Origin of the sequence: Prevotella sp. oral taxon 306 str. F0472 (genome assembly GCF_000257925.1) — a bacterium.
Classification (GTDB): domain Bacteria; phylum Bacteroidota; class Bacteroidia; order Bacteroidales; family Bacteroidaceae; genus Prevotella; species Prevotella vespertina.
In genome coordinates this window covers 1-56,795 of sequence record NZ_AJIN01000048.1, presented here as the reverse complement: position 1 = coordinate 56,795, position 56,795 = coordinate 1, and the positions used below count along the sequence as shown (strand labels likewise).

General features: G+C 41.1%; 60 protein-coding genes and 1 tRNA gene (1 of these 61 running past the window's edge). 45 read left to right on the top strand and 16 right to left on the bottom strand.

The features are described from left to right. From rplV to HMPREF9969_RS07270, 25 genes are all read left to right on the top strand, one after another. Positions 1-293, top strand: partial view of a 50S ribosomal protein L22 gene (gene rplV, locus HMPREF9969_RS07395; protein WP_009435168.1) — the 3' portion only. The gene continues 121 nt to the left of window position 1, outside the view; only the last 293 of its 414 coding nucleotides appear in the window; its start codon lies off the left edge, out of view; it ends in the stop codon at positions 291-293. An 8-nt stretch (positions 294-301) separates the two neighbouring features. Further along, positions 302-1,030: a 30S ribosomal protein S3 gene (gene rpsC, locus HMPREF9969_RS07390; RefSeq protein WP_004352815.1), complete on the top strand. Its 729-nt coding sequence runs from the start codon at positions 302-304 to the stop codon at positions 1,028-1,030. Between the two features lie 14 nt (positions 1,031-1,044). After that, positions 1,045-1,473, top strand: a complete 429-nt coding sequence (gene rplP / locus HMPREF9969_RS07385) for a 50S ribosomal protein L16 (protein ID WP_004361613.1) — start codon at positions 1,045-1,047, stop codon at positions 1,471-1,473. A gap of 5 nt (positions 1,474-1,478) precedes the next feature. After that, the gene (gene rpmC / locus HMPREF9969_RS07380) at positions 1,479-1,673 is read left to right on the top strand and encodes a 50S ribosomal protein L29 (RefSeq protein WP_009435176.1); all 195 of its coding nucleotides are present in this window, start codon (positions 1,479-1,481) and stop codon (positions 1,671-1,673) included. A 2-nt stretch (positions 1,674-1,675) separates the two neighbouring features. Continuing rightward, entirely contained in the window at positions 1,676-1,942 is a 267-nt protein-coding gene (gene rpsQ, locus HMPREF9969_RS07375; protein ID WP_004361615.1) for a 30S ribosomal protein S17, read from the top strand. Between the two features lie 2 nt (positions 1,943-1,944). Beyond that, positions 1,945-2,310, top strand: coding sequence for a 50S ribosomal protein L14 (gene rplN, locus HMPREF9969_RS07370; RefSeq protein ID WP_004352833.1), 366 nt, complete (start codon positions 1,945-1,947; stop codon positions 2,308-2,310). 20 nt (positions 2,311-2,330) lie between these two features. After that, positions 2,331-2,648, top strand: a complete 318-nt coding sequence (gene rplX, locus HMPREF9969_RS07365) for a 50S ribosomal protein L24 (protein ID WP_004383897.1) — start codon at positions 2,331-2,333, stop codon at positions 2,646-2,648. Next, entirely contained in the window at positions 2,648-3,202 is a 555-nt protein-coding gene (gene rplE, locus HMPREF9969_RS07360) for a 50S ribosomal protein L5 (RefSeq protein ID WP_004383896.1), read from the top strand. Before rplX ends, rplE begins: the two co-directional genes overlap by 1 nt. A gap of 5 nt (positions 3,203-3,207) precedes the next feature. Further along, positions 3,208-3,510, top strand: coding sequence for a 30S ribosomal protein S14 (gene rpsN, locus HMPREF9969_RS07355; RefSeq protein WP_004361619.1), 303 nt, complete (start codon positions 3,208-3,210; stop codon positions 3,508-3,510). A gap of 125 nt (positions 3,511-3,635) precedes the next feature. Further along, positions 3,636-4,031: a 30S ribosomal protein S8 gene (rpsH, locus tag HMPREF9969_RS07350; protein WP_004361620.1), complete on the top strand. Its 396-nt coding sequence runs from the start codon at positions 3,636-3,638 to the stop codon at positions 4,029-4,031. A gap of 14 nt (positions 4,032-4,045) precedes the next feature. Next, on the top strand, positions 4,046-4,612 hold the full coding sequence (gene rplF / locus HMPREF9969_RS07345) for a 50S ribosomal protein L6 (RefSeq protein WP_009012402.1): 567 nt from the start codon (positions 4,046-4,048) through the stop codon (positions 4,610-4,612). 21 nt (positions 4,613-4,633) lie between these two features. Beyond that, positions 4,634-4,978 (top strand): 50S ribosomal protein L18, encoded by a 345-nt coding sequence (rplR, locus tag HMPREF9969_RS07340; protein WP_009435167.1) that lies wholly within the window; start codon positions 4,634-4,636, stop codon positions 4,976-4,978. Positions 4,979-4,984: 6 nt separating this feature from the next. Further along, positions 4,985-5,497: a 30S ribosomal protein S5 gene (rpsE, locus tag HMPREF9969_RS07335; protein WP_004361622.1), complete on the top strand. Its 513-nt coding sequence runs from the start codon at positions 4,985-4,987 to the stop codon at positions 5,495-5,497. A 19-nt stretch (positions 5,498-5,516) separates the two neighbouring features. Beyond that, a complete protein-coding gene (gene rpmD / locus HMPREF9969_RS07330; RefSeq protein WP_004361623.1) occupies positions 5,517-5,693 on the top strand; it encodes a 50S ribosomal protein L30 in 177 nt (58 codons plus the stop codon). Between the two features lie 26 nt (positions 5,694-5,719). Continuing rightward, positions 5,720-6,166, top strand: coding sequence for a 50S ribosomal protein L15 (rplO, locus tag HMPREF9969_RS07325; RefSeq protein WP_004361624.1), 447 nt, complete (start codon positions 5,720-5,722; stop codon positions 6,164-6,166). 4 nt (positions 6,167-6,170) lie between these two features. Continuing rightward, entirely contained in the window at positions 6,171-7,511 is a 1,341-nt protein-coding gene (gene secY / locus HMPREF9969_RS07320; protein WP_009435221.1) for a preprotein translocase subunit SecY, read from the top strand. 16 nt (positions 7,512-7,527) lie between these two features. Then, on the top strand, positions 7,528-8,331 hold the full coding sequence (gene map, locus HMPREF9969_RS07315) for a type I methionyl aminopeptidase (protein WP_009435197.1): 804 nt from the start codon (positions 7,528-7,530) through the stop codon (positions 8,329-8,331). A gap of 3 nt (positions 8,332-8,334) precedes the next feature. Further along, entirely contained in the window at positions 8,335-8,553 is a 219-nt protein-coding gene (gene infA, locus HMPREF9969_RS07310; RefSeq protein WP_004352768.1) for a translation initiation factor IF-1, read from the top strand. Positions 8,554-8,566: 13 nt separating this feature from the next. Continuing rightward, entirely contained in the window at positions 8,567-8,683 is a 117-nt protein-coding gene (rpmJ, locus tag HMPREF9969_RS07305; RefSeq protein ID WP_004352823.1) for a 50S ribosomal protein L36, read from the top strand. 97 nt (positions 8,684-8,780) lie between these two features. After that, the gene (gene rpsM / locus HMPREF9969_RS07300) at positions 8,781-9,161 is read left to right on the top strand and encodes a 30S ribosomal protein S13 (protein ID WP_004361628.1); all 381 of its coding nucleotides are present in this window, start codon (positions 8,781-8,783) and stop codon (positions 9,159-9,161) included. A gap of 20 nt (positions 9,162-9,181) precedes the next feature. Next, positions 9,182-9,571: a 30S ribosomal protein S11 gene (gene rpsK, locus HMPREF9969_RS07295; protein ID WP_004383890.1), complete on the top strand. Its 390-nt coding sequence runs from the start codon at positions 9,182-9,184 to the stop codon at positions 9,569-9,571. A 37-nt stretch (positions 9,572-9,608) separates the two neighbouring features. After that, positions 9,609-10,217, top strand: a complete 609-nt coding sequence (gene rpsD, locus HMPREF9969_RS07290; protein ID WP_009012408.1) for a 30S ribosomal protein S4 — start codon at positions 9,609-9,611, stop codon at positions 10,215-10,217. Between the two features lie 13 nt (positions 10,218-10,230). Further along, positions 10,231-11,229 carry a DNA-directed RNA polymerase subunit alpha gene (locus tag HMPREF9969_RS07285; protein ID WP_036895439.1) on the top strand — a complete coding sequence of 333 codons (999 nt, stop codon included), beginning with the start codon at positions 10,231-10,233 and terminating at the stop codon, positions 11,227-11,229. A 58-nt stretch (positions 11,230-11,287) separates the two neighbouring features. After that, positions 11,288-11,770 carry a 50S ribosomal protein L17 gene (rplQ, locus tag HMPREF9969_RS07280; protein ID WP_009435185.1) on the top strand — a complete coding sequence of 161 codons (483 nt, stop codon included), beginning with the start codon at positions 11,288-11,290 and terminating at the stop codon, positions 11,768-11,770. Between the two features lie 839 nt (positions 11,771-12,609). Further along, complete coding sequence (locus HMPREF9969_RS07270; RefSeq protein WP_009435202.1) at positions 12,610-13,458, top strand: hypothetical protein; 849 nt, start codon at positions 12,610-12,612, stop codon at positions 13,456-13,458. 381 nt (positions 13,459-13,839) lie between these two features. Here HMPREF9969_RS07270 and HMPREF9969_RS07265 read toward each other — a convergent pair whose 3' ends face one another. Together HMPREF9969_RS07265 and gdhA are read right to left on the bottom strand one after the other, a co-directional pair. Beyond that, the gene (locus HMPREF9969_RS07265) at positions 13,840-14,661 is read right to left on the bottom strand and encodes a septal ring lytic transglycosylase RlpA family protein (RefSeq protein ID WP_036895438.1); all 822 of its coding nucleotides are present in this window, start codon (positions 14,659-14,661) and stop codon (positions 13,840-13,842) included. Positions 14,662-14,757: 96 nt separating this feature from the next. Continuing rightward, positions 14,758-16,095, bottom strand: coding sequence for an NADP-specific glutamate dehydrogenase (gdhA, locus tag HMPREF9969_RS07260; protein ID WP_009435208.1), 1,338 nt, complete (start codon positions 16,093-16,095; stop codon positions 14,758-14,760). Between the two features lie 256 nt (positions 16,096-16,351). On the opposite strand from gdhA, the gene HMPREF9969_RS07255 reads away from it, so the two are divergent. Further along, the gene (locus HMPREF9969_RS07255; protein WP_009435162.1) at positions 16,352-19,360 is read left to right on the top strand and encodes a PEP/pyruvate-binding domain-containing protein; all 3,009 of its coding nucleotides are present in this window, start codon (positions 16,352-16,354) and stop codon (positions 19,358-19,360) included. A gap of 232 nt (positions 19,361-19,592) precedes the next feature. Here the strand turns inward: HMPREF9969_RS07255 and HMPREF9969_RS07250 are convergent, their stop codons facing one another. Next, positions 19,593-19,925, bottom strand: coding sequence for a hypothetical protein (locus tag HMPREF9969_RS07250; RefSeq protein ID WP_009435199.1), 333 nt, complete (start codon positions 19,923-19,925; stop codon positions 19,593-19,595). A gap of 313 nt (positions 19,926-20,238) precedes the next feature. Beyond that, positions 20,239-20,985 carry a porin family protein gene (locus HMPREF9969_RS07245; protein WP_009435192.1) on the bottom strand — a complete coding sequence of 249 codons (747 nt, stop codon included), beginning with the start codon at positions 20,983-20,985 and terminating at the stop codon, positions 20,239-20,241. A 414-nt stretch (positions 20,986-21,399) separates the two neighbouring features. Between HMPREF9969_RS07245 and HMPREF9969_RS07240 the strand changes: the two genes are divergently transcribed. After that, positions 21,400-21,570, top strand: a complete 171-nt coding sequence (locus HMPREF9969_RS07240) for a DUF362 domain-containing protein (protein WP_004383733.1) — start codon at positions 21,400-21,402, stop codon at positions 21,568-21,570. A 114-nt stretch (positions 21,571-21,684) separates the two neighbouring features. On the opposite strand, the gene HMPREF9969_RS07235 is transcribed toward HMPREF9969_RS07240, so the two are convergent. Together HMPREF9969_RS07235 and HMPREF9969_RS07225 are read right to left on the bottom strand one after the other, a co-directional pair. Then, the gene (locus HMPREF9969_RS07235) at positions 21,685-23,982 is read right to left on the bottom strand and encodes a carboxypeptidase-like regulatory domain-containing protein (protein ID WP_009435206.1); all 2,298 of its coding nucleotides are present in this window, start codon (positions 23,980-23,982) and stop codon (positions 21,685-21,687) included. A gap of 310 nt (positions 23,983-24,292) precedes the next feature. Continuing rightward, positions 24,293-24,366: transfer RNA gene (locus HMPREF9969_RS07225), tRNA-Met, on the bottom strand. Positions 24,367-24,861: 495 nt separating this feature from the next. On the opposite strand from HMPREF9969_RS07225, the gene HMPREF9969_RS07220 reads away from it, so the two are divergent. Together HMPREF9969_RS07220 and HMPREF9969_RS07215 are read left to right on the top strand one after the other, a co-directional pair. Continuing rightward, positions 24,862-26,796, top strand: a complete 1,935-nt coding sequence (locus HMPREF9969_RS07220; RefSeq protein ID WP_009435166.1) for an LptF/LptG family permease — start codon at positions 24,862-24,864, stop codon at positions 26,794-26,796. Positions 26,797-26,802: 6 nt separating this feature from the next. Then, positions 26,803-28,008 (top strand): bifunctional 3,4-dihydroxy-2-butanone-4-phosphate synthase/GTP cyclohydrolase II, encoded by a 1,206-nt coding sequence (locus tag HMPREF9969_RS07215; RefSeq protein WP_009435171.1) that lies wholly within the window; start codon positions 26,803-26,805, stop codon positions 28,006-28,008. A gap of 85 nt (positions 28,009-28,093) precedes the next feature. On the opposite strand, the gene HMPREF9969_RS07210 is transcribed toward HMPREF9969_RS07215, so the two are convergent. Genes HMPREF9969_RS07210 through HMPREF9969_RS07195 form a run of 4 tightly spaced genes read right to left on the bottom strand, consistent with a single transcriptional unit; the run spans position 28,094 to position 30,341 of the window. Then, the gene (locus HMPREF9969_RS07210; protein WP_198005080.1) at positions 28,094-28,960 is read right to left on the bottom strand and encodes a hypothetical protein; all 867 of its coding nucleotides are present in this window, start codon (positions 28,958-28,960) and stop codon (positions 28,094-28,096) included. An 11-nt stretch (positions 28,961-28,971) separates the two neighbouring features. Continuing rightward, on the bottom strand, positions 28,972-29,409 hold the full coding sequence (locus tag HMPREF9969_RS07205) for a DUF6108 family protein (RefSeq protein ID WP_036895434.1): 438 nt from the start codon (positions 29,407-29,409) through the stop codon (positions 28,972-28,974). A 24-nt stretch (positions 29,410-29,433) separates the two neighbouring features. Next, positions 29,434-29,874 carry a hypothetical protein gene (locus tag HMPREF9969_RS07200; protein ID WP_009435182.1) on the bottom strand — a complete coding sequence of 147 codons (441 nt, stop codon included), beginning with the start codon at positions 29,872-29,874 and terminating at the stop codon, positions 29,434-29,436. Next, positions 29,871-30,341: an RNA polymerase sigma factor gene (locus tag HMPREF9969_RS07195; protein WP_009435216.1), complete on the bottom strand. Its 471-nt coding sequence runs from the start codon at positions 30,339-30,341 to the stop codon at positions 29,871-29,873. Before HMPREF9969_RS07195 ends, HMPREF9969_RS07200 begins: the two co-directional genes overlap by 4 nt. Before the next feature lie 484 nt (positions 30,342-30,825). On the opposite strand from HMPREF9969_RS07195, the gene HMPREF9969_RS07190 reads away from it, so the two are divergent. The 8 genes from HMPREF9969_RS07190 (at position 30,826) to HMPREF9969_RS07155 (ending at position 40,084) form a co-directional block, all read left to right on the top strand. After that, complete coding sequence (locus HMPREF9969_RS07190) at positions 30,826-32,019, top strand: pyridoxal phosphate-dependent aminotransferase (RefSeq protein ID WP_009435219.1); 1,194 nt, start codon at positions 30,826-30,828, stop codon at positions 32,017-32,019. A 222-nt stretch (positions 32,020-32,241) separates the two neighbouring features. Then, positions 32,242-33,081: a MotA/TolQ/ExbB proton channel family protein gene (locus HMPREF9969_RS07185; RefSeq protein ID WP_009435177.1), complete on the top strand. Its 840-nt coding sequence runs from the start codon at positions 32,242-32,244 to the stop codon at positions 33,079-33,081. A 30-nt stretch (positions 33,082-33,111) separates the two neighbouring features. Next, positions 33,112-33,762 carry an ExbD/TolR family protein gene (locus HMPREF9969_RS07180; protein ID WP_009435212.1) on the top strand — a complete coding sequence of 217 codons (651 nt, stop codon included), beginning with the start codon at positions 33,112-33,114 and terminating at the stop codon, positions 33,760-33,762. 15 nt (positions 33,763-33,777) lie between these two features. After that, positions 33,778-34,467, top strand: coding sequence for an ExbD/TolR family protein (locus HMPREF9969_RS07175; protein ID WP_009435188.1), 690 nt, complete (start codon positions 33,778-33,780; stop codon positions 34,465-34,467). Between the two features lie 35 nt (positions 34,468-34,502). Then, the gene (locus HMPREF9969_RS07170) at positions 34,503-35,387 is read left to right on the top strand and encodes an energy transducer TonB (protein ID WP_009435204.1); all 885 of its coding nucleotides are present in this window, start codon (positions 34,503-34,505) and stop codon (positions 35,385-35,387) included. 11 nt (positions 35,388-35,398) lie between these two features. Beyond that, positions 35,399-36,364: a PstS family phosphate ABC transporter substrate-binding protein gene (locus HMPREF9969_RS07165; protein ID WP_009435173.1), complete on the top strand. Its 966-nt coding sequence runs from the start codon at positions 35,399-35,401 to the stop codon at positions 36,362-36,364. A gap of 239 nt (positions 36,365-36,603) precedes the next feature. Beyond that, a complete protein-coding gene (locus HMPREF9969_RS07160; protein ID WP_009435187.1) occupies positions 36,604-38,019 on the top strand; it encodes a tetratricopeptide repeat protein in 1,416 nt (471 codons plus the stop codon). Between the two features lie 793 nt (positions 38,020-38,812). After that, positions 38,813-40,084 carry an MFS transporter gene (locus tag HMPREF9969_RS07155; RefSeq protein WP_009435203.1) on the top strand — a complete coding sequence of 424 codons (1,272 nt, stop codon included), beginning with the start codon at positions 38,813-38,815 and terminating at the stop codon, positions 40,082-40,084. 537 nt (positions 40,085-40,621) lie between these two features. Here HMPREF9969_RS07155 and mutY read toward each other — a convergent pair. Then, the gene (gene mutY, locus HMPREF9969_RS07150) at positions 40,622-41,653 is read right to left on the bottom strand and encodes an A/G-specific adenine glycosylase (protein ID WP_036895461.1); all 1,032 of its coding nucleotides are present in this window, start codon (positions 41,651-41,653) and stop codon (positions 40,622-40,624) included. Positions 41,654-41,773: 120 nt separating this feature from the next. Between mutY and HMPREF9969_RS07145 the strand changes: the two genes are divergently transcribed. From HMPREF9969_RS07145 to rodA, 7 genes are all read left to right on the top strand, one after another. Then, a complete protein-coding gene (locus tag HMPREF9969_RS07145; protein ID WP_036895459.1) occupies positions 41,774-42,139 on the top strand; it encodes a hypothetical protein in 366 nt (121 codons plus the stop codon). 141 nt (positions 42,140-42,280) lie between these two features. Further along, positions 42,281-42,877, top strand: a complete 597-nt coding sequence (locus HMPREF9969_RS07140; protein ID WP_009435196.1) for an MGS-like domain protein — start codon at positions 42,281-42,283, stop codon at positions 42,875-42,877. A gap of 87 nt (positions 42,878-42,964) precedes the next feature. Continuing rightward, complete coding sequence (locus tag HMPREF9969_RS07135) at positions 42,965-43,987, top strand: rod shape-determining protein (protein WP_004360435.1); 1,023 nt, start codon at positions 42,965-42,967, stop codon at positions 43,985-43,987. 12 nt (positions 43,988-43,999) lie between these two features. After that, positions 44,000-44,881, top strand: a complete 882-nt coding sequence (mreC, locus tag HMPREF9969_RS07130; RefSeq protein WP_009435169.1) for a rod shape-determining protein MreC — start codon at positions 44,000-44,002, stop codon at positions 44,879-44,881. A gap of 94 nt (positions 44,882-44,975) precedes the next feature. Next, positions 44,976-45,476, top strand: coding sequence for a rod shape-determining protein MreD (gene mreD, locus HMPREF9969_RS07125; protein ID WP_009435178.1), 501 nt, complete (start codon positions 44,976-44,978; stop codon positions 45,474-45,476). A 4-nt stretch (positions 45,477-45,480) separates the two neighbouring features. Continuing rightward, positions 45,481-47,778, top strand: a complete 2,298-nt coding sequence (gene mrdA / locus HMPREF9969_RS07120; protein ID WP_009435195.1) for a penicillin-binding protein 2 — start codon at positions 45,481-45,483, stop codon at positions 47,776-47,778. After that, positions 47,768-49,243 (top strand): rod shape-determining protein RodA, encoded by a 1,476-nt coding sequence (rodA, locus tag HMPREF9969_RS07115; protein ID WP_009435181.1) that lies wholly within the window; start codon positions 47,768-47,770, stop codon positions 49,241-49,243. The genes mrdA and rodA overlap by 11 nt, the downstream gene beginning before the upstream one ends. 276 nt (positions 49,244-49,519) lie before the next feature. Here rodA and HMPREF9969_RS07110 read toward each other — a convergent pair whose 3' ends face one another. From HMPREF9969_RS07110 to metF, 4 genes are all read right to left on the bottom strand, one after another. Further along, entirely contained in the window at positions 49,520-50,014 is a 495-nt protein-coding gene (locus tag HMPREF9969_RS07110) for a gliding motility lipoprotein GldH (RefSeq protein ID WP_009435184.1), read from the bottom strand. Then, positions 50,011-51,345 carry a stage 0 sporulation family protein gene (gene ricT / locus HMPREF9969_RS07105; protein ID WP_009435201.1) on the bottom strand — a complete coding sequence of 445 codons (1,335 nt, stop codon included), beginning with the start codon at positions 51,343-51,345 and terminating at the stop codon, positions 50,011-50,013. The genes HMPREF9969_RS07110 and ricT overlap by 4 nt, the downstream gene beginning before the upstream one ends. Positions 51,346-51,426: 81 nt before the next feature. Then, positions 51,427-52,566, bottom strand: a complete 1,140-nt coding sequence (locus tag HMPREF9969_RS07100) for an ATP-binding protein (protein WP_009435217.1) — start codon at positions 52,564-52,566, stop codon at positions 51,427-51,429. 50 nt (positions 52,567-52,616) lie between these two features. Beyond that, a complete protein-coding gene (metF, locus tag HMPREF9969_RS07095) occupies positions 52,617-53,588 on the bottom strand; it encodes a methylenetetrahydrofolate reductase [NAD(P)H] (RefSeq protein WP_009435214.1) in 972 nt (323 codons plus the stop codon). Positions 53,589-53,881: 293 nt separating this feature from the next. Here metF and HMPREF9969_RS07090 point away from each other — a divergent pair, with 293 nt between their 5' ends. After that, entirely contained in the window at positions 53,882-54,844 is a 963-nt protein-coding gene (locus HMPREF9969_RS07090) for a type I phosphomannose isomerase catalytic subunit (RefSeq protein WP_036895430.1), read from the top strand. 1,201 nt (positions 54,845-56,045) lie between these two features. Here the strand turns inward: HMPREF9969_RS07090 and HMPREF9969_RS07080 are convergent. Next, positions 56,046-56,795, bottom strand: a 750-nt coding sequence (locus HMPREF9969_RS07080; RefSeq protein ID WP_009435220.1) for a relaxase/mobilization nuclease domain-containing protein, incomplete at its 5' end; no start/stop codon positions are given.

Sequence of the window (56,795 nt, the reverse complement as noted above, 5' to 3'; positions counted from 1 at the left end):
TTCGTGGTATGGAAGTCAATCGTGCCCTTGGCGTGCTGAGATTCTCCAAGAAGGCTGCAGCTCAGAACGTTGAGAAACTTCTGCGTTCAGCTATCAACAACTGGGAGACAAAGAATGACCGCAAGGCTGAAGACGGTGAACTTTATATCTCTAAGATCTTCGTTGATGAAGGCGTTACAATGAAGCGCATGCGTCCTGCACCACAGGGCCGTGGCTACAGAATCCGCAAACGTTCTAACCACGTCACTCTTTTCGTTGATTCAAAGAATGACGCTAATAATGATGATAAATAAATAGTAGAATGGGACAGAAAGTTAATCCAATTAGCAACCGTCTTGGTATCATCCGCGGTTGGGAGTCAAATTGGTTCGGTGGCAAGAATTTCGGGGATAATCTCGTAGAGGATCGCAAGATTCGTACTTACCTGAATAAGCGTTTGGAAAAAGCAAGCGTTTCCCGTATTGTCATTGAGCGTACATTGAAGCTCGTCACCATTACTATTTGCACCGCTCGTCCGGGTATCGTTATCGGTAAAGGTGGTCAGGATGTTGATAAGCTTAAAGAAGAGTTGAAGAACCTTTTCAAGAAGGAGATTCAGATTAATATCTTCGAGGTTAAGAAACCTGAACTTGATGCAAACATCGTTGGTAACAATATCGCTCGCCAGGTAGAGGGTAAGATTGCTTACCGTCGTGCTATCAAGATGGCAGTTGCTAACACTATGCGTGCTGGTGCTGAGGGTATCAAAGTTCAAATTACAGGTCGTCTGAACGGTGCCGAAATGGCTCGTAAGGAAATGTTCAAAGAGGGTCGTACTCCTCTGCATACATTCCGTGCAGACATCGATTATTGTCAGACAGAAGCCCTTACAAAGGTTGGTCTGCTGGGTATTAAGGTATGGATTTGCCGTGGTGAAGTTTACAACAAGGTAGATCTTACTCCTAACTTTACTCAGGAGAAGAGCAATGGCCGTTCTAACAATGGTGGCCGTTCTGGAAGAGGTAATCGTAGAAGAAACAATAACCGTTAAAAGAAGAAGCTATCATGTTACAGCCAAAAAGAGTAAAATATAGAAGACCTCAAGACGGACGTGGCAATAAAGGCAACGCCCACAGAGGTACACAGCTGGCTTTCGGCTCATTCGGCATCAAGACACTTGAGGCTAAGTGGATCGACAGCCGTCAGATTGAGGCCGCTCGTATAGCAGTAAACCGCTATATGAACCGTCAGGGCCAGGTCTGGATTCGCATCTTCCCTGATAAGCCAATCACTCGTAAGCCTGCCGATGTTCGTATGGGTAAGGGTAAGGGTGATCCAGCAGGATGGGTTGCACCAGTTACTCCAGGTCGTGTTCTCTTTGAAGTAGAGGGCGTAAGCTTTGATATTGCAAAGGAGGCTCTTCGTCTCGCTGCACAGAAGCTGCCTGTTAAGACAAAGTTTATTGTTAGACGTGATTTCGATAAAAACGCTTAAGAAAGATGAAGATTAAAGAAGTAAAAGAACTCGATACCAAGGATTTGGTTGAGAAGATTGAGAATGCTGAGACAGCTCTTACTAAGATGAAGCTGAATCATCAGATTACTCCACTTGAGAATCCATCTCAGATTAAGGCCGCTCGTCGTGATATTGCACGTATGAAAACAGAACTTTCTCAGAGAGAACTTAATAAATAACAATGGTCCAGATGGAAACAAGAAATTTAAGAAAAGTAAGACAGGGTGTCGTTATCAGCAACAAAATGGATAAAACCATCGTTATTGCAGCTAAGTTCAAGGAGAAGCACCCTATTTATGGTAAGTTTGTCCAGAAGACAAAGAAGTACCATGCTCATGACGAGAAGAATGAGGCTAATGTAGGTGATACAGTTCTCATTATGGAGACTCGTCCTCTTTCTAAGACAAAGAGATGGAGATTAGTTCAAATCGTAGAAAAAGCTAAGTAATTATGATACAGACAGAATCAAAACTTACAGTATGTGATAACAGCGGTGCTCGTGAAGCTAAGTGCATTCGTGTACTCGGTGGTACTGGCCGTCGTTACGCAAGTGTTGGTGACGTTATCGTAGTTGCTGTACAAAACGTCATCCCATCAAGTGAATTGAAAAAGGGTGCAGTATCAAAGGCTTTGATCGTTCGCACAAAGAAGGAGATTCGTCGTGCTGATGGTTCATACATCCGCTTCGATGATAATGCATGTGTATTACTGAACAACGCAGGCGAAATTCGTGGTAGCCGTATCTTCGGTCCTGTTGCTCGTGAGCTGCGTGCAGTGAATATGAAGGTCGTTTCTTTGGCACCTGAGGTTCTTTAATTATTAAATAGAATAATAAAATGGCAAAATTCCATATAAAGAAAGACGATCAGGTCATTGTTCTTGCTGGTGCAGATAAGGGCAAGACAGGAAAGGTGCTTAAGGTCATCGCAGATAAGGAACGTGCTATTGTAGAGGGCTTGAATATGGTCTCTAAAAGCACAAAACCTTCTGCTGCTAACCCACAGGGTGGTATCATTAAGCAGGAGGCTGCAATTCATATCTCAAATTTAAGTCTCATCGATCCGAAGAGCGGTAAGGCTACACGTATCAAGATTGAGCGTGAAGGCAAGACTGTTAAGCGTATCGCTAAAAAGTCAGGGGAGGAAATTAAGTAATGAATACAGCTCAGTTAAAGAAACAGTATAAGGAGCAGATTGTTCCTGCTTTGCAGAAGCAGTTCAACTATTCTTCAGCTATGCAGGTGCCTGTTTTGAAGAAGATTGTTATCAATCAGGGTCTTGGTGATGCAACTCAGGATAAGAAACTTATCGAAGTTGCTGTTAACGAGATTTCTTCTATTACAGGTCAGAAGGCGGTTGCAACTTATTCAAAGAAGGATATTGCAAACTTCAAACTGCGTAAGAAGATGCCTATCGGCGTAATGGTAACTCTGCGTCGTGAGCGTATGTATGAGTTCCTCGAGAAGCTCGTTCGTGTATCTTTGCCACGTATTCGTGACTTCAAGGGTATCGAGAGTAAGTTCGATGGTCGTGGAAATTATACTCTCGGTATTACCGAGCAGATTATTTTCCCAGAGATTAATATCGATCAGGTTGACCGTATCCAGGGTATGAACATCACCTTCGTAACATCTGCTAAGACAGATGAAGAAGGATATGCTTTGCTGAAGGGCTTCGGACTTCCATTCAAGAATGCTAAAAACGATTAATTGATATGGCAAAAGAATCAATGAAAGCTCGCGAGGTAAAGCGTGCAAAGCTTGTTGCTCGCTATGCTGAGAAACGCGCTGCTCTGAAGAAGATTATCGCTACTTCAAATGATCCTGAAGAGGCTTATGAGGCTGCTCGCAAGTTGCAGTCTATTCCTAAGAATGCTAATCCAATCCGTTTGCACAATCGTTGCAAGATAACAGGACGTCCAAAGGGTTACATTCGTCAGTTCGGTCTCTCTCGTATTCAGTTCCGTGAGATGGCATCTCAGGGACTCATTCCAGGAGTTAAGAAGGCAAGCTGGTAAGCAAATATATCGACGCGGATAGTGAATTGTGAAATTTATTTTGTATCTTTGCAGTTCATTATCCGCTTTCAAGCGATTTTTTAATATTGTCGGGGTAGTCCCGATTAATTAAACTTTATATTTTTATGACAGATCCAATAGCAGATTATCTGACAAGACTCAGAAACGCAATCATGGCTCATCACCGTGTTGTTGAGGTTCCTGCGTCTAACTTGAAGAAGTCTATTACTAAGATTCTCTTCGAGAAGGGTTACATCTTGAACTATAAGTTCATTGAGGATGGTCCCCAAGGTTCAATCAAGGTCGCACTTAAGTACGATCCTGTAACAAAGCAGAGCGCTATCAAGAAGTTGAAGCGTGTTTCTACCCCAGGTCTTCGCCAGTATACTGGTTACAAAGACATGCCGAGAGTAATTAACGGACTTGGAATTGCTATCCTTTCCACGTCTAAAGGTGTAATGACAGACAAGGAAGCTGCTGCAGAGAAGATCGGTGGTGAGGTTCTTTGCTATGTTTATTAATTGGAGGATTGAATATGTCAAGAATAGGAAAATTACCAATTAGTGTTCCAGCTGGCGTTACAGTTGCTCTTAACAATGGTGTTGTTACAGTAAAGGGTCCTAAGGGTGAACTTTCTCAGAAGGTAGATTCTTCTATTAAGACTATCATCGAGGACGGTCAGGTAACATTCGAAATTGATGAGAATAGCCCAGTAAACTACAAGCAGAAGCAGGCTTTCCACGGTCTTTATCGTTCACTTGTTAACAATATGGTTGTTGGCGTAAGTGAGGGTTACAAAAAGACATTGGAACTTGTTGGTGTAGGTTATCGTGTTTCTAACCAGGGTAACTTGGTAGAGTTCTCTCTTGGTTATACTCACCCAATCTTTATTCAGCTTCCTTCAGAAGTTAAGGTTGAGACAAAGAGCGAGCGTAACCAGAATCCAATCATCACTCTTGAATCAGCTGACAAGCAGCTGCTTGGTCTCATCTGTGCAAAGATTCGTTCTTTCCGTAAGCCTGAGCCTTACAAGGGTAAGGGTGTCCTGTTCCAGGGTGAGGTTATTCGCAGAAAGTCTGGTAAGACAGCTGCAGCTAAGTAACTTTAATACATCATTACGATTATGACAACAAAGAAAGAACAAAGAAGAATTAAGATAAAGTTCCGCATTCGTAAGAGTGTGAACGGTACTGCTGAGCGCCCACGTTTGAGCGTTTTCCGCAGTAATAAGCAGATTTATGCACAGGTTATTAACGATCTGACAGGAACAACACTTGCTTCTGCTTCTTCACTTGGCCTTGATAAGATGGCTAAGATTGAACAGGCTAAGAAGGTAGGTGCACTCGTTGCTGAGCATGCTAAGGCAGCTGGCGTAGAGCAGGTTGTTTTTGACCGTAACGGTTATCTCTATCACGGACGTGTACAGGCTTTGGCTGATGCTGCACGTGAGGGAGGACTTAAATTCTAAACGATTATGGCAATGAATAGAGTAAAAGTAAATAGTGATGTAGAACTGAAAGATCGCTTGGTTGCTATCAACCGTGTAACTAAGGTTACAAAGGGTGGTCGTACTTTCACATTCGCAGCTATCGTCGTTGTAGGTGACGGTAAGGGCGTTATTGGCTGGGGTCTTGGTAAGGCTGGTGAGGTTACTGCTGCTATCCAGAAGGGTACAGATTCAGCAAAGAAGAACCTTGTTAAGGTTCCTGTTTTGAAGGGTACTGTTCCTCATGAGGCAGAGGCTCGCTTTAGCGGTGCTCATGTTCTCCTTAAGCCAGCTGCTGCCGGTACTGGTTTGAAGGCCGGTGGTGCTATGCGTGCTGTTCTTGAGAGCGCAGGTGTTACTGACGTGATTGCAAAGTCAAAGGGCTCTTCTAACCCTCATAACCTTGTAAAGGCTACTATCGCTGCCCTTGCTGATATGCGTGACGCATATACAATCGCTGGTGAACGTGGTATTAGCATGGATAAAGTATTTAACGGTTAATTTTGGGAGGTATTAAGTTATGGCAACAATTAAGATTAAGCAGATTAAGAGCCGTATTGGTGCTCCTAAGGACCAGAAGGAAACTTTGCAGGCATTGGGACTTCGTAAGATTTCTCAGGTTGTTGAGGTAGAGGATACTCCAAGCTGCCGAGGTATGATCCGTAAGGTGCATCACCTGGTATCAGTAATTGATTAATTAATCTTTTAAAGAAAACAGTAATTATGAAATTAAATAATTTGAAACCAGCTGTTGGCTCTACACATTCACGTCGTCGTATTGGTCGTGGTCCAGGTTCTGGACTCGGTGGTACTTCTACTCGTGGTCATAAGGGTGCAAAGTCACGTTCTGGTTATAAGAAGAAGATTGGCTTTGAGGGTGGTCAGATGCCTCTCCAGCGTCGTGTACCGAAGGCTGGTTTCAAGAACATCAACCACAAGGAATATTTCGCTGTAAATCTTTCTACTCTTCAGGCACTTGCTGAGAAGAACAATCTTACTAAGATTGGTGTTGAGGAGCTTAAGGCTGCTGGACTTACCAATGGTAAGGAACTTGTTAAGGTTCTCGGTAATGGTGAATTGAAGGCTAAGTTGGAGGTTTCAGCAAATGCCTTCTCTAAGACTGCTGAAGAGGCTATCAAGGCAGTAGGTGGTAACACAACTATAATCTAAGTTAATGAAAAAGTTTATTGAGACACTGAAGAACTGTTGGAAAGTTGAAGACCTACGTCAGAGACTTCTAATAACGATTCTGTTTACAGCTATTTATCGATTCGGCTCGTTTGTAGTACTCCCAGGTATCAATCCAGCCTTATTAGAGAAATTGCAGTCGCAGACAGCCGGCGGTCTTATGTCGCTTTTGGATATGTTCTCCGGTGGTGCATTCTCCCATGCGTCAATCTTCGCATTAGGAATTATGCCATATATCTCAGCTTCTATTGTTATGCAGCTCCTAGCTGTTGCTGTTCCTTATTTCCAAAAGATGCAGCGTGAAGGCGAGAGTGGTCATAAGAAAATTAATTGGTATACGCGTGTCCTGACAGTAGTTATTCTATTGTTCCAGGCACCGTCTTACCTAATGAACTTAAAGATGCAGGCCTCTGGAGCACTTGCTACAGGTGTTGATTGGACTACATTTATGATTCCTGCGACTGTAATACTAGCAGCAGGGTCTATGTTCATATTATGGCTTGGTGAGCGCATCACAGATAAAGGAGTTGGAAATGGTATCTCTCTTATTATTATGATTGGTATCATAGCTCGTCTACCACAAGCTTTTATACAAGAAGTAAGTAGTAGATTTACAGCAATTACAAGTGGTGGTTTAGTTATGTTTATCGTCGAACTGATTATCTTGTATGCTGTTGTATGTGCATCTATTCTACTAGTGCAAGGTACACGTAAGGTTCCTGTACAATATGCTAAACGTGTTGTGGGAAATAAACAATATGGTGGAGCACGTCAGTATATCCCATTGAAACTGTTCGCAGCCAATGTAATGCCCATTATTTTTGCTCAGGCTTTAATGTTTATTCCTTTGGCTATAGTTCAATATTCAACGGACAATGGTAGTTCTGTACTCCAGTCTCTTATGGATACAAAGAGTTTGGCTTACAATATTGTTTATGTAGTCCTTATCATTTTGTTTACTTATTTCTATACAGCTATTACATTGAATCCGACTCAAATGGCTGAGGATATGAAGCGAAACAATGGATTTATTCCAGGAGTTAAACCTGGTAAGGATACTGCTGACTATATTGACACTGTTATGTCACGTATAACAGGTCCGGGCTCTTTATTCATAGCTTTTATTGCTATTATGCCTGCATTAGTTGGTTTCTTGAATGTTCAGAGTGCTTTTGGTCAGTTCTTTGGTGGTACGTCATTGTTGATTCTTGTTGGTGTAGTTATAGATACACTTCAGCAGATTGAGTCACATTTAATGATGCGCCATTATGATGGACTGCTTAATTCTGGGCATACACGTAGCAATACTGGAGTTGCGGCTTATTAAATCTTTATCTTAGGGAATGAATATATTTCTAAAGACAGAAGATGAAATAGAACTTATGCGTGAGGCCAACCTGCTGGTAGGTAAAACTCTGGCAGAAGTTGGTCGTCATGTTAAGCCAGGTGTCTCAACTCTCCAGTTAGATAAAATAGCTGAAGAGTTTATTTGTGACAATGGTGCCATACCTACATTCAAAGGTTTTCCAAGTTCTTATGGTACACCTTTCCCTGGAAGTATATGTGCGTCTGTTAATGATGTCGTCGTACATGGTGTTCCTAGTGAAGATGTTGTACTGAAGGATGGAGATATAATTTCAATTGATTGTGGGGCTTTGCTTAATGGCTTCAATGGTGATAGTTGTTATACTTTCTGTGTTGGAGAAGTAAGTGAAGATATAATGAATTTGCTTCGAGCAACGAAGGAATCACTTTATAAGGGTATTGAAGTAGCAGAAGCTGGTCATCATGTTGGAGACATTGGTCATGTTATTCAGGACTACTGTCAAGCACAAGGTTATGGTATTGTTCGCGAGTTAACAGGACATGGTATTGGACGAGAGATGCATGAAGATCCTTCAATTCCTAATTACGGGAAGAGGGGGACTGGTGTTTTGCTCAAAGTAGGAATGTGTATTGCGATAGAACCGATGGTTACAATGGGTAATCGAGAAATCGGATTATTGCCAGATCGTTGGAGCATTGTTACACGTGATCATCGTCCAGCAGCACACTTTGAACATACTATTGCCATAAGGGCTGGCAAGGCTGATATTTTATCTTCGTTTGAGGAAGTTGAACATTTAGAAGGACAAAATTTTAATTAGTTTATGGCAAAGCAAACTGCGATAGAGCAGGATGGAACAATTCTCGAAGCGCTTTCAAATGCGATGTTCCGCGTAGAATTAGAGAATGGTGTAGATATCACTGCTCATATTTCCGGTAAGATGAGAATGCACTACATCAAAATTCTTCCTGGTGATAAGGTGAAGGTTGAGATGAGTCCATATGACCTAACTAAGGGTCGAATCGTTTTCAGATACAAATAAACAACATAGAGATATGAAAACAAGAGCATCATTAAAGAAGCGTACAGCTGACTGTAAGATAGTTCGTCGTAAGGGTCGTCTGTTCGTTATTAACAAGAAAAACCCTAAGTTTAAAATGCGTCAGGGTTAAGTTAAAAAAGCGTAAAGAGGTAAGCTCTCTCGTAAATTATGCTTACCTTTGCGTGCTTTTTAGCGCAAAATGACATTAATTTTTTAATTATCAAACAATGGCAATAAGAATTGTTGGAGTAGATTTGCCCCAGAATAAGCGTGGCGAAATCGCATTGACCTATATCTATGGTATTGGTCGAAGTAGTTCAGCAAAGATATTGGATAAGGCTGGTATTAGCCGTGACCTGAAGGTCAGCGAGTGGTCTGATGACCAGGCAGCCAAGATCCGTGAAATTATCGGTGCTGAATTCAAAGTTGAAGGTGATCTCCGTTCTGAGATCCAGATGAACATCAAGCGCCTCATGGATATAGGTTGCTATCGTGGTGTTAGACATCGTAATGGTCTTCCTGTTCGCGGTCAGAGTACTAAGAACAATGCTCGTACCCGTAAGGGAAAGAAGAAGACTGTTGCTAATAAGAAGAAGGCTACTAAGTAATTCTAAGGAGGAAATTAATTATGGCAAAGAAATCAGCAACATCTAAAAAAAGAAATGTAAGAGTTGATGCACTTGGACAGCTCCATGTACATAGCTCATTCAATAACATTATTGTATCTTTGGCTAACAACGAGGGTCAAGTTATTTCTTGGTCTTCGGCTGGTAAGATGGGATTCCGTGGATCAAAGAAAAATACTCCTTACGCTGCACAGATGGCAGCAGAGGATTGCTCAAAGGTAGCTTTTGATCTTGGTCTTCGTAAGGTTAAGGCATTCGTTAAAGGTCCAGGTAACGGTCGTGAGAGCGCAATCCGTGCGGTGAACGCAGCAGGTATTCAAGTAACTGAAATCGTAGACGTTACTCCGTTGCCACACAATGGCTGTCGTCCTCCAAAGCGTCGTCGTGTATAATCACATCTTATAACAATTAAAAGAATTCATATTAATTATGGCAAGATACATAGGTCCAAAATCACGAATTGCACGCCGTTTTGGTGAGCCAATTTTCGGCGCAGATAAGGTATTAGCTAAGAGAAACTTCCCTCCAGGGCAGCACGGCAATAATCGTCGTCGCAAGGTATCTGAGTATGGTGCTCAGCTTGCAGAGAAGCAGAAGGCTAAATACACTTATGGCGTTTTGGAGCGTCAGTTCCGTAATCTTTTCGACAAGGCTGCTAAGGCAGATGGTATCACTGGTGAGGTTCTTCTTCAGAGCCTTGAGAGTCGTTTGGATAATGTAGTGTTCCGTCTTGGTATCGCTCCTACTCGTGCTGCTGCACGTCAGCTCGTTAGCCACAAGCATATTGTTGTTAACGGTAATGTCGTAAATATTGCTTCTTATCAGGTAAAGGCTGGTGATGTTGTTGGCGTTCGCGAGAAGGCTAAGTCACTTGAGGTTATCGAGGCTGCTTTGGCAGGCTTTAACCACAGCAAGTATCCTTGGCTTGAGTGGGATGATAACGCTAAGTGCGGTAAGTTCCTTCATCGTCCAGATCGTGCTGACATCCCAGAGAACATTAAGGAGCAGTTAATCGTTGAGTTGTACTCTAAACAATAAAATCATTAAATTAATGGCGATATTAGCATTTCAAAAACCTGATAAAGTAGTGATGCTGGAGGCCAATGACCATTTCGGCAAGTTCGAATTCCGTCCACTTGAGCCTGGCTTCGGTGTTACCATTGGTAACGCTCTTCGTCGCATCCTCCTTTCATCGCTGGAAGGCTTCGCAATCAATACCATTCGTATAGCAGGTGTTGAGCACGAGTTCTCTTCAGTTCCTGGTGTAAAGGAAGATGTTACCAACATCATCTTGAATCTCAAGCAAGTTCGATTCAAGCAAGTAGTAGAAGAATTCGAGAATGAGAAAGTTAGTATCACCGTAGAGAATTCCACCGAATTCAAAGCAGGTGATATCGGTAAGTATCTGACTGGATTTGAAGTGTTAAACCCTGATTTGGTGATTTGTCATTTAGACTCCAAGGCTTCTATGCAGATTGATTTGACTATCAACAAGGGACGTGGTTACGTTCCTGCTGAGGAAAATCGTGAATACTGCACTGATGTAAACGTACTCCCAATCGATTCCATCTACACCCCAATTCGTAACGTAAAATATGCCGTTGAGCCATATCGTGTTGAACAGAAGACCGACTATGACAAATTGGTTGTTGAAGTTACGACCGATGGTTCCATCCACCCAAAGGATGCGCTGAAAGAGGCTGCAAAGATTCTCATTTATCACTTTATGTTGTTCTCTGATGAGAAGATTACTCTCGAGAATCCAGATCAGGAGGGCAACCAGGAGTTTGATGAGGAGGTTCTGCACATGCGCCAGCTCTTGAAGACCAAGTTGACCGACGCAAGTCTCAACTTGAGTGTTCGTGCACTCAACTGCTTGAAGGCAGCTGATGTAGAGTCATTAGGCGACCTCGTACAGTACAATAAGACGGATCTTCTTAAGTTCCGTAACTTTGGTAAGAAATCGCTTTCTGAGCTTGATGATTTGCTCGAGAGTCTGAATCTGTCGTTTGGAACCGACATTACAAAGTATAAATTGGATAAAGAATAGTTGACGAGTTGTCTAAACGACAAGTTGACGGGTTTATCCACAACAAGTTTAAAACAAAATGAGACATAATAAGAAATTCAACCATTTGGGTCGTACTGCTGACCACCGCGCTGCGTTGCTTTCAAACTTGGCAGTTGCTTTGATTCAGCACAAAAGAATCACTACGACTCTTGCTAAGGCAAAGGCTCTTAAGAAGTATGTGGAGCCGCTGATTACACGTTCTAAGAATGATACAACTAACTCACGTCGTGTTGTATTCCGTTATCTTCAGAACAAAGAGGCTGTTACTGAGCTTTTCAAGGAGATTTCAGTAAAGGTAGCTGATCGTCCAGGCGGTTATACACGCGTTATCAAGCTCGGAACTCGTCAGGGTGACGCTGCTCAGATTGCATTTATTGAGCTTGTTGACTATGATGAGAACATGGCTAAGACTCCAAAGGCTGAAGCTAAGAAGACTCGTCGTAGCCGTCGTTCTACAAAGAAGGCTGATGCACCTGCAGAGGCTGCTGAGAACGTTGCTGAAGAGGTAAAGGCTGAATAATCCGAATAGATTTTATCTCTATAATAGGAAACTCTCGATACTTAATGTATCGGGAGTTTTTATTTTCTATTTACATTGGTTTGATGCACGCTGTTTAAATGTATTATGACTAGCTATTGTTGTTTAACTTGAATTTGTTAGTGTCAAGTTATCTTAGTAGTCGTAGACGCTCAGTAGTCGTTTCATTCTGGATAAGTTATAGCTTCATATGTAAGCATAAGTAGTAAATGGAATCAACTTTAAATAAGGATTTTATCGCGTTGCTTATATGTGAGCGATGATTTTCTCATAGAACAATTATTCTTTGTCGTTAGTAAGAATGGCAACGTTCTCATCTGTATGTTCTCTTCTTTGTATATACTTTACTTGTTGCTCCTCTAAAGGGACGTTGGTGTTCCTGTGTCGGAACTTATATGTTCCCGTGCTGGAACGCAAGTGTTCCCATGCCGGAACACGAATGTTCCAATAAGGGAACATGAATGTTCCGCTAGGGAGAATGTGAATTTTCTTGATCCTACTAGACTCTTTTTGTTATATTAGTTGTGTATATGGTGCTCTTTTGTAATTCTATGCGATTGCGAGCTACAAGTTCTTCGTATACGCAGGAAACTTAGTTATAGGCTCATTGTTGATTGTCTTATTTTATAACTATTCTCTTGTCGTACAGCCTAATTTATTTGTTTTATACGGAAATTATGATAGTCTTTTTTGTATTCAATCTTTGAGCAATAGTCATGTGATAATGTCTTTATAGGGGTTTCCCCTACTCGAGTAGGGAAATATCTTTGCCGTCCTATAATATAGTTGTTACTTTTGCAAACATATAATAACAATGATATATGAAGAAGTTATTTATCCTCCCCATATCTGCAGCTATTTTGCTGAGTAGTTGTGGAACCTATGCTGGTTCTGGCGCAATGTCAGGTGGTTCGTTGGGTAGTATTTTGGGAAGTGCTATCGGTGGAATTGCTGGTGGCGGTCGAGGTTCAGATATAGGAACAATAGTTGGTATGGCTGGTGGAGCTGTTATTGGTGCGGCAATGGGTCAGAAGGCTGATCAGCGTGCTAAGGATGATGTTCACGATCATTATGAGAAGGTACAGCAGCGTAAAGCACGTGAGCAAAAAGAGCGTTCTACTTATGGAAATGATACTCAAACAGATGTTTATGCTGTTCCAAATCGTGTAGATAGTAGCGGGTTCAGTGCTTCTAATTCTGGTGATGATCGTCTTTATGATTTCGAAGGAAGTGATTATACTGACAATTATAGTGCTGCTCAACCAAAGAGCAAGACCCCTTCAGAATCAAGCGTAGAGCAGTTGGCAGGTAACTATAAGTACGTTCCGAACATTGAGATAATCAATGCACGTTTTGTTGATGATAATCAGGATGGTGTTTTATCACGCAATGAAGTTGGTAAGATTATCTTTGAAGTGATGAATCATAGTGATAAGACGATCACGGATGTACAACCATCAGTATTAGAAACAAGTGGTAATCAGCATATTTATATTAGTCCATCAGTCCACATAGAGAGTATTGCACCCGGTAAGGGCGTTCGTTATACAGCTATTGTGAAGGCTGATAAGCGTCTTAAGGCAGGTGTGGCAACCTTTGCTGTAACCGTCTTACAAGGGCAAAAGAGTATAAGTAAAGTAACAGAATTCAACATTAAGACAAGTAAATAGATCATACGACTGATTGAATATATATTGTGATATATGACTAACACCTGATAATTAGCTTTGATACGACAGATACTGGGATAGGCGATAACGTCTATCCCAGTTGTTGTTTAAGTCCTTGGCTTATGTTCTTCTTTCTGTAGTATTTCTATTGATTGGGAAGGCAGGGTAGACCTAATACACTGAGGCTGATTATTTCTATCTTAAAGGCCTTATAGGGGGCGATGAACTGATAAGGAAGTAACAATAAGCTGATTTCTTCTAGCAATGTGAATCAGAAGGGGATAGGCAATTAACATCTATATCCGTTATTTGCGGGGATATATCCCCCTTATTCATCTGCTTGACAGAATATTCTCCCTTATGCCTTAGAAAGTCTACAACTTACTCAAATAAGCCTGTTACACCATCTTTGATTCGTTTAAAGAAGTTTGTCCAGCTACTACTAGAACCATTCTTTGCATTCTGGTTTTGTGTGTTCTGCTTATTTTGTTGTGTATTTGCTTTCCTCTGCTGTATGCCCTGCTGCTGATTATTTGATGATTGTGTATTGCGTGCAGTGGAATTATTTCCCTTAGATTTTACTTCTTGTGCCGAAGATCTACCTGTTGAACTTTGAAGGTTCTTACGTCCTTCTGCACTTTGAGCCTTTTCACTCTTCACCTGTTGCGTGATGTATTTACGATCAATTCGCGTATCCACTTTGCGTTCAATCTCCTTTGGCTTATCTTCTTCTTGCTTTTCCCATTCTGGTATAAACTCGTAACATACACCTGCAGTTCCATATTCCACCTCAGGCATCTCGATACCCTTTGACTCTTTCATGAATGGGATTTCTGTGTCTTTTGGTACCACTTCAACTTTTACATAAGCAACTCCACTAGCCAAGGTACCTAGTTCACGAGCAGCTGCATAGGATAAATCTACAATTCTACCACGTACGAAAGGACCGCGGTCAGTAACTCTTACAATTACAGACCTACCATTTCTTGGATTTGTAACCTTTAATCTTGTTCCAAAAGGTAAGGTTCGGTGTGCACAAGTAAAGGCATTCTTATCATAGCGCTCACCATTACTCATCTTACGACCATGTAGTCCGTTACTATAATAAGATGCTTTGCCATCTGGCAGCGAAGATTGTGCTGCCAATTTAATACTACTTAGTAGTGATAAAAAAACTACCAAGAGAAGTCTGAATGTATTCATAAATAATCAATTAATAAACCAGCCTCCTCTTAGTAGTTTGTATCCCCCTCTCATCTATAAAGATTGGAATAGAGGGGGAGGAATGACTGGTTTTATTTATACGACACCTTGTGCAAGCATAGCTTTCGCTACTTTCATAAAGCCTGCAATATTTGCGCCCTTAATATAGTCAATGTGACCATCAGCTTGCTTACCATACTTCACACACTGCTCATGGATAGAGCTCATGATGTAGTGGAGCTTCTGATCAACCTCTTCCGGACTCCAAGAGAGGCGGAGAGAGTTCTGTGACATCTCTAGACCTGATGTAGCAACACCACCAGCATTAACAGCCTTGCCAGGAGCAAAGAGTTGTTTAGCCTCGGTGAATTTATCAGCAGCCTCAGCGGTACAGCCCATATTTGAAACCTCAGCAACACACAATGGCTTATAAGCTAAAATCTTATCAGCGTCTTCACCATTCAATTCGTTCTGTGTAGCACATGGCAAGTAGATATCAGCCTTCTGCTCCCATGGCTTACGACCCTTGAAGAACTGTGCTCCAGGATACTTCTCTGCGTATGGTTCGCAAACATCGTTACCACTATTGCGAAGGTCTAACATGTATTCAATCTTATTACCGCTAATGCCGTCTGGATCGTAGATGTAACCATCAGGACCACTCAATGTGATGACCTTTGCACCGAGTTCTGTTGCCTTCTTAGCGGCACCCCAAGCCACATTACCAAATCCAGAGAGAGCAACGGTCTTACCCTTTATATCAAGTCCGTGTGTCTCCATCATCTGATGAACAAAGTAGAGAGCGCCATAACCAGTTGCTTCTGGACGGAGGATAGAGCCACCCCATTCTCTGCCCTTACCTGTGAGCATTCCTTGGAATTGGTGGGTTAGCTTACGATATTGCCCAAAGAGATAACCAATCTCACGTCCACCAACGCCTATATCACCTGCTGGTACATCCTCATCAGGTCCAATATGACGATATAACTCATTCATGAAAGATTGACAGAAGCGCATAATCTCAGCATCGCTCTTACCACGTGGAGAAAAATCAGAGCCACCCTTGCCACCACCCATAGGTAATGTTGTGAGTGCATTCTTAAATGTTTGCTCGAAACCGAGGAACTTTAAGATGCTAAGATTTACTGATGCGTGGAAACGTAAACCTCCTTTATAAGGCCCAATAGCACCGTTAAATTGAACACGATAACCGATGTTCACTTGCACCTTGCCCTGATCATCTACCCAAGGTACACGGAATGTGATGATACGTTCAGGCTCAACGATACGCTCGATGATGCTAGCACGCTCAAACTCTGGGTGCTGATTGTAGACATCTTGTACTGAGACAAGAACTTCACGAACTGCCTGTAAATACTCAGACTCACCTGGATGCTTCTGCTCCAGCGCTTGCATGATTTTTTCGACTTCCATAGTAAACTGACTTTATTTGTTTATGTTAGTTAGTGTCATTCGGTTAGAATGGTGCAGCAAATATATCCATATTCTATCAAATAACCAAATGAAAATCGAAAAACTTTTGTTCTCTCCTTTCTTTTTGATACCTCTGTTGCGAGGTCAAAGGCACGTTGAATGTGCAAAGTAATAAAAAATATATCATTTAAATAACCAAAAGATAGGGTGGATTGTGTTTATTTCGTATTTTTGTAGAAAATTAAGTTTCAAGCCGATGAAGGAGCAAGTACCAGTTCAATGGAGCAACTTTTACCTAAAAGATGTAAGCTTTGTCAATCTAATGATGCGTCGTATCTACAACGTTTTGATTGTTGCTAACCCCTACGATGCGTTTATGTTAGAGGATGATGGGCGTGTTGAAGAGAAGATCTATAATGAGTATATGGAGTTAGGATTGCGTTATCCACCAACATTTACGCAAGTTTCGACCATTGAAGAGGCTTCTCGAGTATTGAATACAGTAGATATTGATCTTGTAATATGTATGCCTGGCAATGCAGATAACGATGCTTTCGATGTGGCAAGAGCTGTGAAAGCAGAGTTTTCAGATATTCATTGCGTTGTTCTCACGCCTTTCTCTCATGGCATAACGAAGCGAATAGAGCATGAAGACCTAAGTATCTTTGATTATGTGTTCTGTTGGTTAGGCAATACAAACCTAATTCTTTCTATCATTAAGTTAATGGAAGACAAGATGAACATAGAGCATGATATTCGTGAAGTAGGTGTCCAGATGATTTTACTTGTCGAAGATTCCATCCGTTTCTATTCGTCTATTCTACCTAACTTATATAGTTATATCCTTACACAAAGTCAAAACTTTGCTACCGAGGCGTTGACTCGGCACGATGCTTCCTTGCGTCAACGTGGTCGCCCGAAGGTTGTTCTTGCCCGCAATTATAAGGAAGCCTGGGATGTTTATCAGCGTTATAAGGATAATTGCTTAGGTGTTATTTCCGATATGCGATTCCCTCTTAGTGATGGAGAAGAGGGCATACAATCTACCACGGGACAACCAATTCATTCTGTTAAAGACCCTGAAGCTGGTTTAAAGTTGCTCCGTGCTATTCATCAAGAGGATGAGTATCTACCCTTAATCATAGAGAGTTCTGAGAGTGATAACCGTGAGAAAGCAGAGAATGAAGGCTTCCGCTTTGTTGATAAGAACTCTAAGAAGATGAGTGTTGACCTCCGTCATCTTCTTGAAGAGCACATGGGTTTTGGTGACTTCATCTTTCGTAATCCTGAAACACGTGCTGAGGTCATGCGCATCCGTAACCTAAAAGACTTACAAGACAACATCTTTAAGATACCAAAAGACTCCATGCTCTATCATATCTCACGCAATCATGTGAGTCGTTGGCTGTCTGCTCGTGCCATATTCCCCGTTTCTTCCTTCCTAAAAGACATCACTTGGCATAAGTTACAAGATGTTGATGCACACAGACAGATTATCTTTGATGCCATAGTAGCCTATCGTCGCATGAGAAATGAAGGTGTTGTCGCCCTTTTCGATAGGCATAAATTCGATCAATATGCCCACTTTGCACGTATTGGCGATGGCTCGTTAGGAGGCAAGGGGCGTGGTTTAGCCTTCTTGGATAATGTTATCAAGCGGCATCCAGACTTCAATCAATATTCAAATGCAAAGGTTCAAATCCCTAAGACTGTCGTTCTCTGTACGGATGTCTTCGATAGTTTCATGGAGAGAAACAACCTTTATCAAATTGCACTAAGCGATGCCACCGATGATGAAATACTCCATGCTTTCCTTGAGGCACAGCTCCCTGATGAGTTTATAGGCGACTTCTTTGCCTTCTTCGAAGCGACTCGTTCGCCTATTGCCGTTCGGTCAAGTTCCCTGTTAGAAGATAGCCATTACCAACCATTCGCAGGTATTTATTCCACTTATATGATACCTTATCTAGAGGATAAATACGAAATGTTACGTATGTTGGCATGCGCTATTAAGGCGGTATATGCCTCTGTTTATTATCGAGACTCTAAAGCCTATATGACCGCAACAAGTAATGTTATCGACCAAGAGAAGATGGCAGTTATCTTGCAGCAAGTGGTCGGTAAGAAATATGATAATCGATTCTATCCTAATCTTTCAGGCGTTCTTCGTTCTTTAAATTATTATCCAATAGGGGAGGAGAAAACCGAAGAAGGAATCGTGTCTTTGGCACTAGGATTAGGTAAATATATCGTTGATGGCGGTCAAACTCTACGTGTTTGTCCGTATCATCCACAGCATGTGTTACAACTAAGTGAACTGAAGTTAGCCCTCAGAGAGACCCAAACTCAATTCTATGCACTCGATATGCAGCATGTGGGGGAAGACTTTAAAGTGGATGATGGTTTTAATATTCTCAAACTCAATCTCAAAGATGCTGAGTCTGACGGAAGCCTCCTTTATATTGCTTCTACTTATTCTGTTGATGACGAAACAATCTATGATGGACTTTATGAAGGACGAAAGATTATATCCTGCTGTGGCGTTCTTCAACAGGGAGTTTTCCCATTACCAGAGTTGTTACAGATGGCTATGCGCTATGGTGCTGACGCTATGCGACGTCCTGTGGAGATAGAGTTTGCAGTCAATCTAAATGCTGATAAGACAGGAGAATTGTATCTTCTTCAGATCAGACCGATTGTTGATTCAAAGCAACGACTAGATGAAAACCTCTCTTCTATACCTGATGAACAATGTCTCTTACGCAGTCATAACTCTCTTGGACATGGTATATCGGATGATGTGATGGATGTGGTTTATGTCAAAACAGATAGCTCTTTCACTGCAAAAGATAATCCTATCATTGCAACAGAAATAGAAAGTATCAACCAAAAGTTCCTTGATCAGCACCTTAACTACATCCTTGTTGGTCCTGGTCGATGGGGTTCGAGTGATCCATGGTTGGGTATTCCTGTCAAATGGTCACACATTTCTGCAGCTCGAATCATTGTTGAAGAGGGACTAGAGAATTACCGCGTTGATCCGAGCCAAGGTACTCATTTCTTTCAAAACCTTACTTCCTTTGGTGTAGGTTACTTCACGATCAATCCTTATAAGGGTGATGGTTTCTATCAACGGAGCGTTCTTGATGCTCTTCCTGCTGTTGAGGAAACACAATGGGTACGCCATGTTCGTTTCCAAAAACCGCTTAAGATAATGATGGATGGTAAGAAACAAGAGGGGGTAGTGATGTTTTCTAAGGAGTAAAAAGGTATGTTGTTAAGTAAGATATGTTATGTTCTCCATTTTAAGGAGGCGTTTCCTTGCATTAAGAAGAGCCTCTCTTCCATCTCAAGAGAGGCTTCCTTTGTTGTGAAGAGAGCGTCTCTTTAATATCACCTATTAGTTAGTTCTATTTGAACAGAAGTATAATTATAGGGACAGATAAGGTTATCTGTCCCTTTTTTGTGGCATTATTTCAACAAGAATTAATCGTCTTTTACCTTATATAAATCTTACCATCTTCTTTCTTCTTGTCAGCTTTCTTCTTGTCTTCTTGGTATTTCTCAATTATCTCTTTGAGGTGTTTTTTAGACTTAGTGGTGATACATAGCACTCCACCCAAGCGTGGTGCAAACAGCTTCGTGACGCTTGGAGTCTTGATGACGGTGACACTTTGGATGTCATCTTTAGCTATATTGTCTATGTTACTGACCTCTACTCCATCCACCAGAATGACTGGTATGTTCAGAGAGTCTTGCTTCTCCGCCTTCTGCGCACTGATGTTTAGACTGAAGAGAAGGGCTACGATAAAGATAAAAGATTGTTTCATGCTCTGTTATAGTTTACTGTTAATAATGTTGCAAATATACTCTTTTTCTCGAAATAGACCTCTTTTCTATCAGAAAATATTTGCTATATGCTTGTAATTGATCGTTTTATGTAATCTTGAAGTACGACTTCAAAATTACATAAAATATACTGATAAGACAAGAGAAAAGAGTGTTTTTAAAGCGAAATCTATGTAATTTTGAAGTTGAACTCCAAATTTACATAGATTTTAAAAGGCTTTCTTTATCTGTAATCGGGCTTTTTTACTAATCCTCTGAACGAATAATCAGGGTGTAAAAGAAGATTGCGAAAGGTTATTCAAAGTAGAATGTGAGGGCTATCATCTTAGTTCGTGACTCGTTGACAGTGTTAGTGTACATGAGCATGTGCTTGTCTCTAAGGTTCTTGGAATGGTTTTTATCAAGGCTATTAGTGAGACTATACATGAATTTTAGCTCTGGTCTTAACTTAAAGTAAGGTAGATAAAAATCGCAGCCTAGTCCTACCTCGAGGAAGAAATCACTCTTTTTAAGTTTCAGATAGTCGTTGTCTTTACCCGAGAGATTCATCATTGGGTTTAGACCTAACATGACATAAGGGCGGTGGTTATTAAATCTTGGAGCCGCAGCGATGAGGTCGAAGGCACAAGAAACGTATGCGGTCTTCAACTCCTGCACCTGTTCTGTAGGCTCGCCGAGGCTGTTTAAGTCTGTAAGATTGCGGAAGGTAAGGTGCCGAGTACCGAAGTACATGGCAGGAGCAATGCGTAGTTGGAGGGTCTGGTTGAGGCGTAGTTCGCCCAAGACACCGACCGTGAAGCCCGCATCCCATCGGTCTTGATCGGCGGAGACAGTCTTTTCCACAGGTCCAGCACCATCCTCTAAGTCAATCATTTGAGGTCCAATATTATTCAATTCAATATCTTGCAAGTGTGTACCAACAAGTACACCGAAGTGGAAATTACGCAAGTCTGTATAGGGACGGTTCTGTACTTTCCGTTCCTGAGCACCGCTTGTTAGGACGATGACAAGCAGAGTTAATGATAATATAATTCTCTTCATCTTGTCTTCTTAAACGTGTTTTACCTCCTTTTTATTGTCTGTGTACCTACTTACTTGTAGGTATTCTGTATTCTAATACTTTGTTGGTAAAATATTACAATGCAATCTTTATCGCTTGAGACATTGGTTGAGAGAGATGGAAGAGGGCAATGTGAGAGATTGTTTGGATGTGATGTAAGATGTTAGTATGCTGTGTTTTATGTTAGATATAATAAGCTGTAAGAAGCGTAATTGTTCTATGAAAAGGCTTGTTGAAAAGCCCCCTTTTTCTATTTTTATGCCGTCTAAATATTTGTAATTTATCTCATAATCTTTAGGTATTAACGATTTTCTTTTTACCTTTGCACCATCAGAAGTAGGTATAGAAGCCTATTTATAGTACAAAAACATTATTAACATTAAAGACATTATATTATGGCTTACGTAATTGGCAACGATTGTATCGCATGTGGTACATGTATCGATGAGTGTCCAGTAGAGGCTATCTCTGAGGGCGATATCTATAAGATTGACGCTGACGCATGCACTGAGTGTGGTACTTGTGCATCAGTTTGTCCTAACGAGGCAATTAGTCTTCCAGAGTAAGGACACGACTGTTACTGATTAAATTCATAAGGCGAACCTTTCGAGGCTCGCCTTTTTTGTTGTATTGATGATGGCTCCTCTCATAAGAGAGGAGCGATTCGAAAGGTGTTTGTTTTATCTTCCATGCATGATACCAGAATCATTATCAGAGTTGGAAATACGTTTATTGATGCTTGATTTGCCTTTCCCATAATTCAAATTGAACGTGAAGTTAAGCAGAAGTATTCGCCTAAAACTCTTTGAGAAAGCCAGTTGACGATTAGGAGCGAGGCGTGACAAGTTATCCGTCTCATTTGAGTATTGTTTAGAGAAAGGTAATACCATGATAAGATTTAACGCCCATTTCTCTTTGTTATAACCTACTGATATGGAGTGATTCGCTTCTCCTTTAGTAAGAGTTTCACCCCATAATTCATTGTATCTAGTCTGTAATTCGGCTGTGAATACCCATTGTTTGTACATAACAAGTAGATTTCCATTCAGTCCCCAGTTCGAGAGTGTATGTGCGTAAGTATGCCCGTTACTGATGTACCGATTGAAGAATGGAGTAAGTTGTAACGATAACCAATCACCAAAGGGATGCAATCTTATGTCCATTTGGGTATGTAGTCTGTGGAAGTTCTTTTGGTTATCTATTGTCCTAACAAACTTTCCGTTGTCAATATAAGTCTCTTCCATGATAGGGTGAGAATCGTAACTATACCTTCCGAATAACGATAGATCGCACCATTTTGTGCCCCAGTTTAAGGTCAACTCATTCGATACGAAGGTGACAGACTTAAGGTTAGGATTGCCCTTCCTAAGCTGATATACATCGATATCCTGTGACACATTGCTCATGTCGGAGAGTGAAGGAGCATAAGCCGAAACGTATCCTTGATATTTTAAAGTTACGTTATTACAAGGTTGATAAGCGAGGGAGAGCTTTGGACGAAGGATGAACTTCGATAGCTTCTGATCGTGCTGATGGTTGTAAATACGCATCCCTCCCACCCCGAGAGTATAGGTAAGCTTGCCCAGTTTTGACATCCATTCAGAGTAAGCGTAGGTCTCTGCTGTATTCATATTTACCTGACTTTGGATGTTTCCATCATACGTGTTATTAGTGTACATCTGCGTATGCTTCAACCCTAACGATAGTTTACTATTCTTGAACATACGCTCATAAATGCCCTCACCTATTATGGAGTACTTGTTACCATCAGTAATGGAAGCAATCGTCTGAGTAGGTTGTGTGGTTGATGATAAGGTGTATGTACGCTGGCTATGGCTATTGATGTAAGTGCCAATTAGGTCGAAGTACAAGTGCTGGTTATGGGCAAGCTCAGTTTGAAAATACAAATCTAACGAGGGTGTGTTATCGTGTCCATGCCTAAAGTCGGTGATGTGGTAGGCATCAGTACCACGATAAAGCGTACTGATTCTATCCTCCATTGAGTTAGATTCTTTATTGTAGTAATCACGGAAGATAGCACTAATACTGCTTTTCTTAAACGAATAGTTGTACCACAGAGAGAAGCTCATATTATCAAACTTAACCTTTGTTGGCTCACCAATCTCTCTATTCTCTATGGTCTGATGAGGGTAGTGGTACTCCTCGTAGTTCTCTCTTTTCCACTTCAAATCACGCCTATTCCAATAGAAAGAAGACTTTATTTCGGATCTACCTTTGTGATAGTTGGCAGACAAAAGGTTGTCTCCATAGCCTAACATCGATAGTCCATCGGTGAGGTCACCATTGATGTTTCCACCTTTATTCTTATACTTCACAATGAAGTCGAGGACGGCTGCTGCACCATTAAAACGTAGTCCGGGCATATCGTGGTATTCTACCTTTACAATGTCTTGAGGGCGTAGGGCTTTAACTTCTTCTATCTTTACTGTGACACCATTAATGCGTAATTGAACTGCATCTCCAGTCGTCGTCTTGATGGTATTATCGATGGTGTTGACCCGAATACCAGCTAATTGCATGTTCTGTATGAGCATAACTCCGTTAGTAGAAGCCTTTAGCTGGAGTTTTGAAGGGGTAATAATACGCCGATCAATCTTCTGTATTTCACGCTTCCCAACCACTTCTACACCTTTTAACTCTTGTGTGGAAGGAGTCAGTTGAATCTTTCCAAGGTCGGTATTCCTTTGTGTGTTCTCCAGAGATACACGATAATCTGTATATCCAATATAGGTTATGATGAGTTCTTTGTGCCCATCGCTCTCCTCCATGGTAAGGTTAAATGAACCCTCATTGTTGGTTACTGTCTGTGTAATTGACGTTGTTTCATTGACCAACTTGACTACGGCACCAATGATAGGGGATGTTGTTTCGTCAGTAACTTGCCCTGTTATGACAACTTTTGCATGTAAGTTAACGTAAAAACTTAGTGCTGCAATGAACAGAATAAACCTTTTCATTTTAATTATATCTTATAGGTTATTAGATGAATCGTGACTCTGATTAGATACTAGTTAAGGGCATGCTAGTCTTTTGCTACTATTCTTTGAGAGTCGAAGATGGGGCAAAGGTAAAAAAAAACTATGGTATTACAAAGGATTTTCTCATATTTTTTTACATGATTATTGATGTTTTTGTTGTTGCTTGGTATTCAATGGGTTGCGCTATCCAAGAGGTGAATTTGATACAATCTAACCCCTAGTTACGCTCATACTCATACTTACGTAAACAAAAAAAGAGTTACAGAACAATCTGTAACTCCCATCTTTGTAGCGGGGGTGGGACCCGAACCCACGACCTCCGGATTATGAATCCGACGCTCTAACCAGCTGAGCTATCCCGCCATCCATGCGCTTTATTTCTTTAAAGCGGTGCAAAGGTATAGAAAAAAAATGATACTCACAAATGTTATTCGACTTTTTTATCATGATTATAAGGTTTTTGTTCGATAGCTGATAAGGGTTAAGAGAATCGCAGATAGAAGTTAATCGGAGTGGAGAAAATATGTGGGAATGATGATTCACCCTATTTGAATACTACGAGAGAAGTGTAGACAGGGGAAGAGGTTGTATCATCTTTATATTTGAAGTAAGCCCCTTCTCCATTTGAAGAAACGCCTAGTTTGATGTGAAAAGGGCGTTTCCTTCTTGTAAGGAGAGCCTCTTTTAAATTGCTGTTAGTAACTGATAGCAATGTAGATGAGTTGCACACCCATTTTTAGTTGGCGTTATTAAGACTTCGAGAAAAGAATAAAAATACTAAAAAAGACCTTTACTATGATATTTTTATGTACTTTTGCAAGTAAAATGAATGCGTGTAGACATTCTTAAGAACATCTCATGTTTCGTATTAAAAAGTTAGATATCTTCATTGCCAAGCAGTTTGGTATGCTCTTCGCAGGAACATTCTTTATCAGTTTGTTCGTGCTGATGATGCAGTTCTTGTGGCGTTATGTGGATGATTTGATTGGTAAGGGATTGTCAATGGAGGTGCTCGGACAATTCTTCTGGTATATGAGCTTGATGATGGTTCCACAAGCACTTCCACTTGCAATCCTCCTTTCTTCGCTGATAGCATACGGTAACCTTGGTGAGAGTTCAGAGCTTACTGCGATCAAATCGGCTGGTATTTCGTTGATTCAATCATTCCGTGGACTGATTGTTATAAGCGTTATTATTGCTGGAGCCTCATTCTATTTCCAGAACAATGTGGCTCCTATGGCACAAAAGAATATGGCTCAACTGCTTATTTCTATGCGACATAAAAGTCCAGAATTAGAGATTCCTGAGGGTGTTTTCTATGGTGGTATTCCACAAACAAACCTATATGTTGAGCGGAAAGATATGAAGAGTGGACACCTATATAATATAATGGTGTACCGCATGACAGATAGTTATGAGGATCAAGCAATCATCCTTGCTGACTCTGGAATGTTGCAGTCTACGGCTGAAAAGAAGCACCTCGTCTTGAACTTATGGAGTGGGGAATGGTTTGAGAATATGCGTTCGCAAGAGATGGGAAATAGTGCAAGTGTTCCTTACCGAAGGGAGACTTTCGCTCATAAACATATTGTATTGGACTTTAACGGAGACTTTAATCTGACAGATGTAGCGGGTATCTCGAGTGATGCACGTACAAAGAGTCTGGAAAAGATAAGCCATGACAAGGACTCGTTAGTGCATGTTTATGATAGTGTAGGACAGGCTTATTACAAAGATGCACAATCGCTTTATTACCCTGCTCCTAAGCTATCTTCTGCAGAAAAGAAGCAGGCTATTAAGATGGCAGATAACAAGAAGTTCGATATTGACTCATTGTTTAAGAAGCTCCCTGCAGACCAACGACGTATGGTCGTAGATCAGGCTTTGTCGACTGTTCAACAGGAGGTGAGCGACCTCGACTTCAAGTCTATGATCACCAGTGATGGCGATAAGATGATACGTCAACACGATATTGAATTTATCAATAAGTTCACACTTTCGCTTATTTGTATCGTCTTTTTCTTCATCGGCGCACCATTGGGAGCCATCATCCGAAAGGGTGGCTTGGGTATACCTATTATAGTGAGTGTGTTGGTATTCATTGTTTATTACATCCTTGATAACACGGGTTATCGCATGTCTCGACAGGGTGACTGGGCTATATGGTTTGGTCGTGGACTATCCATGGCAGTGTTAGTTCCGATGGCGGCATTCTTTACTTATAAGGCAAATAATGATTCGGCAGTATTCAATGCAGACGCTTATAGGAATGTTCTGAGGCGTATGCTTGGCTTGCGTATCAAGCGTAGTATAGCAAGTAAAGAGGTTATTATTCATGATCCAGACTACTTAAACATAGCGAACCGATTGAAGATCATGAATGGTAAGATTGCTGATTACGCTCAATCAAGAAATCTGAAAGCACTGCCAAATGTGGTTAAAGTGTTCTTCCGTTACCATGCCGATCATAACATCGAGAATATAAATGTAGAATTGGAGAGCATTATTGAAGAATTAGGAAATACTCGAAACAGAGTAATCCTCACCTCTTTAAATAAGTATCCAATCCTTGCTGTAAAAGCACATACACGTCCGTTTGATCGTAGATGGATGAATATAGCCTCGGTATTTATCCTTCCAGTGGGTATATTCCTATATATAAGAATGTGGCGTTTTAGGCTCCGTCTTTATCGCGATTTGCGTACAATCACAGCTTGTAACAACGAGATTATAGCAGAGATAGAAGCGCATGGAGGATGGGTGTTGAGAGTAGAAAACAATAATAATCAGTAACAAGATATGGAAGAGTTTAAACTTGATAGCATCGAAGATGCACTAAAAGATTTCCGTGAAGGAAAGTTTGTTATAGTCGTAGATGATGAAGATCGTGAGAATGAAGGTGATCTTATCATGGCGGCGGAGATGATAACACCAGAGAAAGTAAACTTTATGTTGAAGAATGCTCGTGGTGTCTTATGTGTGCCAGTAACTCTTTCTAGGGCTGATGAGTTGGACTTGCCACATCAAGTATCTGATAATACATCAATGTTAGGAACGCCTTTCACCGTGACAGTGGATAAGTTGGAAGGCTGCTCAACGGGCGTTTCTGCACATGATCGTGCTGCAACCATTAAGGCATTGGCAGACCCTAATTCAACTCCTCAAACCTTTGGTCGTCCAGGTCATATAAACCCTCTTTATGCTCAAGACAATGGTGTCTTACGCCGTTCTGGACATACAGAAGCAGCTGTAGATCTCTGTAAACTCGCTGGTTGTTTCCCTGCTGGTGTGTTGATGGAGATTATGAATGAAGATGGAACTATGGCTCGTATGCCTGATCTTCAGAAGCGTGCTAAGGAGTGGGGAATGAAGATTATCAGTATAAAAGATATCATTGCTTACCGATTGAAGAAGGAGTCTAGTATTGAGGTAGGTGATGAAGTGGAACTACCAACACAATATGGTTCGTTTCGATTGATACCTTTCCGTCAGGCAAATGGGTTAGAACACATGGCTCTTATAAAGGGTTCTTGGAAGGAAGATGAGCCTATCCTTGTTCGTGTTCATTCGTCATGTGCGACAGGAGATATTCTTGGCAGTAAGCGTTGTGATTGTGGGGAACAACTCCATAAAGCGATGGAAATGATAGAGAAAGAGGGTAAAGGCGTTATTATCTATATGCAACAAGAAGGGCGTGGTATCGGTCTGATGAATAAGATAGCAGCGTATAAATTGCAGGATGAAGGACTTGATACAGTTGAAGCTAATTTACATCTTGGCTTCCGACCAGATGAGCGTGATTATGGTTGTGGGGCTCAGATGCTACGCCATCTAGGTGTTCATAAGATGCGATTGATAACGAATAACCCAACAAAGCGTGTCGGTCTAGAAGCCTATGGACTTGAGATTGAAGAGAACGTAGCTATTGAAATCGAGCCAAATAAGTTCGATTATCGTTATTTAAAGACAAAGCGTGATCGTATGGGGCATGACTTGCACCTATAAACCTTTATAATCGCTAAGAGATAAAAGAGAGGGTGTGTCTATTTTGACACACCCTTCTTTTGTTTGTCTGATAATGTTAGTGATGTTAACGAAGTAAGATACCGAATGAGAGTGTTTTGAACTTTGGTCCATAGCCGTTACGCATTAAGTCGCATGGACTATACTTTACATAGAAGTCAGGACCACCATTAAAGTTGACAGAACACATAAAATCAATGGTCACAGGCTTCACGCGAACACCACTGTTTTCGTCTTCGATCTTATGTCCATCAAGGTTATAACGAGTCTTCAAGCTGCTATATGTGTTGAAATTTATAACAGGTCCGAGTGTAAAGCCAAAGTATTTCCCGTCATACTCGTAGGTGAGTGGGAAGTTAACACTAAAGACCTTAATGCGTGAGAACTTAGGGCTACTATTTGTGGGATAGCTGGTAAGTGACACAACGTTGTTATCTTTTACAAATCGTTGGTTGCCCGTAATGCGATAGTTGCGCCAGTCAACACCTACTCCTACAGAAAATTTATGATTGCTACGCCATGGCTTATATACCCAATCAGCAATAATCCACCATATCTCCCATGACTTGAAAGGTTGTATATCTGCAGCATGAGGAATCCCAGGCGCACTGTTGAAACCGAAAGCTAATCGAGTAGCAAACTCTAGTGTGCGGCTGCTATCCTTAGGCTTGTTAAACCCCGCAATAGAGAAATCCCATGATTTCTCATTGATTGACGAAGTGCTCACGTAGTTGCTATCCACCAATTGAATGGTGTTCACGTATCGGTAAGTGGGATTATTCTTACTCCCCAGCACCTCGATATGTTGTAGAGAATCGTTTGTGATAATCTTTACCTGTCGTGGTTCATCTACCGTTAGTGTGTCATTGATACTTACGGATGCGAGAGCAGATGAGCTGTAAACTAGCAACATGCTAAGTAAGATAGTTTTCATAAGCTTTGATTTTATTGTATTAATTTTTTAAGTTCTGTTATACTTGAAACCTTTCCTTCCATATAAACTAATGTGATGGTAAGTGTGCGCCCTCTTTGTTGTGTTAAATAACAGAGGTATTTGTGTAATGCTCCTTGCGCAGGTAAGGCGAGGATGAGCGTGAAGGTTCCCTTCTTCATAGTTTGTTCTGCTCCAATAGCATTCTTATGGTCTCGTTCGACCAGTTCGAACACTGTTGTACGTTGCTGTTCAGAAGCTTTGAAGCGAATGCTATGATAGTAATCAAGTTTATACTTACTGATAGCTCTTCCTTTTGCTCTCACATCAATTAAATCACCATGAGGCACTATCTTCCCTTGAAAGAGAGGAGTAACATTCAGACCTTGCTGTGCATGAATGCAAAGTGAGGTAAACATCAGTAGTAATATCAAGCATAATCGTTGTTTCATAACGTTTACTTTATTAGTTTCTATTTATTGATGAAAGATGTCGTGCAACTGATCATCTATGTCGGTAGCATCTTCTTGTTGCAAGTCTTGTAGCGTTCCAATAATCTCTTTTGTTACCTGTTGTGGATCAGTGATGTGTTTGCCATAGATGTATGCTTCGCAGTAATCTTGCCGTTGAGCATGCCATACCATACTTCCAACTGCCAATAAAATGATTATTGAAGCAGCTATACCTATCAGTTTCCTATGAAGGAGGATAAACGTTGCTTGTTTCTTCTGATGCACTTCCTTCTGTTTGGATTCCATGAGTGTACTTATCGAACAAAACATTTCTTTCAGAGGAAGTAGCTCTGCTGTCACTTTCTCGTATCTAAAATAATCGTAGAGTCGTCTTTCCTCGTCAAGTGAAGTCTCCCCTTCCATGAAGCGACTTACCAGTTGTTTTATATCTTCGTATTTGTTCATTCCCATTCAGTTTTTAGAAATTGATTCTTAATAGCATGGCGAGCGCGGCTTAGAGCCTTCCTTACTGCAGTCTCCTTACTGCCCGTGAGTTTGGCAATATCGTTAATCTCCATTCCCTCCATGTGCCGCAGTCGCATGATAGTTTGCTGCATTGTAGGTAATGTGTCAATGAGAGCAATTACCTTTTCGTATCGTTCGTCGGCTTTTTCCTCCTCATTAGGAATGGTTTCATTCACTTCAGTTGTGTAGTGATGTCGGCGAAGAATGTCAATGCAATGGTTCTTCAACAGTACCGAAGCGAGAGGAGACATCGGGAGATGTAGCGTGTCAATTAGTTGCCAAAGCTTCAGTAGTACGTCTTGCACAGCATCTTCTGCCTCATCATTGTCCTTTAGATAGTTACGGGCAATGGCGAGCATCTGTGGTCGTACCAGCTTCACCTCTTCTTTGTACTCGTTGATGGTCATGACTTCTTTTCGTCTTTGCTTATAATACGTAATAAGTAGGTTTTTGTGACATCAAAGGTTCAACTTTTTTCTCATTCTTACAAGTAAAGCATAAAGAAATTATTTGAGCTATATATATAATAAGGTGTGTTTCCTCTTTACGTCTATCTTTTCAGTATGGCTTTCAACTTGTGTCTAGCTTTCAAGTAGACTTACAAAAAGACAGTCTGCTTATTCTGCTAATATAACAAAAAGTTGTCTAGTTAAATTGGAAGAGTTCATCAGAAAGTTAATGTGTCATATTATACAGGTGTGTATAAAGAGTCCTACAAGTTTGTATAACAAATTATACAAACGTGTATAATAATTGTCCCCAAGTATCTGATGATAATTATCAAAACGATAGTGAAAACGATAATTATATGAAATAAAGATGGAAAAATTACGTTATAAGAACAATAATGCGTAATTTTGTATTCGATATTCATTAGGCAAGATTATATATATGGCACAACTATCAGATCGTCTGAATCGACTAGCACCATCAGCAACGTTGGCAATGTCACAGCGTAGTAATGAGATGATGGCACAGGGTATTAACGTTATTAATATGAGTGTTGGTGAACCCGATTTTATGACTCCAGATCATGTGAAAGAGGCTGGTAAGAAAGCTATAGATGATAATTTTTCAAAGTATTCACCTGTTCCTGGTTATCTCTCTTTGCGTAAGGCGATAGCAAATAAGCTCAAACGTGAAAATAACCTTAACTATTCTACATCTGAAGTAATTGTTGGTACGGGTGGAAAACAAGGCGTTTGTAATACAATCTTAGCTCTTGTTAATCCTGGTGATGAAGTTATTATTCCTGCTCCTTATTGGGTAAGTTATCCACAGATGGTAAAGTTGGCGGGGGGAGTACCTGTCATTGTTCCTGCAGGGATAGAGCAAGATTTCAAGGTAACAGCTAATCAGTTGAAAGTTGCTATTACATCGAAAACGAAACTCATCATACTCTGTTCCCCAAGTAACCCCACTGGTAGTGTTTATACAAAGGAAGAGTTGGAGGCATTGGCAAAGATAGTTTTAGAACATAATGACCTCTTTGTTCTCTCTGATGAGATATATGAACACATTAATTATATAGGATGTCATGCAAGTATTGCAGCTTGTGAAGGAATGAAGGAGCGCACGATTATTTGTAATGGTGTTAGCAAAGCATATGCCATGACGGGTTGGAGACTCGGGTGGGTAGCTGCTCCTGAGTGGATAATCAAAGGCTTGAATAAATTGCAAGGTCAGTATACTTCTGGTACAAGTAGTGTTAGTCAGATAGCTGCTCTAGCAGCTTATGAAGGTGATCAAGGATGTGTAGAAGATTTCCGCAAGGCTTTTCAGCGTCGTCGTGATTTAATAGTTTCTCTGGCGAAGGAGGTTCCAGGATTAGAGGTAAACGTTCCTGAAGGGGCTTTCTATTTATTCCCTAAGTGCTCAAGTTACTTTGGTAAGACTGACGGAAAGCATGTAATTAATAATTCAACGGATTTTGCTTTGTATCTTCTCGAAGAAGGTCATGTAGCGACAGTCGCTGGTGATGCATTTGGTTCGTCTGATTATTTTCGTATGAGTTATGCGACCAGTGACGACAATATCATCGAAGCTCTTTCACGCATAAAGGAGGTATTGTTGAAACTGAAATAGTAAATGATTAAATCGTAAGAAAGCAAGGTTAGAGGTTATATAACTATAATTGTTAAATGTTATTAATCGTAGTTTTAGTTCCTCATTAATTGTTATCTTTGCGGAAATAAGATGATGCTGTGACACGTATCTAATGGCATTGTCTCACACAAACAATTAAAAATCAGAAAGATATTAACAATTTAATTCATTAATAACTAAAAATTAAAATTTCATCAAATTATGGCAACTACACAACAAAAAGCAGCCCCAAAGAAGAAATCTGAGGGCTTCACAGGAGTTAGAGGTGCATTCTGGGTTATCGTCGTTTGCGCTATCGTTGCATTCACATTGTTCTTCACTTGGTTCGGTAATGATATGCACTTCCAAGATGGAGCAGCACGTGAAAACCCAGCAGACGTTTGGGGTACTATCTTTAAGGGTGGTGTCGTCGTTCCTGTAATCCACACTCTCTTACTCTCAGTACTTGCTATGTCTATTGAGCGTTGGATGGCTTTGAAGACAGCATTCGGTAAGGGTTCTCTTCCAAAGTTCGTAGCAAACATTAAGGCTGCTCTTAATGCTAATGATCTTGCAAAGGCTAATCAGCTTTGCGATCAGCAGAAGGGTTCTGTTGCAAATGTCGTTAAGGCATCTTTGAATGCTTATAAGGACATGGAAACAGGTGCTAATGCTAATCTTAAGAAGGCACAGAAGGTTGCAAAGATTCAGCAGGCTCATGAGGAAGCAACTCAGCTTGAGATGCCAGTTCTTACAATGAACCTCCCTATCCTCGCAACGATGGTTACACTTGGTACTCTTACTGGTCTTCTCGGTACTGTAACTGGTATGATCAAGTCTTTCTCTGCTTTGTCTGCAGGTGGTGGCGCTGACTCTGCTGCTCTTTCTGCTGGTATTTCTGAGGCGTTGATCAATACTGCATTCGGTATTGGTACATCATGGTGTGCAGTAGTTTCTTACAACTTCTTCTCTAATAAGGTTGATAAGTTGACTTATGCCCTCGACGAGGTTGGTTATTCTATCGCTCAGACATACGAAGCAAACCACACAGACGAGGCTTAATTTTTGCTAACCCTTTAAATATTTATCACTATGGGTAAAGTAAAAATTAAGAAGAGCGACGTTTGGATTGATATGACGCCTATGTCAGACGTTATGACCCTGTTGCTTACCTTCTTTATGTTGACTTCTACATTCGTTAAGAATGAGCCAGTGAAGGTAAATACTCCAGGATCTGTATCTGAGATGAAGGTGCCAGAGAACGGCGTCCTAACTATTCTCGTTAGTCCTCAAAAAGGACCTAATGGAACACCTACTGGCGAAGGCCAGGTGTTTATGAGCTACGATAATACAAATGAGCTTGGTCAAATTATAGACCAAATGGCACCAGATTTGACTCCTAAAATGAAGAAAACATTCATGGCAGAGTCTACATTTGGTACTCCACTTGATAAGTTGGCTGCATATCTTTCTAAGCCTGCAGCTGAACGTAGCAAAGAGCTCCCAAAGATGGGTATCCCTCTCGATAGTATCCAGGGACAGGAGATGACAGAATTTCAGCAGTGGGTTAACGCAGCCCGCCAGGTGAATCCAAAAGTTAGACTTGCTATCAAGTCTGATGGAAACTCTCCTTATGGAACGGTTAAGAAGGTAATGAGCGAACTCCAAGATATGGATGAGAGCCATTACTACATGATCACACAGTTGGACGCTAAAAAGGCTGCTCAGGCAGCTGGTAAGTAAAAGGAGGTCTAAGACATGGATATGATGGAAACAGGAAAAAGCGGAGGCGGTAAGCAGAAGAAGATGACTGTACGCGTAGACTTTACGCCTATGGTGGATATGCTTATGTTGCTTATAACCTTCTTCATGCTTTGTACCTCACTTAGCAAGCCTTCAACTATGGAGTTGACTATGCCAAGTAATGATAAGATTCAGGACGATACCAAGAAGAATGAGGCCAAAGAGTCACACTCTATTACGATTTACATTGCCGATGGGGACAAGATTTTCTATGGTAATGGTAAACCAGAGTATGATAACGCAAATTGGTTGCATGCTGCTGATTGGAGCAATACTTCTAAGGGTATCCGATACGTTCTCCAGCATAAGCAAGTAGGTGATCCTTCAACAGGTGAGGCTATTTCACTCCCATATCAAGATATGGAGATTGCTGTGAAAGAATTGGATCGTAAGAAAGCTGCGAACCCAGCTGCTTATCCAGATAGTGTTTATCAGTCTGAGATTGCTCAAATAAAGGGTGGTATGATTAATGGCAAGAAGGTATCTACAATGACTGTTATTATCAAACCGACTGATAAAGCTTCTTATCGTCATTTGGTTGACATCCTCGATGAAATGCAGATTTCATACATTGGAACTTACGTCATTGACAAGCTGACAGACCAAGACAAGGCTCTCTTAGCCAAGAAGGGTATTAAGGCTTAATCACTGATTCGTAAACAATTAAAGAAAGAAGAACAATGGCAAAAATAGATCTATACGATCCTAAATGGGTCGAGATGGTATTCGCTGAAAAGAATAAGGAATATGGTGCATATAAGCTTCGTAAGTCTGTTTCACAGCGTAATATCAAAGCATTAGCTATTCTGCTTATTGCTGCATTCCTCGGTGGTGGTTACTTAGCATACCAGATCAAGAAGCACAATGATGACTTAGAAGCTCAACGTGCATATGCAGCTAAGATGGAATTAGCTGCTCTTGAAGCAGCAAAGAAGGAGCAAGCTGAACGTAAGAAACAGCAGAAACAGCCAGAGCCAAAGAAAATTGAACCTGAAAAGGTTGTTCCTGAGACTCGTGCTACTGTTAAGTTTACAGCCCCTGTCATCAAGGATGATAAGGATGTAAAGGAAGAGATGCCACCTATGGTCAAGATGAATAAGGAGACCAAAGCTGTCGGTGTTGAGACGAAGGAAGGTACGGATAACCGTACTGAAACTGCAGCTCGTACAACCGTAGCTACTCCTGAGCAGATTGTGCCAAAGATTGAGAAACCTGTTGTTGAGGCTCCAAAACCAGAGCCAAAAGAAGAGGTTGAAAACAAGATCTTTACTGTGGCAGAGCAGATGCCTTCATTTAAGGGTAATGTTAATGCATGGTTGAGCTCTCACCTTCAGTACCCTGCAGTTGCTGCAGAGAATGGTATTCAAGGTCGTGTTATCGTTAAGTTCGTTGTAGGACGTGATGGTGGTGTTAGTCAAGCTCAGGTTGTTCGTGGCGTTGACCCATCACTCGATCGTGAAGCTCTTCGTGTTGTAAACAGCATGCCGAAGTGGAATCCAGGTATGAATAACGGCCAAGCTGCAAACGTTTGGTTCACTCTACCTATTACGTTCAAATTGCAGTAAAAGCAAATTATATGAAAAGATCCAGATTCTACATCATAGTAGGATTGATGCTTAGCCTTAGTTTTCTTCTGTCCTCTTGTGGACAGAAGAGAGCTAAAGACGGCAGAACAGATACACCGACGTCAGGGACGATTAAGTTCGCCTCTGACGAAAGTTTTAGTCCTATTATTGAGGAACTGTTGCAGACGTATCAGTTCCGTTACCCGCAAACCCACTTATTGCCTATATATACAGACGATAATACAGGTATGAAACTGATCCTCGATCAGAAGGTTAATCTCTTCTTTACCTCACATGCTTTGACAAAAGGAGAAGATGCTATATTACGAGGGAAAGGTCCTATTCCAGAAGTTTTTCCAATAGGATATGATGGAATTGCTTTCATTGTTAATCGTGCAAATAATGATTCATGTATGACGGTTAATGATGTGAAGAAGATTCTCAGCGGACAGATTGCAAATTGGAAGCAGTTGAATCCTAAGAACAATCAAGGTAATATTGAAGTTGTTTTTGACAATAAGGCTTCAGCTACTTTACATTATGTAGTCGACTCCATTTTAGGTGGAAAAAATATCAAGAGTGCGAACATTGTTGCAGCAAGCAATAGTAAGTCTGTTGTTGATTATGTTCATAAGACTCCCAATGCTATAGGTGTTATTGGTTCGAATTGGTTAAATGATCATCGAGACTCAACCAACACCACATTTAATAAGAATATAACTGTGGTTGGGCTCTCAAAGGCGACCATAGCACAGCCAGGCAATAGTTGGCAACCCTATCAGGCTTATCTTTTAGATGGTAGATATCCGTTTGTTCGAACAATTTATGCTATTGTGGCTGATCCTCATAAGGCCTTGCCTTGGGCATTTGCAAACTTTGTGACTAATCCTATTGGTCAAAAGATTATTTTTAAAGCTGGTTTGCTTCCTTATCGTGGTCAGATAAACATCAGAGAAGTCGAAGTTAAGACTCAATAAATGGCTAAATTTTGATAGGAACTAAGCGATTGTTAGAAGTTAGGTGAATAATAAAAATTGCAGTTTGATTAGTTTAATGTTATTGTTAGGATGATTATCTTTTATTAGTTGTATAAATGTTATCATCTCTTATAAATGGTTATATTAATTTCTTATAAGCAATTTCACTTAAACCATATCGTTTAAAATACATCTTAAGGATAGATTTCATTCGTATTAAACATTTAAAAGAGAGAATTATGAAAACAAAGAAATATTTAGTAGCTGGAGCTTTGATGTTGGTTATGTCATCTCCAGCAATGGCACAGGAGGTTAATTATGCTGAGGCTTTAAAGCCTATTGTTGCTGCTCTTGAAGCAGCACCTAATGATCCAAAGGCTGCTAAGGATCTCATCAAGGAGTATCAGAAGACTTTCAAAAAGAATGAGGAAGCTATGGTTGCCTTGGGTAATGTTTACCTTTTACAGCACAATTATGATCAGGCATCAGCGATAGCACAGAGCGTGATTGATAATAAGAAGTTTAATGGCGCTTTGGCTTATATTCTTCGTGGTGATATTGCTGCTTTGAAGGATTCTGTTGGTAATGCAGGTGCAGCAGCAGCAGAATATCAGACTGCAATCAGCCTTGATCCACAGAATGTAACGGCTTACGAGCGTTATGCTAAGGTATATCGTCATGTGAATGCAAAGGTTGCTGTTGCAAAGTTGGAGGAACTTCGTAAAATAAAACCAGATTATCCAGTTGAAGCTACCGCCGCAGAGATTATGCTTAATGATGGTAAGTATGCAGAGGCTTTGAAATGGTATAATATGGCTAATCCTGCCAACATGTCAGAAGATAACTTCTATAACTATGGTTTTGCTGCTTATATCACCAAAGATTATAGCAAAGCCTTGGATGTAGCAAAGCAAGGTCTAACAAAGTTCCCTGGTAGCGAATATCTCAGTCGTATTGCTATGATGGCTGCAGTTGAGTTAAAGGACTATCCACAAGCAGTTAACTTTGCAAATGCTGTGTTTGTAGGTAAGGGTAAGAAGGTTTCAAATGATTATGACATGTATGCGAAGGCTCTCTGTGGTAATAAGCAGTATGATGAAGCGGTTGCAGCTGTTAATAAAGCTCTCGAACTTGATGCTAATAACCTAGAGCCAATGAAGACTCTTGCTGCAATCTATGTAGCTCAGGGTAATGACGATAAGGCTCTTGAAGTACAGCAGGATTATCTTTCAAAGAGTAAGAAAGCAACCAATAATGATTGGGCATCACTTGCCAATACTTATGTAACAAAGGCTGAAGGCATTACAGATCGTGCTGCGAAGAATGCTGTGTTAGCGAAGGCTTTTGATGTATATGAGCAGATGGTAACAAAGTTCCCATCAATCTCTGACTGGGTATGGTTGAATCAAGCAAATGTAGCCCAACTGATGAATGACCCTGATAAGGTGGCTGCTATCTATCAAAAAGTTGCTGCTTTCGAGGAAGCTAAGCCAAATCTTGATGAAGATAGTAAAGCTTATTTAGAGGGTGCTTACTATGGTCTTGGTTTCTACAACTCAAAGAAAGGCAATAAGGCAGCAGCTGACGAGTACTTCCAGAAGGTATTAAAGGTTAATCCAAACAATGAGAATGCAAAGAAGGCTTTAGGTATGTAATATCTGAAACAATCAATATCTATGAGGGCGATAGTCATTATGACTATTGCCCTTTTTCGATTTACTCTCTTTTAGAATAGTCTGTTTTATGTGTGAATCAAGCTGTTTGGTAAGGCTTCATATACATTATTTGTACAAGAGCATGAGTTTAAGTATTTTATATAAAACCCCTAATTTAGTTTTAATACTATTTGCTGTCACTTTTAAAATTTAAATTAATAATCCCTTTATCAGCTGGTTGTAAATAATAAAAGAATGATAGTAGTGAAGGCAAAATTACTTCTTTGCATATTACCTAACTCTTGTTTTTGTATAAGCCTTTGCTGGATTTAGTGCTATACTCAATATTTCTTTTAATCATATCGTTCTATGATATGTTTATTATTTCTACCTTTTGTTTGTGTTAAATAAGCATTTTGTAACTTCTTGATAATCAGTATTTAGAATTGAAGATAAATTCTTTTATAAGCGAATTAGAACTTTCTCAGCAGAGAATTGGATAACCTTATTATGTGTACGTAAATATTACCTAGGAATGAACGATTAGTATTCTTTCCTCCTAAAGAACATCTAATGTAAGACAGTTGTAGCTATTGTATGAATAGTCTTGCGATGTTTTCGTTTTTAAAACGCCTATTGCTAATCAAAATGTAAGGGATAATCTATTACCAATCTATCATGATTATTGGTTTTTGCAATGTAATTACAAAAGCCTATCACTATGTATTCTCATTAATTTTGTGTATCTTTGTGCTCGTTAGCAGATATTTACATATAAAAGAGAATAAGCACATTGAAAGCTGAAAAAAAGATTATTCCATGGGCATGGATACCTTCGCTCTATTTTGCTGAAGGGCTCCCTTACATAGCTGTGACTGTTTTATCAATCCAAGTCTATATGCAGTTAGGCTTGTCAGATGCCGAAGTAACATTCTATACTTCATGGCTATATCTTCCCTGGGTCATCAAACCTTTGTGGAGTCCTTTCCTCGATTTGATTAAGACGAAACGTTGGTGGATAGTCGTTATGCAGCTCCTTATTGGTGCTGCCTTTGCTGGAGTTGCCTTCACCGTGAATACATCTTTATGGTTACAAGGCTCTATCTGCTTCTTTTGGTTACTGGCTTTCAGTAGTGCAACACACGATGTTGCAGCTGATGGGTTCTATATGATGGGACTTAATCAGCACGATCAAGCCTTCTTTGTGGGTATTCGTTCAACTTTCTATCGCATATCTATGCTTGCTGGGAAGGGTGGGTTGATAGCCTTAGCAGGTCTTTTGCATAAGATAATGAGTATTCAACTTTCATGGGCATTAGTCTTTTATGGTCTGACTGCATTGTTTATTGGTCTTTCTTTGTACCATCGTTTTATTCTTCCAAACCCATCAGAAGATACAGATAAGGTCAGCGTCTCAAAGTCCCAACTCCTCTTGGATTTTGGTCGCACGTTTGTTTCCTTCATTCGAAAAGACCAATCGTTAATAACGATAGCCTTCCTTCTTCTCTTTCGTTTGCCAGAAGCCTTGATTACTCCCATCTCTCAGATATTCTTGCAAGCCCCAGTTGCTAAAGGAGGATTAGCATTATCAGAGATAGAATTTGGTGCAGTGAATGGTTTTGTAGGTGTTTTTGGACTTCTATTAGGTGGTATCATAGGTGGAATGATGATTAGTCGTGATGGGTTGAAACGCTGGTTGTGGCCAATGACAGCAGCAATCACATTACCTAATATTGCTTATGTTTATTTGGCTTACATGCTCCCAGATAGCATTGTTGCCATCAGTATTGCTGTATTTATTGAGAACTTTGGTTATGGCTTTGGCTTTAGTGCTTACATGCTATTCATGATTTATTTCAGTCAAGGTGAGCACAAGACTAGTCATTACGCTTTGTGTACAGGCTTCATGGCGCTTTCCATGATGATACCAGGACTATTTGCTGGAGCCTTAGCAGAGACTGTTGGCTATCGTTGGTTCTTTGTTATAGTGATGATTGTCTGCGTATTCCCATTCCTTGTAGCCCATCAACTGCGCATCGAAGGGAACTTTGGCAAGAAAGAGTAGGGGAATAATTGAATGTTAACATAAGGCTATTTTCCCAAGAAATACTAAGTCCTATGTTATGCTGTCAATACTTAATTCCTGAAGAATTCAGCTCATGATAAGGAGTGTTATCCACTCCTATCACTTTTAATAGGCTGTCGGTTGTATAATACTTAAGTAATGTTTTAATATCCCACTAATGCTCTCAAAATCAGCTTTCTATCATCAGTAATTTGGGTTCAAACTATCTTCTGTTTTTGAATTATGTATCTAAACAAAACAAGTAGACGCCCTTCTTGAGATGAGGAGAGCCTCTTTTCACATCAAAGAAACGCTCTTTTCAAATTGAAGAAAGGCTTTCCTCTTTTTTATTTCTTGGTACATTGTTAACGAGATATTGCTTTGTTACACATGTACTCATCCCTTGCTTCTTTATATTTTGGCTATTATTAGAAACTTCTTCTCCTTAGTATAAACCTCATTTGTTGTTCTTTGGATTTCTATAAGATGATATCTTTTCTTACTTATGTGCATTGTTTTGAGGGGTACTAATTGGTATTAAAGCATACAATCTGGTGTTAAGTTGCTGTTACTTAACTTACTCAATAGAATCTCCATCAATCTTGGAAGTGCATATTCTACAATCTTTTTTGTAGGAACCCATATAAAGTCAGCAGGCAGAGTGGGGCGTTCTTGTGGTGCCCAATAATATAGATTTGTAAAAAGAACTTGGTGGGTAAGAACGTGTTTCACGTCTTTACAAACTTCTATGGCATTCTTTTTCCAATCCTTTTCAGTCTGTTTTGTGAGATGATATGCCTGTGGTAGTTCCCAAAGTCCTTGCCATATATCTCCCGCGCCACGCTGATGTAAAGCAATCTCATTATTGTATTGGATGTAAAGATAGGTCAATTTACGCTCTTTTTGTTTAATCGTCTTACTTTTAACAGGTAATAATTGAATACGCTGTTCACGATAAGCAACGCAAGACTCACATAAGGGACAAACTGCGCAATGAGGGGAAGTTGGTGTACATTGAATGGCTCCAAAGTCCATGATGGCTTGGTTATATCTTGCTGAATTCTGCGTTGGCAAGAGTGATTGTGCTAGCTCTTGAAACTCCTTCTTTCCCGATGTCGTGTCTATAGGAGTATCGATACCTTTAAATCGAGCAAGTACCCGATAAACATTCCCATCCACTACTGCCACCGCTTCATCAAAGGCGAAGGAGGCAATAGCAGCAGCGGTATATTCTCCCACACCCTTTAGTTTCTTTAGTTCTTTGGAAGTTTTTGGAAACCCCTTTCTATCGACCACTTGTTGGGCTGCTTTATGTAGATTTCTTGCACGTGAGTAGTAACCTAATCCTTGCCAAGCCTTTAGAACCTCGTCCTCAGAAGCATTAGCTAAGTCGTAGACAGTAGGCCATTGTTGTATGAAACGATGCCAATATGCCATGCCCTGTGCTATGCGAGTCTGTTGTAAGATGACCTCACTAAGCCATATCGCATAGGCATCTTTTGTCTCGCGCCATGGTAATGGGCGCTCGTTATTATCGAACCAAAGTAATAGAGATGATGCAAAATTCATGAAGCAAAGGTAGTTAAAAAGTAGAAAAAGAATGAAAACAAATAAGATCATTTGTTGTTATCTTCATTATTATTTTCTACTTTTGTCCCATTAAGTAGTGATAAATTAGAGGTTATAAAGATGAAGCGAAATATCAAAACTATGCTTATGGGTGTAGCAATAGTTGCTGCAACGATGTCCGTTAGTTCCTGTTCTACACGTGAGTCAGCTATTAATGACTTACAGAACTTCTCGTATGAATTGCGTGATAATAGCCAATACTATACAGCAAAGAAATGGAAGAAAGCTGTTAACAAATTTGGTAAGATTCGTCGTAGAATAGCCCGTCATGACTATACTGTGGCTGAACGTCAGCGTATAGGAAAGCTCGAAGGCGATTGTGCTCGTTATATGGCAAAGGGTGCAAAAGATGGCGTTTTGGATCAGATACTAGGGATTGGCAGCGAGATCCAAGGTATTTTAGATGCCATTGGTATCAAACGTTAGAGGTAGTTAAAAGCGGTAGACTAGTAGCTAATTTGATATTACACAATTAGTTGATAGGTTTTAGTTTTTTTTGAGATAAAATGTTGCTTAGTCGCTTATAACTTAGTAACTTTGCAATTCAAATCCATAAAATGTTTTACAATGGCTGGTACAAAACAAATCAAGACTGCGCTTATCTCGGTCTTTCATAAGGATGGGCTTGAGGATTTACTCAAGAAGTTAAATGCCGAAGGGGTTAAGTTTCTTAGTACTGGAGGTACACAAGAATTTATAGAGTCACTAGGTTATGAATGTGAGAAGGTAGAAGATGTTACTTCTTATCCATCCATCCTTGGTGGTCGTGTAAAGACGTTACATCCGAAAGTCTTTGGTGGTATTTTGGCACGTCGTGATAATGAAGGTGACCAGAAGCAGATGGCAGAATATGATATTCCTGCAATCGATTTAGTTATTGTAGACTTGTATCCTTTTGAACAGACAGTTGCTAGTGGAGCTAGTCCAGAGGATATTATTGAGAAGATAGACATTGGCGGAATCTCTTTAATTCGTGCTGGTGCAAAGAACTTCAAAGATGTAGTCATCATTCCAAGTAAGGCTGAATATCCTGTGTTGTTACAGGTACTCAATACGAAAGGAGCACAAACAGATGTGGAAGACAGAAAGATGTTTGCAGAGCGTGCCTTTGGTGTTAGTAGTCATTACGATACGGCTATTCACTCTTGGTTCGTTGCTGAGTAAACATATAAGAGTCGCTTTTTAAGAGAGGAACTTCTTGACAAGAAGGAATACTCTAAATAGAAATATACACTTACAAAACATATATTAATGGGATTATTTTCATTTATCCAGGAGATTGCTATGGACCTGGGAACGGCCAACACAATCATTATCAGTGATGACAAGATTGTGGTAGATGAGCCGTCAGTCGTAGCTTTGGATCGTCGTACAGATAAGATGATTGCGGTTGGTGGAGACGCAAAGATGATGTACGAGAAAGAGCACCCTAACATTCGTACTATTCGACCTCTACGTGATGGAGTTATCGCCGATTTTACTGCTTGTGAGCAAATGATGCGTGGCTTGATAAAGATGGTTCATAGTGGTAACCGATTCTTCTCTCCATCATTAAGGATGGTAATTGGCGTTCCTTCTGGGTCCACAGAAGTTGAGTTGCGTGCTGTTCGTGACTCTGCAGAACATGCAGATGGACGTGATGTATATCTAATCTTTGAACCAATGGCTGCCGCTCTTGGTATGGGATTAGATGTAGAAGCTCCAGAGGGAAACATGATTGTTGATATTGGTGGTGGTAGTACAGAGATTGCCGTTATATCATTAGGTGGTATCGTTTGCAATAACTCTATTCGTGTTGCAGGCGATGACCTCACAGCTGATATACAGGAATATATGAGTCGTCAACATAATGTGAAGGTCAGTGAACGTATGGCAGAACGTATCAAACTTCATGTTGGCTCAGCCCTTACAGATCTAGGAGATGAGGCGCCAGAAGACTACATTGTGCATGGTCCTAATCGTATTACAGCTCTCCCAATGGAGGTTCCTGTATGCTATCAAGAGATTGCACATTGTCTTGATAAGACTGTTGCTAAGATCGAGAATGCAGTTCTTTCAGCATTGGAGAATACACCACCAGAGCTTTATGCAGATATTGTTAAGAACGGTATTTACCTTAGTGGTGGTGGTGCATTACTACGTGGTATCGATAAGCGACTTACTGATAAGATTAACATTCCATTCCATATTGCCGAAGACCCATTGCACAGTGTGGCTAAGGGAGCAGGCATTGCATTGAAGAACGTAGATCGTTTCTCGTTCTTAATGAGATAACAATCATCGTTCATGCACAATCTGACAGAGTTCCTTGCTAGGTACAAGCATTGGTTCTTGTTCGTTGCCCTGGAAGTCTTGAGTATGGTTCTTTTGTTCCGATTCAATGACTATCAGGGCAGTGTGTGGTTCACATCTGCCAACTATGTTGCTGGTTTGGCGTATGAGGCGAGTTCGAAGGTTACGTCCTATCTTACTATGGGTGAGGTGAATGAAAGACTGACTAAACGCAACTTGGAGTTAGAACATCAAGTACGTGAACTATCCTCTCAACTTTATGATAAGACGAGAGATTCAACCTTCTTACGTGGTCAGTATCGTTTCCTTTCAAAGTTTCGTCTGATACAAGCAAAGGTTGTTTCCAATAGTCTGGATAGACCAGATAACTTTATTACAATAAATAAAGGAACGTGGGATGGCGTTAGAAAGGATATGGGAGTAGCCTGTGGTAATGGTGTTGTGGGTATTGTCTATATGGCTGGTATTCACTATGCTGTAGTAATTCCTGTGCTTAACTCCAAATCGAATATTAGCTGTTCTATTCAGGGAAGAGACTACTTTGGGTATCTCCATTGGAATGGTGGCGCAACAGATATGGCTTATCTTGATGATGTCCCACGTCATGCTAAATTTAAGTTAGGCGATCGTATTGTAACGAGTGGTTACTCTTCTGTGTTCCCCGCAGGCGTGTTAGTCGGTAAGATAAAGCATGTCTATAATTCTGAGGATGGACTTTCTTATCGTCTAGCCATAGAGTTGTCAACCGATTTCGGAAACCTTCGTGATGTTTGTGTCATCGATGATGCATCCATTAGAGAGCAGCGACAGGTTATCAAGGCAGCACAAGATTCTATCAAGCCAATAGAAGATCAGAATGCGAACCAAGGTGAGTAAGGTATAGAAACGAGTTTTTATTTGATGTAAAGTAGGACTTCCGTGTGGGAAAGAAACCATCTGGCAGTTCTTTTATATAATAAGGTAAGAGAGAATGAATGTAGATTTCTTAAAACGATTACTATGGTTTTTGGTGCTAATAGTAGCACAGGTGTTTGTTCTTAACCACATCCATCTGTTTGCTGTTGCCACACCATTACTATATGTATATTTCGTTCTCTTATTCCCACGTAACTATCCCCAGTGGGCTATATTGTTGTGGGGCTTTTTGATGGGAGTTATCATAGATACATTCTCCAATACGCCAGGTGTAGCCTCTGGTGCGCTTACCTTCATTGCAGCTTTACAACCTTTTATACTTCAACCATTCATTCCTAGGGATAGTAGTGATGACTTTCAGCCAGGAATGGATACATTAGGAGTGCCCCAATATACGTGGTATGCGGCTATCCTAACGCTTATCTATAATGTTGTGTTTTTCTCTTTAGAGATGTTCAGCTTCTTTAATGTGTTAGAGTGGTTAGAATGTATTGGGGGTAGTTCATTGCTTACATTGATTCTAATCCTTGTTATTGAGAACGTAAGGAGGCGTTAGAAGGATGAAGAATTATGATCTTGAGAAACGTCGCTTAGTGCTTAGTGCAGTTGCAATAGGCATAGTTGTGATTTATGTTCTCCGACTTTTTGCTCTTCAGATAGCAAGTGACGACTATAGAAAGAGTGCCGACTCAAATGCTTTCCTAAAGAAGATTGAGTTCCCATCACGTGGTACTATCACAGATAGGAATGGTAAGCTGTTGGTGTATAACCAGCCAGCTTATGACATCATGGTGGTTACTAATGAGATGGCTGGTCATCTTGATACACTCGACTTCTGTAATGCTTTAGGTATAACGAAGGCCGACTTCCTAAAGCGCCTACACGATATTAAGGATAGAAACAAGAACCCTGGTTACTCAAGATTCACCCAGCAACTCTTCATGAGCCAGCTGAGTGATAAGGAATTTAGTGCTTTCCAAGAGAAGCTCTATCGCTTTCCTGGCTTCTATATACAGAAGAGAAGTGTCAGACAATATCAACGTCCTATAGCAGCACATGTGCTTGGTGACGTGGCAGAAGTTAGTCAGAGTGATATTGAAGAAGACGATTATTACCAGCCTGGAGACTATATAGGTAAGATGGGCATAGAGCGTGAGTATGAACAAGATCTACGTGGTCGAAAGGGGGTACAGATACTCTTGCGAGATGCTCATGGTCAGATACAAGGACGTTATAAGAATGGTGAGTATGACCAAAGACCACAGCCAGGTCGCGACCTTCAACTAGGACTTGATGCCGATTTACAGGCCTTAGGTGAACGCTTAATGGAAGGTAAACTTGGTGCTATAGTAGCGATTGAACCCAAGACTGGTCAAGTGCTCGCAATGGTTTCCTCACCAACCTTTAATCCCAGTATGATGATTGGTAAGTTACGTGGTAAGTATCAACGCGATTTGACGCTAGACCCTGCTAAACCCTTACTTAACCGTGCTATCATGGGTCAATATCCACCAGGTTCTACCTTTAAGACTAGCCAGGCGGTTACTTACTACACCGAGGGAATCATCAATGATTCGACTCGTTATGTTTGTAACCATGGTTTTAACTTTAAGGGCTTACATGTAGGTTGTCACTCACATGCATCACCTTTAGCACTTGTACCAGCCATCAGTACATCCTGTAATGGCTACTTCTGTTGGGGACTTTACCACATGCTGTCCAATAGAAAGAAGTATAAAACGCTTGATGATGCTATGACTGTATGGCGAAACTACATGGTATCCATGGGATTCGGGTATAAGTTAGGCATTGATCTTCCCGGTGAGAAGCGTGGTATGATACCGAATGCGCAGTTTTATGATCATGCCTTCAAAACATGGAATCCATTATCAGTTATCTCGATCTCTATCGGTCAAGGAGAGGTCAACTTGACCCCATTACAGATAGCAAACCTTGGTGCAACGATAGCTAATCGAGGCTATTATGTTACGCCACACATTGTCCGTCATATTGAAGGAAAGAAACTTGATAAGAAGTATTTGGAGCACCATCGCACGAAGGGAAGCGTCAGATCTTATCAAGAGGTCATAGCTGGTATGATGTCATCAGTACGTGGTGGTACCTGTGCGCATGCTGTTCACCCTGGCTACTCACTTGCAGGTAAGACGGGTACTGCGCAGAACCGAGGTCGAGACCACTCTGTCTTCATGGGCTTTGCACCTGTTGATACACCCAAAATTGCCATTGCTGTCTATGTAGAAAATGGTGGTTTTGGTGCCGACTATGGTGTTCCTATTGGTTCTTTGATGATTGAGCAATATATCAATGGTAAGTTAACTCCAGGTGACGCAGCTAGAGCTGACGCCCTTCAGAAGCGTCATATCTCTTATCCTTTCAAGCGTCCTTTGTCTCGAGCAGACTCTCTTCGTCTCGATTCTATCAAACGCGTTAATCAGATAAAGGACTCTTTAAAGATGGTAAACCAGAAGTTAGAGGCGGCAGAAGCTGCTAAACTCAAGGAAGCCCAACAGCAAAAAGAGACTGAGGAGAAGGAGAAGAAGAAGCAACCACAGAACGAGCCTGCTATAAAGGTGGAGCCTGAAGAGTTGATAAAGACCGAGAAGAAGGAGAAAGACAAGGATAAAGATAAGTCTGATAAGGGCAAGGAGAAGCTGCGTGAAAAGGAACGGGACAAAGCTAAGGAGCCTAAAGAAGCACGCAAAGAGAGTAAGGATAATAATAAAGATAAGCAACAGAAGAGTAAAGATAATAAAGCGAAAGACAAGCCAAAGATAAAGTCCAATGACCAAGATAAGGCTAAGTCGAATCGTAAGGAGAATGTAAATCGTGGCAAGTAATTATTCAACAGATAAGCAACCGGGCGTTCTTCGTTCACTAGACTGGTGGACAATCGCTATCTATATTGCATTACTTAGCTTCGGCTGGGTGAGTGTTTGCGGTGCCAGTTATACTTATGGCGACACCGAGATATTCTCTCTTGCCAGTCGTTCGGGTATGCAAATAGTATGGATAGGGACTTCCATCTGTTTAGGCTTTATACTCCTTATGATGGACGACCGCTTCTATGATACCTTTGCCTACGTCATTTATGGGCTCTTGGTATTGCTACTCTTTGCCACAATTTTCAATCCACACTCCATTAAAGGATCACGGTCATGGATTGTTATGGGACCTTTGCGGTTGCAACCAGCCGAGTTTGCTAAGTTTGCAACAGCCTTAGCAATAGCCAAGTTTATGTCTGCTTACGGCTTTACTATCCATAACTGGAAACACTTTGCAGGTGCTTGTGGCATTATCTTCTTACCTATGTTATGTATTGTAGGGCAGCGTGAGACAGGCTCTGCACTTGTTTATCTGTCTTTCTTCCTCATGTTGTATCGTGAAGGAATGCCTGGCTCTTTCCTCTTCATGGGCTTAGCAATGGTCATATACTTCGTTGTTGGAATTAAATATGAGGAGGTTTTGCTATGGGATACACCAACATCTGTAGGTAAGTTTGTCGTATTGTTGCTGGTTCAAATATTCTCTTCTGTGATGGTATGGGTATATGTTAATGATAAGCGGAAGACTCGCTTATTACTTACATACATCTTCAGTATGACAGGTTTGGCTCTCCTTTTCTCTGAGTTTGTTATTCCTTTCGATATTGTTTGGGTACAGCTGGTTCTGTCGGCATGTGTGATTGGGTATTTGATATACAATGCAATGAATACACGCTTTGCCCATTACTTCTATATAGCTTTGTTTGCTCTAGGCTCTATAGCCTTTTTCTATTCGGCGGATTACGTGCTGAATGATGTTATGCAGCCACACCAACGTGTGCGTATCAACGTTCTTTTGGGTTTAGATGAGGACTTGGCGGGTGCTGGATACAATGTGCATCAAAGTGAGATAGCCATTGGTTCGGGTGGATTACAGGGCAAAGGCTTTCTAAATGGTACTCAAACGAAGTTGAAGTTCGTACCAGAACAAGACACAGACTTCATCTTCTGCACCGTAGGAGAGGAGGAGGGCTTCCTCGGTTCAGCGTCTGTTCTGGTGTTATTCCTATGTCTTATCCTTCGACTAATGTACTTAGCTGACCGCCAACCATTCAAGTTTGGACGTGTATATGGCTATTGTGTCGCGGGAATCTTCCTATTCCACTTGTTCATTAACATAGGAATGGTGCTTGGATTAACGCCTGTTATTGGTATTCCACTGCCTTTCTTTAGTTATGGTGGTTCGTCACTATGGGGCTTTACATTACTTCTTTTCATCTTCCTTCGTATAGATGCTGGACGTAATTTGATACGTCAGTAAGTGGGAGAAGAAGCCTCAGTAGCCACTTCTAAAGCCTCACCTCCGTCCCCTCTCCGAATGGAGAGGGGAGTAGATAGTGCTCTTTTCCACAGAACAAACAACTCGTTTACTTATCACCCAATCAACTCGTCAATTCGAAGTAATCATAATTTTGAATTATAAGAAGGCGTTTCTTTGATGCAAGGAAAGCCTCTCTTCTATACGAAGGAACGCCCCTCTCGATTGGAAAAGGGCGTTCCTTTAATCAATGATATTGCCACAAGGTAAGGACAGAGGCTACCTTCTCTGCAATCTCAAGCCTATGTCACTGATACCAGGAATACTATTTCTGCTCATGACATGGTGTATGGTAATGTGTAGAGAATCGTTCCTATTTAGTTGGAAAGACGCTATGTGCTGGCGAATCTCCGTATTACTGATACCATCTTGACCTGCTAGCATACCCTTATCGGTGATAATCTCACAATGAACAGTGTCTCTTATCACCTTTTCCTGCTTCTTCTTATGCTTGTAATTGATGATAGTCGATTCCACGATTAGGCTCACACTGCGATAAGGAAAAGTTTGCGAAGCGCGAAGCCCAAGGCTTAGCTTATAATTACCTTCCCACTGCCTTGGTAAGTTGAAGGTAAGAGTATCATTACGTTCCCAGCCCTTTACCGATACACTTTCATAGTGGTCATAGGTGCGTGGATCGTTACATGAAGTGGTACTCATACCCCATAGCACGAGTACCACTATATATATAAAGGTGAAAACCTTCATCCTCATTCCTGTGTTCTTTGCGTTTGTTGAGGCTTCTTGTCCTCTTGTTTCTTGTTTTGTGTTACGCCATCTTCCTGCTTCTGGGGCTGTTTTCGCACGTTATTCTGCTTGCGATTACCATTCTGTTGATAGCGGTTTTTGTCGTTATTCTGGCGTTGGTTGTCCTGTGTGGTACGCTGGTTGCGATTGTTATCACGCTGTGGGCGTCCTCCTTGTTGCGGGTTGTTATTGCGTTGTTGATTCCCCTTTTTGCGCTTCTTTGCCTTGTCGAAACGACTGAGGTCGGCTCCAGCAAGCAAGTCAGCAGACTTCTTTGCAGGCTTAGCTTTACCATCCTCAAGCAACGAGAGAGGTTTTTCTCCACGCTTATTCATCTCTATGATCTCCTTAGCACGAGCCGCACTGATTATCTCGAGGTTTGCTCCTAGATTCTTATCAGTCGAGTAAGTGCATTGACCACTTAGTATATCCGTCTTGAAGAGATGGTACTCACCATCCATAGTCTCCAACAATACCTCCTTACTTGGTAGCTTTCTGCTAGCTTCCATATACTGGTCAACCTCGTAGTTGAGGCAGCACTTGAGCTTAGCACACATTCCGGCGAGCTTAGTTGGGTTCGGAGAGATGTCTTGAATACGTGCTGCTGTGGTGGAGACACTCGAGAAGTTCTTCATCCAAGTAGCACAGCAAAGCTCTCTTCCACATGGACCTGTACCGCCAATGCGCCCTGCTTCCTGTCGAGCACCAATCTGTTTCATCTCAATACGGACGTGGAAAGCAGCTGCAAGATCCTTTATGAGCTGTCTAAAGTCAACTCGTTCGTCTGCAATGTAATAGAAGATTGCTTTATTGCCGTCGCCTTGGTACTCCACATCACCAATCTTCATTTTCAGTCCCAAGCCCTTAGCTATCTGCCTACTCTCTATCATTGTCTTGTGTTCACGGGCTTTTGCCTCATGATACTTCTGCATATCGACTTCTTTAGCCAATCGATATACTCGCTTGATATCATCGGGTGACTTGACTGCTGTCGACTTCTTTATCTGTAGCTTAACGAGCCTACCTGTCAATGTAACGACGCCTATGTCGTGTCCAGGATTTGCTTCGACAGCAACTACATCACCTTTCTTTAGGTCTAAGTTATTGACGTTATGATAGTAACCCTTGCGTGTGTTCTTGAATTGAACCTCAACAAGATCGGTCGTCTGGTTGTTCCCTGGAACATCAGCTAACCAATCGTATGTGTTGAGTTGACGATCTTGTCTGCCACAACCTTTATGACATAAGCCTCGATCGCAGCCGTGCCAGACCTTGAATTTCATATCTTTATAGTCCATTGAAATCTATCTATTTGTTTTCTTTTTGGCATTTCTGCCTATATATATTGTTGATTGTATCTCTTTTGTTGGTGGGTTTTCTCACTTCTTAAGCAGCAATACAATGAGCTTTAGAGCTACATCATAAAAGACTACCTTAGCGTTTGCGTTCTGTCCAATATCACGATTGGCACGTTCGAAGAGTTCGTTAATTTCTATCACATTTGCCTCATTGATGAAACGAGCAAAGTTCTTGGCGAAGTTCTCCTCTTCGATTGTCATATAGTTAAGTTCAGCGTTTCTGAAGTTGAAGATGAAGTTTTCTCGCACTTGCTGTTGGAAGTAAACGAGCATCCGACGCTCCTTCTCACGACCATAACCAGCAACTACTTCACTCCAGCGCTTGAGGTCTTTGACGTTACGAAGGTAACATAAGCGCATAAGCATTTGGAACATATTGAGGAACTCACGGTTCTCGTTGCTCGTATCGAGGGCCTCTAAGGCTTTGAGCCAACTGCCATGTGCGATATGTGCAATGCGTTGTGCAGCATCAGGTTCTATCCCCCTTTTATGGATAAGAGCCTGTTCTATGGCATTGTCATCAATGCGCTTCACATCAATTCGCTGTGTTCTACTGATAATAGTCTCTAGTAACTTCTCTGGTTCCTCGCATACCATGAGGAAGATAGTGCCCTGCGGTGGCTCCTCCAAGAGCTTTAGTAGTTTGTTGGCAGATGTGAGATTCATGCGTTCCGGACGCCAGATGATGGACACCTTATAGCCTCCTTGGCTTGATTTTAAGGCTAGAACACGTGATAACTCATCGCTCTCAGCACCTGTAATAATCGCCTGCTGCGTTGTAGCACCCATCTGTTTCATCCATTGAGCCATAGTGAAATAGGCTCCACGCATGATGAGTTCGTGCCATTCCTTTGCGAAGTCAGCGCTTACGGGTTGGTGGTCTCCACTCATACTGGGCAACTTTATGGTTGGAAAAGAGAAGTGTAAATCAGGATGTTCCCACTTCCGAAGCATGGCAATAGCGTTTGAGATGAGTGGAGAGGCAGTGTTATCGACCTCTTCGCCAGCAAGGAGATAGTTGGCAAAAGCCATTGCGAGTGCCATTTTCCCTACTCCTTCAGGACCACAGAAGAGCATTGCATGGGGCACGCGATCCTCTTTTATCATCTGTAGGAGGCGTTGTTTCGTAGCCTCTTGACCTATTACATCAGAAAAGTTCATCCTCTCTTTATCTTTAGTTGCTTGATGTTCTGTTATTGAGAAAAGCTTTATTACAAGAGTCGGCTGACCACTTCATGCACACTCTTTACGGCTGATACCGTATAGAAGTGTACGTTATTGAAACCATGCGCATAGAGTTCCTTCACCTGTTGAGTAGCCCATTCTATACCGAGCTGACGTGCCTCTTCGTCCGTCTTACATTCTTTTGCAAGACTAGCAAGCTCTTCTGGGATATCACAATGGAACGTCTTTGGAACCATTGTAAGCTGTGATAGCTTTGCAAAAGGCTTGATACCCGGCACGATGGGGATGGTAATACCAATGCTTCTAGCGCGCTCTACGAAATCAAAGAACTTCTTGTTATCATAGAATAATTGCGTGACAGCAAACGTCGCACCCAACTCCTGTTTCTGTTTCAAGTATCTTAAATCCTCTTCAATATTAGGTGCCTCCTCATGTTTCTCAGGGTAGCAAGCTACGCCGTAAGTAAAAGGTGCACCTGGATTCTTCATCTCTGAACCATCAATGAATACTCCTTTGTTGAATAGGTTGACCTGTTCTATCAGCTCCGTTGTGTGACTATGCCCGTTTTCCGTTGGTGTGAACATTCGATCCTCACGTGCTTTATCACCTCGCAAGAGCAATAAGTGGTTGACACCTAAGAACTGCAAGTCGAGCAACTCATACTCAATATCCTCCTTGGTAGCCCCCGAACAGATGACATGAGGTATCACTGGGATTTCGTATCGTTGCTGAATAGCAGCTGCAATAGCCACTGTTCCTGGTCTTCGACGTATGCGTTGACGTTCTATTAAGCCATCTTCACGCTCGTGATATACGTATTCACTATGGTGAGTCGTTATGTTTATAAAGCTCGGATTGAACTCTTTTAGCTTCGCAATATTACTGAATAAGGATTCTGTACCATTCCCCTTCAATGGGGGAAGAACCTCAAATGAGAAATGCTTCTCACCCGATTGATCCCTAAGTAGTTGTTCTATATCTATGAATTGATTGTGCATTTGGCTACAAAGTTAGCAAATAAAAGTGAGAAAAGAGTGTTATTAAGAGTACATGTTCATGTTGGTTATGTAATTAGTCATAATGCAGATGACATAGAAAAGGCAGTGAAAAGGGGTTGTAAATAGGCTTCTTCAAACCTAAATCATCATGTGTGCAGTGCAATAGATATCGTCTCTTCACTTTGATTCTTTGGTCATGTAGAGAATAAAGTGTACCTTTGCAGGCATAAGCAAATACATGACTTTGCCTCATAAGCATATAACAAAACAACTAAAATAAGCAATAATAACGTATGGAAATGTTTAAGTTTAATCCCCTCCTAAAGTCTACCATCTGGGGAGGAGAGAAGATTATCCCTTTCAAGCACCTATCTTCTGATGAGCAACAAGTGGGTGAGAGCTGGGAAGTATCAGGCGTGAAAGACAACGAGAGTATCGTCTCTAATGGTAAATACAAGGGTTGGAAGTTAAACGACTTGGTTGATACTCTGAAGGAGAAGCTCGTCGGTAAAGATAATTATGCACGTTTCGGTAATGAGTTCCCATTGCTTGTGAAGTTTATTGATGCACGTGCGCAACTCTCCATTCAGGTTCACCCTACTGACGAACAAGCGCAGGCTAAGGGTTTAGGTCGTGGTAAGACGGAGATGTGGTACGTAATGGAAAGTGATGAGAATGCCTCTTTACGCAGTGGATTAAAGCAACAGATAACACCTGAGGAGTACAAAGCAATGGTGGAAGATGACACCATTACCGATGCTTTGGCAGAATATCCAGTGAAAGAGGGCGACGTATTCTTCCTCCCTGCAGGGCGTATTCACTCTATCGGAACAGGCTGTTTCTTGGCAGAGATACAGGAGACTAGCGATGTAACTTACCGCATTTACGACTTTAAACGCCAGGACAAGAACGGCAATTATCGCCAGTTACACACTAAGGAGGCTGCTGAGTGTATTGATTATACGGTCTATCCTGACTATAAGACACAATACGAACCACGCCAGAATGAGCCAGTGGAACTCGTTAGTTGTCCTTATTTCACCACCTCGGTATATGATCTTACAGAGCCTATGACGATGGATTATAGCGAATTAGACTCTTTCGTGATCTTTGTCGGACTGAAGGATGAGGGCGAGATAACAGATGCGGAAGGCAATAGCTTGTCGTTCCGTGCTGGCGAGAGTGTGCTTATTCCTGCAACAGCAACTACTATTAAAGTGTCTGGAACCATCAAGTTCTTGGAGTCTTACGTGTAACTTTTGCGCTCCAATAGGATTTGTTTTACAAGAGTAACAACGCCTAATATCACTTGTACGAATGACGTGCATGAGTGATATTAGGCGTTTTTTTGATCAGAAGTTACCAGTTCTTTTCATTAGATTAGGGGTATAATGAAGGGAAAGACAGCCTAGTTTTTCCATTATCTCACCCTATGTGCTTTCTCAACTAGTAGTATTCCCATTCTTTAGATAGGCTTATTCCCATCTTTTAGATACGTTTGAGCGCATTCCGTGTAGCGTGTTGCGCATCCTTTACACACGCTTGTAACGTTAGTTTCATCGTGATGAGACACAAGTTTCATCATGAAGAGACACTGGTTTCATCATGATGAGACACTCGTTTCACCATGGTGAAACTAAGAAAAGATACGGGTCACAAAGACGCAAGACGCATGAGGTAAGAATTGGAAACGTATGAGAACGGAAGAGGAGAGCTATTAGTCAGTATAACGAACCATACGACATGGAGTGAAGTGGACGGCTAGGGTAAGGCTTCGTTATAGCGTTTCTCGTGAAGAGCTATCCATTAGGTGGAAACAAGGAAAGCCTCTCTTGCAAGCCAATTAATTATAAAATTGTATCTAATTGAAAATAAAGAAGTTACCTTGTTGGTATAACTAAACAGGTAACGATTTGGAAACGAGCGAGCTACTTCAAGTTGCTGTTTTCTACCTAACAAAGAACGCTTGTTATTCTATCTGCAAAGATAATACTTTGTTACCGAATAACAAGCGTTCTTGATGAAAAACACACATAATTTTACCAGCTTGAATGAAACAAGTGGTTGGACTTATAGTTTCTACTTACAAATCTAAAACTTTTCGCCTTGTAATGCTATCCAGTTTGAACATTCTGAGGAAATAGTCCTTTTTAGATTTGCATTAAGCATCTTACATACGTTCTTTATTATATTATGGACATCCTCCTTGGTGGTATTTCTCTTTAGTAATGTGGTATTCGGCAAATAACACCTCGTGCCATTATTACCTATGATTATATCCTTAAAACCATACTCTTCAATTAATGTATTCCTAACTTCGGTATGTCTGCTATCTATATCGTAGGTTAACAGCACATTGTATGTTCTTTCCATATTGTTTGTATTAATAGTTAATAAATTCTTATTGTCAACTAGCAAATAATGTGCCAACAATGAAAGTATTGCTATTCAAATTTTCTACAGCCTTCGTCCTTTCTTTTTCCTATTGGCTTGGTATCTGAGCTTACGTTGCCATGCGGTCTCGGCATAGTCCTCGCCATGTGTCATTGGCGTAATCATTCCACCTACTCCCTCCACCAATTCATCGGCTGCGCTGATAGCTGTATCTGCCACCGCTCTTATAGCCTGTGCGATTTGTGGAGTATCCTCCGTTGCTCGTGGGCTGTATGAAAGTCTTGGGGGTACGAGTTGATAGCCAGCATCCTTAGTATCTGTATGCTCTGACGATTTGCGTATTACTTGGGCAGATACATTCGTCTCGGCTTTCTGACTTGCCTCGAAATTCTTTTGCAAGGAATGGTAGCCAAACTCCCTGCCCACTTCCGATGCCTTGAAAGATTGTCCGCCAAATGAGAACTTCAAACCATAGACCTTGCCCTGCTTGTTCTTCATGCGCTCAATGGTGATGCTGTTCTTGTTCAACTCGTAAAGGAACATGGAATGCCCCGTGATACCTGTATCTTTATACTTCTCAAGCAAGGCATAACAAATCTTCTGCACCTGCTGCTTTGTCTGTTCTCTCGTTAGATTGGCTTTTGACTTTTGGTATTTCTTCTCCGCCTTGACCTCCTTTGCGATAGTCAAGTTTTTCTCTCTGCTTATTTCCTCCGCCACTTTTGCTGCCTTGTTGCTCACAAAGGTGGTATCATAGACCTCTCCGTAAAGGCTGATGCGGTTGGCGATGATGTGAATGTGTCTGTTGTCGGT

Excerpts from the sequence above, each read along its gene's own strand:
- rpsC (WP_004352815.1), top strand. The coding sequence starts at position 302 with ATGGGACAGAAAGTTAATCCAATTAGCAACCGTCTTGGTATCATCCGC.
- rplP (WP_004361613.1), top strand. The coding sequence starts at position 1,045 with ATGTTACAGCCAAAAAGAGTAAAATATAGAAGACCTCAAGACGGACGT.
- rpmC (WP_009435176.1), top strand. The coding sequence starts at position 1,479 with ATGAAGATTAAAGAAGTAAAAGAACTCGATACCAAGGATTTGGTTGAG.
- rpsQ (WP_004361615.1), top strand. The coding sequence starts at position 1,676 with ATGGTCCAGATGGAAACAAGAAATTTAAGAAAAGTAAGACAGGGTGTC.
- rplN (WP_004352833.1), top strand. The coding sequence starts at position 1,945 with ATGATACAGACAGAATCAAAACTTACAGTATGTGATAACAGCGGTGCT.
- rplX (WP_004383897.1), top strand. The coding sequence starts at position 2,331 with ATGGCAAAATTCCATATAAAGAAAGACGATCAGGTCATTGTTCTTGCT.
- rplE (WP_004383896.1), top strand. The coding sequence starts at position 2,648 with ATGAATACAGCTCAGTTAAAGAAACAGTATAAGGAGCAGATTGTTCCT.
- rpsN (WP_004361619.1), top strand. The coding sequence starts at position 3,208 with ATGGCAAAAGAATCAATGAAAGCTCGCGAGGTAAAGCGTGCAAAGCTT.
- rpsH (WP_004361620.1), top strand. The coding sequence starts at position 3,636 with ATGACAGATCCAATAGCAGATTATCTGACAAGACTCAGAAACGCAATC.
- rplF (WP_009012402.1), top strand. The coding sequence starts at position 4,046 with ATGTCAAGAATAGGAAAATTACCAATTAGTGTTCCAGCTGGCGTTACA.
- rplR (WP_009435167.1), top strand. The coding sequence starts at position 4,634 with ATGACAACAAAGAAAGAACAAAGAAGAATTAAGATAAAGTTCCGCATT.
- rpsE (WP_004361622.1), top strand. The coding sequence starts at position 4,985 with ATGGCAATGAATAGAGTAAAAGTAAATAGTGATGTAGAACTGAAAGAT.
- rpmD (WP_004361623.1), top strand. The coding sequence starts at position 5,517 with ATGGCAACAATTAAGATTAAGCAGATTAAGAGCCGTATTGGTGCTCCT.
- rplO (WP_004361624.1), top strand. The coding sequence starts at position 5,720 with ATGAAATTAAATAATTTGAAACCAGCTGTTGGCTCTACACATTCACGT.
- secY (WP_009435221.1), top strand. The coding sequence starts at position 6,171 with ATGAAAAAGTTTATTGAGACACTGAAGAACTGTTGGAAAGTTGAAGAC.
- map (WP_009435197.1), top strand. The coding sequence starts at position 7,528 with ATGAATATATTTCTAAAGACAGAAGATGAAATAGAACTTATGCGTGAG.
- infA (WP_004352768.1), top strand. The coding sequence starts at position 8,335 with ATGGCAAAGCAAACTGCGATAGAGCAGGATGGAACAATTCTCGAAGCG.
- rpmJ (WP_004352823.1), top strand. The coding sequence starts at position 8,567 with ATGAAAACAAGAGCATCATTAAAGAAGCGTACAGCTGACTGTAAGATA.
- rpsM (WP_004361628.1), top strand. The coding sequence starts at position 8,781 with ATGGCAATAAGAATTGTTGGAGTAGATTTGCCCCAGAATAAGCGTGGC.
- rpsK (WP_004383890.1), top strand. The coding sequence starts at position 9,182 with ATGGCAAAGAAATCAGCAACATCTAAAAAAAGAAATGTAAGAGTTGAT.
- rpsD (WP_009012408.1), top strand. The coding sequence starts at position 9,609 with ATGGCAAGATACATAGGTCCAAAATCACGAATTGCACGCCGTTTTGGT.
- HMPREF9969_RS07285 (WP_036895439.1), top strand. The coding sequence starts at position 10,231 with ATGGCGATATTAGCATTTCAAAAACCTGATAAAGTAGTGATGCTGGAG.
- rplQ (WP_009435185.1), top strand. The coding sequence starts at position 11,288 with ATGAGACATAATAAGAAATTCAACCATTTGGGTCGTACTGCTGACCAC.
- HMPREF9969_RS07270 (WP_009435202.1), top strand. The coding sequence starts at position 12,610 with ATGAAGAAGTTATTTATCCTCCCCATATCTGCAGCTATTTTGCTGAGT.
- HMPREF9969_RS07265 (WP_036895438.1), bottom strand. The coding sequence starts at position 14,661 with ATGAATACATTCAGACTTCTCTTGGTAGTTTTTTTATCACTACTAAGT.
- gdhA (WP_009435208.1), bottom strand. The coding sequence starts at position 16,095 with ATGGAAGTCGAAAAAATCATGCAAGCGCTGGAGCAGAAGCATCCAGGT.
- HMPREF9969_RS07255 (WP_009435162.1), top strand. The coding sequence starts at position 16,352 with ATGAAGGAGCAAGTACCAGTTCAATGGAGCAACTTTTACCTAAAAGAT.
- HMPREF9969_RS07250 (WP_009435199.1), bottom strand. The coding sequence starts at position 19,925 with ATGAAACAATCTTTTATCTTTATCGTAGCCCTTCTCTTCAGTCTAAAC.
- HMPREF9969_RS07245 (WP_009435192.1), bottom strand. The coding sequence starts at position 20,985 with ATGAAGAGAATTATATTATCATTAACTCTGCTTGTCATCGTCCTAACA.
- HMPREF9969_RS07240 (WP_004383733.1), top strand. The coding sequence starts at position 21,400 with ATGGCTTACGTAATTGGCAACGATTGTATCGCATGTGGTACATGTATC.
- HMPREF9969_RS07235 (WP_009435206.1), bottom strand. The coding sequence starts at position 23,982 with ATGAAAAGGTTTATTCTGTTCATTGCAGCACTAAGTTTTTACGTTAAC.
- HMPREF9969_RS07220 (WP_009435166.1), top strand. The coding sequence starts at position 24,862 with ATGTTTCGTATTAAAAAGTTAGATATCTTCATTGCCAAGCAGTTTGGT.
- HMPREF9969_RS07215 (WP_009435171.1), top strand. The coding sequence starts at position 26,803 with ATGGAAGAGTTTAAACTTGATAGCATCGAAGATGCACTAAAAGATTTC.
- HMPREF9969_RS07210 (WP_198005080.1), bottom strand. The coding sequence starts at position 28,960 with ATGAAAACTATCTTACTTAGCATGTTGCTAGTTTACAGCTCATCTGCT.
- HMPREF9969_RS07205 (WP_036895434.1), bottom strand. The coding sequence starts at position 29,409 with ATGAAACAACGATTATGCTTGATATTACTACTGATGTTTACCTCACTT.
- HMPREF9969_RS07200 (WP_009435182.1), bottom strand. The coding sequence starts at position 29,874 with ATGAACAAATACGAAGATATAAAACAACTGGTAAGTCGCTTCATGGAA.
- HMPREF9969_RS07195 (WP_009435216.1), bottom strand. The coding sequence starts at position 30,341 with ATGACCATCAACGAGTACAAAGAAGAGGTGAAGCTGGTACGACCACAG.
- HMPREF9969_RS07190 (WP_009435219.1), top strand. The coding sequence starts at position 30,826 with ATGGCACAACTATCAGATCGTCTGAATCGACTAGCACCATCAGCAACG.
- HMPREF9969_RS07185 (WP_009435177.1), top strand. The coding sequence starts at position 32,242 with ATGGCAACTACACAACAAAAAGCAGCCCCAAAGAAGAAATCTGAGGGC.
- HMPREF9969_RS07180 (WP_009435212.1), top strand. The coding sequence starts at position 33,112 with ATGGGTAAAGTAAAAATTAAGAAGAGCGACGTTTGGATTGATATGACG.
- HMPREF9969_RS07175 (WP_009435188.1), top strand. The coding sequence starts at position 33,778 with ATGGATATGATGGAAACAGGAAAAAGCGGAGGCGGTAAGCAGAAGAAG.
- HMPREF9969_RS07170 (WP_009435204.1), top strand. The coding sequence starts at position 34,503 with ATGGCAAAAATAGATCTATACGATCCTAAATGGGTCGAGATGGTATTC.
- HMPREF9969_RS07165 (WP_009435173.1), top strand. The coding sequence starts at position 35,399 with ATGAAAAGATCCAGATTCTACATCATAGTAGGATTGATGCTTAGCCTT.
- HMPREF9969_RS07160 (WP_009435187.1), top strand. The coding sequence starts at position 36,604 with ATGAAAACAAAGAAATATTTAGTAGCTGGAGCTTTGATGTTGGTTATG.
- mutY (WP_036895461.1), bottom strand. The coding sequence starts at position 41,653 with ATGAATTTTGCATCATCTCTATTACTTTGGTTCGATAATAACGAGCGC.
- HMPREF9969_RS07145 (WP_036895459.1), top strand. The coding sequence starts at position 41,774 with ATGAAGCGAAATATCAAAACTATGCTTATGGGTGTAGCAATAGTTGCT.
- HMPREF9969_RS07140 (WP_009435196.1), top strand. The coding sequence starts at position 42,281 with ATGGCTGGTACAAAACAAATCAAGACTGCGCTTATCTCGGTCTTTCAT.
- HMPREF9969_RS07135 (WP_004360435.1), top strand. The coding sequence starts at position 42,965 with ATGGGATTATTTTCATTTATCCAGGAGATTGCTATGGACCTGGGAACG.
- mreC (WP_009435169.1), top strand. The coding sequence starts at position 44,000 with ATGCACAATCTGACAGAGTTCCTTGCTAGGTACAAGCATTGGTTCTTG.
- mreD (WP_009435178.1), top strand. The coding sequence starts at position 44,976 with ATGAATGTAGATTTCTTAAAACGATTACTATGGTTTTTGGTGCTAATA.
- mrdA (WP_009435195.1), top strand. The coding sequence starts at position 45,481 with ATGAAGAATTATGATCTTGAGAAACGTCGCTTAGTGCTTAGTGCAGTT.
- HMPREF9969_RS07110 (WP_009435184.1), bottom strand. The coding sequence starts at position 50,014 with ATGAGGATGAAGGTTTTCACCTTTATATATATAGTGGTACTCGTGCTA.
- ricT (WP_009435201.1), bottom strand. The coding sequence starts at position 51,345 with ATGGACTATAAAGATATGAAATTCAAGGTCTGGCACGGCTGCGATCGA.
- HMPREF9969_RS07100 (WP_009435217.1), bottom strand. The coding sequence starts at position 52,566 with ATGAACTTTTCTGATGTAATAGGTCAAGAGGCTACGAAACAACGCCTC.
- metF (WP_009435214.1), bottom strand. The coding sequence starts at position 53,588 with ATGCACAATCAATTCATAGATATAGAACAACTACTTAGGGATCAATCG.
- HMPREF9969_RS07090 (WP_036895430.1), top strand. The coding sequence starts at position 53,882 with ATGGAAATGTTTAAGTTTAATCCCCTCCTAAAGTCTACCATCTGGGGA.